This window comes from Micromonospora sp. NPDC004336 (assembly GCF_053602615.1).
The window spans coordinates 1-56,761 of record NZ_JBSGDY010000008.1; the positions used below are offsets into that span (position 1 = coordinate 1).

At 73.3% G+C, this 56,761-nt stretch carries 50 protein-coding genes, 3 tRNA genes and 1 pseudogene (1 of these 54 cut by a window edge); 26 read left to right on the top strand and 28 right to left on the bottom strand.

The window, feature by feature from the left end:
• The 5 genes and pseudogenes from ACWENR_RS03405 to ACWENR_RS03425 form a co-directional block, all read right to left on the bottom strand.
• Positions 1–459: pseudogene (locus ACWENR_RS03405) on the bottom strand (hypothetical protein); the annotation flags it as partial.
• Between the two features lie 9 nt (positions 460–468).
• Positions 469–1,446 (bottom strand): serine/threonine protein kinase, encoded by a 978-nt coding sequence (locus tag ACWENR_RS03410; protein ID WP_452275462.1) that lies wholly within the window; start codon positions 1,444–1,446, stop codon positions 469–471.
• Positions 1,443–2,195 (bottom strand): NUDIX hydrolase, encoded by a 753-nt coding sequence (locus ACWENR_RS03415; protein ID WP_452275463.1) that lies wholly within the window; start codon positions 2,193–2,195, stop codon positions 1,443–1,445. The genes ACWENR_RS03410 and ACWENR_RS03415 overlap by 4 nt, the downstream gene beginning before the upstream one ends.
• Before the next feature lie 96 nt (positions 2,196–2,291).
• Positions 2,292–3,356: a MaoC/PaaZ C-terminal domain-containing protein gene (locus ACWENR_RS03420; RefSeq protein WP_452275464.1), complete on the bottom strand. Its 1,065-nt coding sequence runs from the start codon at positions 3,354–3,356 to the stop codon at positions 2,292–2,294.
• Positions 3,356–4,711, bottom strand: a complete 1,356-nt coding sequence (locus tag ACWENR_RS03425; protein ID WP_452275465.1) for a 3-oxoacyl-ACP reductase — start codon at positions 4,709–4,711, stop codon at positions 3,356–3,358. Before ACWENR_RS03425 ends, ACWENR_RS03420 begins: the two co-directional genes overlap by 1 nt.
• Before the next feature lie 55 nt (positions 4,712–4,766).
• Here ACWENR_RS03425 and ACWENR_RS03430 point away from each other — a divergent pair, with 55 nt between their 5' ends.
• On the top strand, positions 4,767–6,059 hold the full coding sequence (locus tag ACWENR_RS03430) for an acetyl-CoA C-acetyltransferase (RefSeq protein WP_452275466.1): 1,293 nt from the start codon (positions 4,767–4,769) through the stop codon (positions 6,057–6,059).
• A gap of 136 nt (positions 6,060–6,195) precedes the next feature.
• Positions 6,196–7,947 carry a sugar ABC transporter permease gene (locus ACWENR_RS03435; RefSeq protein WP_452275467.1) on the top strand — a complete coding sequence of 584 codons (1,752 nt, stop codon included), beginning with the start codon at positions 6,196–6,198 and terminating at the stop codon, positions 7,945–7,947.
• A 100-nt stretch (positions 7,948–8,047) separates the two neighbouring features.
• Here ACWENR_RS03435 and ACWENR_RS03440 read toward each other — a convergent pair whose 3' ends face one another.
• Complete coding sequence (locus ACWENR_RS03440; RefSeq protein WP_452275468.1) at positions 8,048–8,524, bottom strand: hypothetical protein; 477 nt, start codon at positions 8,522–8,524, stop codon at positions 8,048–8,050.
• Between the two features lie 371 nt (positions 8,525–8,895).
• Between ACWENR_RS03440 and purB the strand changes: the two genes are divergently transcribed.
• Complete coding sequence (gene purB, locus ACWENR_RS03445) at positions 8,896–10,320, top strand: adenylosuccinate lyase (RefSeq protein WP_452275469.1); 1,425 nt, start codon at positions 8,896–8,898, stop codon at positions 10,318–10,320.
• 150 nt (positions 10,321–10,470) lie between these two features.
• On the opposite strand, the gene ACWENR_RS03450 is transcribed toward purB, so the two are convergent.
• Positions 10,471–11,037 (bottom strand): YbjQ family protein, encoded by a 567-nt coding sequence (locus ACWENR_RS03450; protein ID WP_452275470.1) that lies wholly within the window; start codon positions 11,035–11,037, stop codon positions 10,471–10,473.
• Between the two features lie 23 nt (positions 11,038–11,060).
• A complete protein-coding gene (locus ACWENR_RS03455; protein WP_452275471.1) occupies positions 11,061–11,744 on the bottom strand; it encodes a S1 family peptidase in 684 nt (227 codons plus the stop codon).
• 415 nt (positions 11,745–12,159) lie between these two features.
• Here ACWENR_RS03455 and purS point away from each other — a divergent pair, with 415 nt between their 5' ends.
• The 4 genes from purS to ACWENR_RS03475 all read left to right on the top strand — a co-directional run bounded on the left by purS (position 12,160) and on the right by ACWENR_RS03475 (position 16,657).
• Entirely contained in the window at positions 12,160–12,423 is a 264-nt protein-coding gene (gene purS, locus ACWENR_RS03460; protein WP_452275472.1) for a phosphoribosylformylglycinamidine synthase subunit PurS, read from the top strand.
• Positions 12,420–13,103, top strand: a complete 684-nt coding sequence (purQ, locus tag ACWENR_RS03465) for a phosphoribosylformylglycinamidine synthase subunit PurQ (RefSeq protein ID WP_452275473.1) — start codon at positions 12,420–12,422, stop codon at positions 13,101–13,103. Before purS ends, purQ begins: the two co-directional genes overlap by 4 nt.
• Positions 13,104–13,173: 70 nt before the next feature.
• Positions 13,174–15,897, top strand: a complete 2,724-nt coding sequence (gene purL, locus ACWENR_RS03470) for a phosphoribosylformylglycinamidine synthase subunit PurL (RefSeq protein WP_452275474.1) — start codon at positions 13,174–13,176, stop codon at positions 15,895–15,897.
• Between the two features lie 4 nt (positions 15,898–15,901).
• Positions 15,902–16,657 (top strand): 2-phosphosulfolactate phosphatase, encoded by a 756-nt coding sequence (locus tag ACWENR_RS03475; RefSeq protein WP_452275475.1) that lies wholly within the window; start codon positions 15,902–15,904, stop codon positions 16,655–16,657.
• A 193-nt stretch (positions 16,658–16,850) separates the two neighbouring features.
• Here ACWENR_RS03475 and ACWENR_RS03480 read toward each other — a convergent pair whose 3' ends face one another.
• Positions 16,851–18,809, bottom strand: coding sequence for a hypothetical protein (locus ACWENR_RS03480; protein ID WP_452275476.1), 1,959 nt, complete (start codon positions 18,807–18,809; stop codon positions 16,851–16,853).
• A 160-nt stretch (positions 18,810–18,969) separates the two neighbouring features.
• Between ACWENR_RS03480 and ACWENR_RS03485 the strand changes: the two genes are divergently transcribed.
• From ACWENR_RS03485 to amcA, 5 genes are all read left to right on the top strand, one after another.
• Complete coding sequence (locus ACWENR_RS03485; protein WP_452275477.1) at positions 18,970–19,323, top strand: sterol carrier family protein; 354 nt, start codon at positions 18,970–18,972, stop codon at positions 19,321–19,323.
• Between the two features lie 170 nt (positions 19,324–19,493).
• On the top strand, positions 19,494–21,032 hold the full coding sequence (purF, locus tag ACWENR_RS03490) for an amidophosphoribosyltransferase (protein ID WP_452275478.1): 1,539 nt from the start codon (positions 19,494–19,496) through the stop codon (positions 21,030–21,032).
• A gap of 59 nt (positions 21,033–21,091) precedes the next feature.
• Positions 21,092–22,246, top strand: coding sequence for a phosphoribosylformylglycinamidine cyclo-ligase (gene purM / locus ACWENR_RS03495; RefSeq protein ID WP_091099842.1), 1,155 nt, complete (start codon positions 21,092–21,094; stop codon positions 22,244–22,246).
• Between the two features lie 174 nt (positions 22,247–22,420).
• Positions 22,421–23,524 carry a cyclophane-forming radical SAM peptide maturase AmcB gene (gene amcB / locus ACWENR_RS03500; protein WP_452275520.1) on the top strand — a complete coding sequence of 368 codons (1,104 nt, stop codon included), beginning with the start codon at positions 22,421–22,423 and terminating at the stop codon, positions 23,522–23,524.
• Positions 23,493–23,729 (top strand): multiple cyclophane-containing RiPP AmcA, encoded by a 237-nt coding sequence (gene amcA, locus ACWENR_RS03505; RefSeq protein ID WP_452275479.1) that lies wholly within the window; start codon positions 23,493–23,495, stop codon positions 23,727–23,729. The genes amcB and amcA overlap by 32 nt, the downstream gene beginning before the upstream one ends.
• A gap of 146 nt (positions 23,730–23,875) precedes the next feature.
• Here the strand turns inward: amcA and ACWENR_RS03510 are convergent, their stop codons facing one another.
• Together ACWENR_RS03510 and ACWENR_RS03515 are read right to left on the bottom strand one after the other, a co-directional pair.
• Positions 23,876–24,091, bottom strand: coding sequence for a DUF3073 domain-containing protein (locus tag ACWENR_RS03510; RefSeq protein WP_091099829.1), 216 nt, complete (start codon positions 24,089–24,091; stop codon positions 23,876–23,878).
• A 289-nt stretch (positions 24,092–24,380) separates the two neighbouring features.
• Positions 24,381–25,463 (bottom strand): Glu/Leu/Phe/Val family dehydrogenase, encoded by a 1,083-nt coding sequence (locus ACWENR_RS03515; protein ID WP_452275480.1) that lies wholly within the window; start codon positions 25,461–25,463, stop codon positions 24,381–24,383.
• Positions 25,464–25,634: 171 nt separating this feature from the next.
• On the opposite strand from ACWENR_RS03515, the gene ACWENR_RS03520 reads away from it, so the two are divergent.
• The gene (locus tag ACWENR_RS03520; protein ID WP_452275481.1) at positions 25,635–26,474 is read left to right on the top strand and encodes a hypothetical protein; all 840 of its coding nucleotides are present in this window, start codon (positions 25,635–25,637) and stop codon (positions 26,472–26,474) included.
• Positions 26,475–26,725: 251 nt separating this feature from the next.
• Entirely contained in the window at positions 26,726–26,935 is a 210-nt protein-coding gene (locus tag ACWENR_RS03525) for a BldC family transcriptional regulator (protein WP_007073996.1), read from the top strand.
• A 78-nt stretch (positions 26,936–27,013) separates the two neighbouring features.
• On the opposite strand, the gene ACWENR_RS03530 is transcribed toward ACWENR_RS03525, so the two are convergent.
• Complete coding sequence (locus ACWENR_RS03530; RefSeq protein ID WP_452275482.1) at positions 27,014–27,412, bottom strand: PPOX class F420-dependent oxidoreductase; 399 nt, start codon at positions 27,410–27,412, stop codon at positions 27,014–27,016.
• Positions 27,413–27,465: 53 nt separating this feature from the next.
• On the opposite strand from ACWENR_RS03530, the gene ACWENR_RS03535 reads away from it, so the two are divergent.
• A complete protein-coding gene (locus ACWENR_RS03535) occupies positions 27,466–28,245 on the top strand; it encodes a class I SAM-dependent methyltransferase (RefSeq protein WP_452275483.1) in 780 nt (259 codons plus the stop codon).
• 52 nt (positions 28,246–28,297) lie between these two features.
• On the opposite strand, the gene ACWENR_RS03540 is transcribed toward ACWENR_RS03535, so the two are convergent.
• The gene (locus ACWENR_RS03540; protein WP_393101913.1) at positions 28,298–28,594 is read right to left on the bottom strand and encodes a hypothetical protein; all 297 of its coding nucleotides are present in this window, start codon (positions 28,592–28,594) and stop codon (positions 28,298–28,300) included.
• A gap of 162 nt (positions 28,595–28,756) precedes the next feature.
• On the opposite strand from ACWENR_RS03540, the gene ACWENR_RS03545 reads away from it, so the two are divergent.
• A complete protein-coding gene (locus ACWENR_RS03545; RefSeq protein WP_452275484.1) occupies positions 28,757–29,653 on the top strand; it encodes a 3-hydroxyacyl-CoA dehydrogenase family protein in 897 nt (298 codons plus the stop codon).
• Positions 29,650–30,393 (top strand): enoyl-CoA hydratase/isomerase family protein, encoded by a 744-nt coding sequence (locus tag ACWENR_RS03550; RefSeq protein WP_452275485.1) that lies wholly within the window; start codon positions 29,650–29,652, stop codon positions 30,391–30,393. Before ACWENR_RS03545 ends, ACWENR_RS03550 begins: the two co-directional genes overlap by 4 nt.
• Positions 30,394–30,585: 192 nt before the next feature.
• On the opposite strand, the gene ACWENR_RS03555 is transcribed toward ACWENR_RS03550, so the two are convergent.
• Positions 30,586–31,935, bottom strand: a complete 1,350-nt coding sequence (locus tag ACWENR_RS03555; RefSeq protein WP_452275486.1) for an ABC transporter substrate-binding protein — start codon at positions 31,933–31,935, stop codon at positions 30,586–30,588.
• A gap of 155 nt (positions 31,936–32,090) precedes the next feature.
• On the opposite strand from ACWENR_RS03555, the gene ACWENR_RS03560 reads away from it, so the two are divergent.
• Both ACWENR_RS03560 and ACWENR_RS03565 read left to right on the top strand, forming a co-directional pair.
• Positions 32,091–32,480 carry a hypothetical protein gene (locus tag ACWENR_RS03560; protein WP_452275487.1) on the top strand — a complete coding sequence of 130 codons (390 nt, stop codon included), beginning with the start codon at positions 32,091–32,093 and terminating at the stop codon, positions 32,478–32,480.
• A gap of 103 nt (positions 32,481–32,583) precedes the next feature.
• Positions 32,584–33,291: a DUF2786 domain-containing protein gene (locus tag ACWENR_RS03565; protein ID WP_452275488.1), complete on the top strand. Its 708-nt coding sequence runs from the start codon at positions 32,584–32,586 to the stop codon at positions 33,289–33,291.
• Between the two features lie 52 nt (positions 33,292–33,343).
• Here the strand turns inward: ACWENR_RS03565 and ACWENR_RS03570 are convergent, their stop codons facing one another.
• Positions 33,344–33,859, bottom strand: a complete 516-nt coding sequence (locus tag ACWENR_RS03570) for an SRPBCC family protein (RefSeq protein ID WP_452275489.1) — start codon at positions 33,857–33,859, stop codon at positions 33,344–33,346.
• A 204-nt stretch (positions 33,860–34,063) separates the two neighbouring features.
• On the opposite strand from ACWENR_RS03570, the gene ACWENR_RS03575 reads away from it, so the two are divergent.
• On the top strand, positions 34,064–35,176 hold the full coding sequence (locus ACWENR_RS03575) for a hypothetical protein (RefSeq protein ID WP_452275490.1): 1,113 nt from the start codon (positions 34,064–34,066) through the stop codon (positions 35,174–35,176).
• Positions 35,177–35,228: 52 nt separating this feature from the next.
• Here the strand turns inward: ACWENR_RS03575 and ACWENR_RS03580 are convergent, their stop codons facing one another.
• From ACWENR_RS03580 to ACWENR_RS03595, 4 genes are all read right to left on the bottom strand, one after another.
• The gene (locus ACWENR_RS03580; protein ID WP_452275491.1) at positions 35,229–36,386 is read right to left on the bottom strand and encodes an alpha/beta hydrolase family protein; all 1,158 of its coding nucleotides are present in this window, start codon (positions 36,384–36,386) and stop codon (positions 35,229–35,231) included.
• Positions 36,387–36,616: 230 nt separating this feature from the next.
• Entirely contained in the window at positions 36,617–36,949 is a 333-nt protein-coding gene (locus tag ACWENR_RS03585; protein WP_452275492.1) for an alpha/beta fold hydrolase, read from the bottom strand.
• Complete coding sequence (locus ACWENR_RS03590; RefSeq protein ID WP_452275493.1) at positions 36,877–37,473, bottom strand: alpha/beta fold hydrolase; 597 nt, start codon at positions 37,471–37,473, stop codon at positions 36,877–36,879. Before ACWENR_RS03590 ends, ACWENR_RS03585 begins: the two co-directional genes overlap by 73 nt.
• A gap of 292 nt (positions 37,474–37,765) precedes the next feature.
• Positions 37,766–38,977, bottom strand: coding sequence for an AIPR family protein (locus ACWENR_RS03595; RefSeq protein WP_452275521.1), 1,212 nt, complete (start codon positions 38,975–38,977; stop codon positions 37,766–37,768).
• A gap of 637 nt (positions 38,978–39,614) precedes the next feature.
• On the opposite strand from ACWENR_RS03595, the gene ACWENR_RS03600 reads away from it, so the two are divergent.
• The gene (locus tag ACWENR_RS03600; RefSeq protein ID WP_452275494.1) at positions 39,615–43,226 is read left to right on the top strand and encodes an NB-ARC domain-containing protein; all 3,612 of its coding nucleotides are present in this window, start codon (positions 39,615–39,617) and stop codon (positions 43,224–43,226) included.
• 344 nt (positions 43,227–43,570) lie between these two features.
• Here the strand turns inward: ACWENR_RS03600 and ACWENR_RS03605 are convergent.
• The 8 genes from ACWENR_RS03605 to ACWENR_RS03640 form a co-directional block, all read right to left on the bottom strand.
• Positions 43,571–43,644: transfer RNA gene (locus ACWENR_RS03605), tRNA-Phe, on the bottom strand.
• 100 nt (positions 43,645–43,744) lie between these two features.
• A tRNA-Asp gene (locus ACWENR_RS03610) sits at positions 43,745–43,818 on the bottom strand.
• 32 nt (positions 43,819–43,850) lie between these two features.
• Positions 43,851–43,923 (bottom strand) — tRNA-Glu (locus ACWENR_RS03615).
• A gap of 153 nt (positions 43,924–44,076) precedes the next feature.
• Positions 44,077–44,877 (bottom strand): polysaccharide deacetylase family protein, encoded by an 801-nt coding sequence (locus tag ACWENR_RS03620; RefSeq protein WP_452275495.1) that lies wholly within the window; start codon positions 44,875–44,877, stop codon positions 44,077–44,079.
• A 77-nt stretch (positions 44,878–44,954) separates the two neighbouring features.
• Positions 44,955–45,905 (bottom strand): MerR family transcriptional regulator, encoded by a 951-nt coding sequence (locus tag ACWENR_RS03625; RefSeq protein ID WP_452275496.1) that lies wholly within the window; start codon positions 45,903–45,905, stop codon positions 44,955–44,957.
• Positions 45,895–46,515 (bottom strand): isopentenyl-diphosphate Delta-isomerase, encoded by a 621-nt coding sequence (gene idi, locus ACWENR_RS03630; protein WP_452275497.1) that lies wholly within the window; start codon positions 46,513–46,515, stop codon positions 45,895–45,897. The genes ACWENR_RS03625 and idi overlap by 11 nt, the downstream gene beginning before the upstream one ends.
• A gap of 31 nt (positions 46,516–46,546) precedes the next feature.
• Positions 46,547–48,058, bottom strand: a complete 1,512-nt coding sequence (crtI, locus tag ACWENR_RS03635; RefSeq protein WP_452275522.1) for a phytoene desaturase family protein — start codon at positions 48,056–48,058, stop codon at positions 46,547–46,549.
• On the bottom strand, positions 48,058–49,212 hold the full coding sequence (locus ACWENR_RS03640) for a polyprenyl synthetase family protein (protein WP_452275498.1): 1,155 nt from the start codon (positions 49,210–49,212) through the stop codon (positions 48,058–48,060). Before ACWENR_RS03640 ends, crtI begins: the two co-directional genes overlap by 1 nt.
• Before the next feature lie 65 nt (positions 49,213–49,277).
• Between ACWENR_RS03640 and ACWENR_RS03645 the strand changes: the two genes are divergently transcribed.
• Positions 49,278–50,216 carry a phytoene/squalene synthase family protein gene (locus tag ACWENR_RS03645; RefSeq protein WP_452275499.1) on the top strand — a complete coding sequence of 313 codons (939 nt, stop codon included), beginning with the start codon at positions 49,278–49,280 and terminating at the stop codon, positions 50,214–50,216.
• Between the two features lie 131 nt (positions 50,217–50,347).
• Here the strand turns inward: ACWENR_RS03645 and ACWENR_RS03650 are convergent, their stop codons facing one another.
• Positions 50,348–51,412 carry a serine hydrolase domain-containing protein gene (locus tag ACWENR_RS03650; RefSeq protein WP_452275500.1) on the bottom strand — a complete coding sequence of 355 codons (1,065 nt, stop codon included), beginning with the start codon at positions 51,410–51,412 and terminating at the stop codon, positions 50,348–50,350.
• 92 nt (positions 51,413–51,504) lie between these two features.
• Here ACWENR_RS03650 and ACWENR_RS03655 point away from each other — a divergent pair, with 92 nt between their 5' ends.
• From ACWENR_RS03655 to ACWENR_RS03670, 4 genes are all read left to right on the top strand, one after another.
• A complete protein-coding gene (locus tag ACWENR_RS03655) occupies positions 51,505–52,962 on the top strand; it encodes a dihydrolipoyl dehydrogenase family protein (RefSeq protein ID WP_452275501.1) in 1,458 nt (485 codons plus the stop codon).
• Positions 52,963–53,074: 112 nt separating this feature from the next.
• The gene (locus tag ACWENR_RS03660; protein WP_421456799.1) at positions 53,075–54,076 is read left to right on the top strand and encodes a LacI family DNA-binding transcriptional regulator; all 1,002 of its coding nucleotides are present in this window, start codon (positions 53,075–53,077) and stop codon (positions 54,074–54,076) included.
• A 365-nt stretch (positions 54,077–54,441) separates the two neighbouring features.
• The gene (locus tag ACWENR_RS03665; RefSeq protein ID WP_452275502.1) at positions 54,442–55,821 is read left to right on the top strand and encodes an ABC transporter substrate-binding protein; all 1,380 of its coding nucleotides are present in this window, start codon (positions 54,442–54,444) and stop codon (positions 55,819–55,821) included.
• Positions 55,822–55,902: 81 nt separating this feature from the next.
• A protein-coding gene (locus ACWENR_RS03670; protein ID WP_452275503.1) for a carbohydrate ABC transporter permease crosses the window boundary here: on the top strand, positions 55,903–56,761 show its 5' portion. Its footprint extends 98 nt past the window's final position; 859 of the gene's 957 nt are visible here — the first part of the coding sequence; its start codon is at positions 55,903–55,905; its stop codon lies off the right edge, out of view.

Genomic DNA, 56,761 nt, shown 5'->3' on the forward strand with positions numbered 1-56,761 from the left:
GAAGTACATGGCCAGCTCGTACGACTCGGTCATCTGCCCGCCGCCGCCGCCCTCCAGCACGATGCGGCCCAGGTCGTCGTCCATCCGGTTGTCCGACTCGAACTGCCCGACCTGCAACGGCACCCGGTCGCAGGTGGCGTCGCCGATCGCGCCGAACATGATCTGCGGATCGGGGGCGTAGCCCTGCCGTTGCAGCAGCCCGAGCAGCTGCGGCAGCTTGGTCTGCAGGACGCGCGGCACGTTGCCCATCGAGCCGGTCACGTCGAACAGCACCGCGATGGGCGTCGAGCGGGGGTGCTCGTCGGAGTCGCGGCTCTCCCGCACCACGCCCCGGGGATCGAGGGCGGGGTGCACCTTGCGCGCCCCGCTGTCGCTGTACGAGAACGCGCTCTTGCCGGTGGCCCGGCGGTAGCGGTCGGCGGCGTCGTACACGTCGGTGGACCACATTCCACTGCCCATGACAGCTCCTTACGGGTTGAGGGTGAAGGGTCGGAAGGTGCGGGGGCCGTAGAGCCGGTCCAGCACCTCGTCCAGTTCGCGCAGCAGGAGCCACGCGTCGTCGGGTCGAGCGCCCAGCGCCCGCTGGCGGCAGCCCCGCGCGAAGGCGTCCAGCTCGCGCGGCGCGCGCGGCCCCATCAGCCAGCTCATGCATCCGCTGGCCATGGCGATGTCGGTGCCCGGCCCGCAGGGCCGCTTCCGGGGAACCTCGTCGGGGTACCACCGCGCGTCGTGACCGGGGACCAGGGCGGGGATCGTGCTGCCGACGGGCGCGGAGAAGCACCAGTCGACGAGCACCACGCCGTGCCGGTCGGGCTCGATGAGCACGTGCGGCGGCAGGACCGCGCCGTGCACGACGCCCGCCCGGTGGGCCAGGCCGAGCGCGACCAGCAGCCGGCGCCACATCCAGGCGACGTCGCGGGCGTCGAGCCCGTCGGGGTACGCCCGCCGCACCTCGGTCAGGTCGTGCAGGCCGGGCGCGGTGGCGAGCACGTTGATCCGCCGTTCGGCGCCGGTCGCGGCGTCGGAGTGCCGGAACGAGTCCACCAGCCGGGGCACGTACGGCAGGTAGCGCGGGTCGCCGCGTTCGGCGATGGTGTGCAGGGCGTGCGCCTCGCGGGCCATCAGGTCGTTGTCGGTGGGCCGCCGGGGCAGCTTGAGCAGCCGGTCGGCGCCGACGTCGTAGAGGTCGGCCAGGTCGCCGGTGTGCTCCGGGGCCGCGCCGAGGCGGTAGTCGCCGAGGACGGTGACCTGGCGGGCCCTCCAGCGGGTGGTGACCCGGACGAACGCGTCGGTGGCGTCGGCGCGTACCGCCGGGTCGGCGGCCACCCGGTCGGGGTGCAGGGCCGCGACCAGCTCGCGGTAGCGGCGGGCCGGCTGGTCGGTGCCGAACAGGTCGTCGTCGTCGCGGGCCGCCGCGACGAGGCGGATGGCCTCGGCGGTCCTCATCGGACCGTCTCCTCCCGGGCGGGGCGCAGCAGCGCCGGGTGCAGCAGCCGGGCGTCGCCGGCCCGGTAGAGCCTGGCGCGGGGGCCGCCGCGCGCGCCGCCGCGCTCGGTGCTGGCGCCGGTGCTCTCCACGAAGCCGGGCACGGAGAGCACCTTGCGGTGGAAGTTGCCGGCGTGCAGGGGGTGCCCCCAGACCGTCTCGTAGACGGCGCGCAGCTCGCTGACGGTGAACTCGGGGGCGAGGAAGCGGGTGGCGAGCGGGGTGTATTCGAGCTTGGCGCGGGCCCGCTCCAGCCCGTCGTCGATGATCCGGCCGTGGTCGAAGGCGAGCTGCCGGTTGGTCAGGGTGGTCACGGGCAGCCAGGCCGCCTCGTCGGCGTCGGTGCCGGGGGCCGGGTCGGGCAGGTCGGGCGCGAACGCGAGGTGGGCGACCGAGACGACGCGCATCCGCGGGTCGCGGCCGGGGTCGCCGTAGCTGGCGAGCTGCTCCAGGTGTACGCGGCGCAGCCCCTCCCCGCCGAGCCCGGTCTCCTCGGCCAGCTCGCGCCGGGCGCCGGCGGCCAGGTCCTCGTCGGGGCGGACGAAGCCGCCGGGCAGCGCCCAGTGCCCCTCGAAGGGGGGCTCGCCGCGCCGGATCAGCAGCAGGTGCAGCGCGCCGTCCCGGATGGTCAGCGCCACCACGTCGACGGTGACCGCGACCGCCGGATAGGCCCGGGGGTCGTACGCGGCCAGGAACTCCCGCTCGTCCACGTCGTCCCTCTCATCTTGAGAACATCTCGAACTGAGAAGAACCTAGCGCACGAAGTCGCCCCTGCCAAGCCCGGTGTCCGGATCGGCAGGGGCGACTCAGCGCACGAGACCCACCAGGTGCGGGCGGCCGCGCGGGTCGTGCAGGGCGAATCCGCCGTCCGGCAGCCGCGCGAAGCTCACCGTGCTCGGCAGCGGCACCGGCAGCTTGAATGCCACCTCCACGGTGTAGGCGTCGGGCAGCCGGTTCTCCAGCGCGGCCAGGCAGCGGGCCTTGCTCCACATCCCGTGTGCGATCGGCCGGGGGAAGCCGAACAGCCGGGCGCCGAGGCGGGAGGTGTGGATCGGGTTGTGGTCACCGGAGACCCGCGCGTAGTCCGTGCCGACGCGGGGCTCGACCCGCCAGCGCGCGGAGCCGGCCGGCGCGGCGGGCCGCTCGCCCCGGTCCCGCCGCTCCCCGCCCGGCGTGCGCTCCCGGCCGAGGTACGTCGAGACGCCCCGCCAGACCTCCTCCCCGCCGACCGAGCCGACGAGCACCACGTCGACCTGCCGCCCCCGGTCGTGCGGGCGCAGGTTCGCCGCGTACGCACGGAAGTCGAGGGTCTCGTCGGCGGTGACCGGGCGGTGCACGGTGATCCGGTTGCCGACGTGCACCACGCCGGTCAGCGGGATCGGGAACCCCGGCGCGGTCATCAGCCGCAGGGCCAACGGGAACCCCATGACGTGCGGAAACGTCGCGGGCAGCCGGTCGGTGAGCCGGAACCCGCAGACCCGGTCGTAGTCGGCCAGGTGTGCCCGGTCGACGGCGGTCCCGGCGACGGCCAGCTCCACCGCCGGCACGCCGCCCGCCCGCCGCCCGCCGGCGAGGCCGGGCAGCGCGCCGAGCAGCGCCCGCCGGTACAGCGCCCCGGCCGCCGGCATCCGGGGCAGCTCCACGCGCTCCCGGGCACCCGGCGCGGCGTGCCCGGCCAGGTCCCGCGTCACCTCGTCGGCCGGCCCGGAGAGGTCGTGCGTCTCCTCGATGCTCAGGTCGTGGCCGCTCGGCCCCGGCCGGCGGACCGCCGCCAGCGTCTCCTCCGGCAGCACCTCCGTGGGGCCGTCGATCAGCTCGTGCAGGGACAGGTCGTCCGCCGGGCCCTCCGCCGGCTCCCTCCGCCCGGCCATCACGCCCCCAGCAGGCTCTGGCCGCAGACCCGGACGACGTTGCCGCTGACCGCGCCGGAGGCCGGCCACGCCAGCCAGCCGATGGTCTCGGCGACGTCCACCGGCAGCCCGCCCTGCGACATGCTGTTCATCCGCCGGCCCGCCTCGCGGACCACCAGCGGGATGCGCGCGGTCAGCCGGGTCTCGATGAACCCGGGGGCGACGGCGTTCACGCTGATCCCGCGCTCGCGCAGGGCCGGGGCCAGCGAGTCGACCAGCCCGATCACGCCCGCCTTGCTGGTGGCGTAGTTGGTCTGCCCCCGGTTGCCGGCGATCCCGGCGATGGAGGAGACCGAGACGATCCGCCCGCCGGCCGGGATCAGCTCCCGTTCCAGCAGGACGTCGTTGATCCGCTCCTGGCTGGAGAGGTTGACGTCGATGACCGAGTCCCAGCGGTCGGCGTCCATCCGGCCGAGGGTCTTGTCCCGGGTGATGCCCGCGTTGTGGACGACCACGTCGACCCGCCCGTGCCGGTCGGCCAGGTGCGCGGCGAGCCGGGCCGGCGCGTCGGGGGCGGTCAGGTCGAGCTGCACGGCCGTCGCGCCGATGTCGTTGGCGACCGCCGCCAGCTCGTCGCCCGCCGCCGGGACGTCCAGCGCGACGACGCGCGCGCCGTCGCGGGCCAGCACCCGGGCCAGCGCCGCGCCGATGCCCCGGGCCGCCCCGGTGACCAGGACGACCTGCCCGTCCAGCGGGCGGTCCCAGTCGGCCGGGGCGGCGGCCGTGCCGGCGCCGACCCGCACGACCTGCCCCGAGACGTACGCGGACCGGCCGGAGAGCAGGAACCGCAGGGTGGCCTCCAGGCTGGTCCAGGTGCCGGGGTCGGCGTCCCTGGTGACGTACACGAGCTGGGCGGTGACGCCCCGGCCGAACTCCTTGCCGATGCTGCGGGTCAGCCCCTCCAGGGCGCGCTGGGCGGTGGCCTCGCGGGGCGAGCCGCCCTCGGCGGGCGGGGTGCCGAGCACGATCACCCGCCCGCTCGGCAGCACCGACCGGGCGTGCGGGTGAAAGAAGTCGTAGAGCTGGCGCAGGTCGGTGGAGTCGGTGACGCCGGTGGCGTCGTACACCAGGGCGGCGAAGCGCTCGGTGGACTCCACGGCGTCGGGGTCGCGCAGCTCGACCCCGGCGGCGGCGAGGAGCTTGCCGACCGGCTCGGCGAGCCGGCCCCCGGTCGCGGCGCCCAGCAGGACGGGACCGGGGGTGAGGGGGTCGCCGGGGGCGTGTCGGCGCAGTCGCGGCGGGTCGGGCAGCCCGAGGCGCTTGACCAGCGCGCGACCGGCCCCCGATCGGACGAAGCTCGCGTACCTGTCGGTCATAGGCGTAGCCTACTGGCGAGTAGGTTGAGGGCAAGTGTTTCGAGGAGGCGGGATCGTGCAGAGCATCCGGCGGGTCGCGGTCATCGGCGGCAACCGCATCCCCTTCGCCCGGTCCAACTCGCGGTACGCGAGCGCGTCCAACGCCGACATGCTGGGCGCGGCGCTGGACGGGCTGGTGGCCCGGTTCGGCCTGGCCGGCGAGCGGATGGGCGAGGTGGTGGCCGGCGCGGTGCTCAAGCACGCGAAGGACTTCAACCTGACCCGCGAGGTGGTGCTCGGCTCGAAGCTCGACCCGCACACCCCCGCCTACGACATCCAGCAGGCCTGCGGCACCGGGCTGGAGGCGGCCATCCTGGTCGCCAACAAGATCGCCCTCGGGCAGATCGAGGTGGGCGTCGCCGGGGGCGTGGACACCACCTCCGACGCGCCGCTGGCCGTCAACGAGGACATGCGCCGCACGCTGCTCAAGCTGAACAGCGCCCGCACGCTCGGCGAGCGGCTGAGGATCGCCGCGAAGCTGCGCCCCACCCAGCCGTTCCGGCCCGAGATCCCGCGCAACGCCGAGCCGCGTACCGGGCTGTCGATGGGGGAGCACGCCGCCCGCACCGCGCTCCGCTGGGAGATCGACCGGCAGTCCCAGGACGAGCTGGCGCTGCGCTCGCACCAGCGCCTCGCCGCCGCGTACGACCGGGGGTTCTTCGACGACCTGCTGACGCCCTACCTCGGGCTCACCCGCGACCAGAACCTGCGCCCGGACACCACCCTGGAGAAGCTCGGCTCGCTGAAGCCCGTCTTCGGCGCGAAGGGCCCGGACGCCGAGCGGGCCACCATGACCGCCGGCAACTCGTCGCCGCTGACCGACGGCGCCTCCACGGTGCTGCTGGCCAGCGAGGAGTGGGCCCGCGAGCACAACCTGCCCGTGCTGGCCTGGTTCTCCTGGTCGGAGGCCGCCGCCGTCGACTTCGTGCACGGCGACGAGGGGCTGCTGATGGCCCCCGCGTACGCGGTGCCCCGGATGCTGGCCCGGGCCGGGCTGACGCTCCAGGACTTCGACTACTACGAGATCCACGAGGCGTTCGCCTCCCAGGTGCTCGCCACCCTGGCCGCCTGGGAGTCCCCCGAGTTCTGCAAGGACCGGCTCGGCCTGGACGCCCCGCTCGGCGCGATCGACCGGGACAAGCTCAACGTCAACGGCTCCTCGCTGGCCGCCGGGCACCCGTTCGCGGCCACCGGCGGCCGGATCGTGGCGACCCTGGCGAAGCTGCTCGCGGAGTCCGGCGGCGGACGGGGGCTGATCTCGATCTGCGCCGCCGGCGGGCAGGGCGTGACCGCCATCCTGGAGCGCTGAGCGCCGCCCCTCGGGGGCGCCGTGCGGGGGCTTCACCTGGAGGCGGGTGCGCCGTACGGGCCCTCGCCCGCACGCGGTGTCGGCCCGCGGCCTAGCCTCGGGTCGCCCCTTCCACCGTCGACCGGAGGTCCGCCCGGTGTCTGCCGCCCCGACGTCCGTGCCCGATCCCCACGCCCGTCCCGCGTCGCCGGTTCCGGCCCCGCCCCGCCCGCCGTCGCCCGGGGGCGTCGGGATCGGCCGTGGCGCGCAGGTCGTCACCGGCCTGGTGCTGCTCGTGCCGGCGGTCGTCGCCCTGCTCTGGTCGTACGTGCTGCCGTCGGTCAGCACCCTGGCGGAGAGCTTCCGGCGGGGCCAGCCGTTCCGCGGTCCGACCGAGTCCGTCGGGGGCGACAACTACGCGCAGGTGATCGAGCGCGGGTTCCTCGGCGACCTGGGCTACGCGCTGCTGCTCGCGCTCGTACCGCTGCTGCTCGCGCTGCTCGTCGCCCCGCTGCTCGCGCTCGCCGCGGAGCGGGCCGGCCGGGCGCCCCGCCTGGTGACCCGGGCGCTGCTGGCCCTGCCACTGGCCGCCTACGCCCCGCTCGCCGTGGGCGTGGCGTGGACCGTGGACCGGTTCGAGGCCGACCGGGACTCCTGGACGCAGTCGCCCACGCTGACCTCCGTACGCACCGTGGCGCTGCTGACGGCCGGGCTGGTGGTCGCGGTCGGCGCCACCGCCTTCCTCGCCGCGCTGCGCCGCCGCCCCGGCGGCGGCCGCTCCGCCCCGGCTGCCCTGGCCGTCGGCGGCGTGCTCGCGCTGGCCGTCGTCGCGGTGACCGTGCAGTCCTGGTCGCTCCAGTGGCCGGTCCTGGGCGGCCGGGACGAGCAGGCCGCCCCGATGGTGCGGATCGTGCGGGAGAGCCTGACGCGGCTCGAGTTCGGCGTCGGGGCCGCGGGCAGCGTGCTGCTGCTGGCGCTCCTGGCCGTGCTCGGCGTCCTCGCCGTCGTCCTGCTCGTCACGACCCGCACGCGGATCGCGTTCACCGGCTGGCGGGAGCGCCCGGCGGCGGGCGCGGCGCCCGCCCCGCGGAGTCCGGTCGCGCTCGGCGCGCTGGCGGTGGGGCTGCTGGCGTTCCTCGGCGTGCTCGCGTACGTGCTGGCGCCGTGGCTGGGGATGCTCGTCGCCGACGCGCCGCCGCTGCCCTCCGGCGTCTCCACCGGCCGGGTCCAGGCCAACACCTGGCTTCCGCCGCTGGTCTCGGCGGTGGTCGGGGTGGGCCTCGCCGCGCTGGCCGGCTTCGCCATCGGCGGCCTGCGCCCGCTGGGCCGGGCCAGCGAGCTGCTCCTGCTGCCGTTCGCGCCCTGGCTCTTCGTGGGCGACGGCCCGCTGGCCATCGCCCACTTCCTGCGGGCGCAGGAAGCCGACCAACTGGACACCTTCGCGGCGCTGATCCCGCCGGGCTGGCTCTCCGTCCCCGCGCTCGTGGTGTTCGCCCTGTTCTTCCGGGGCCAGCGGGAACGCTGGGAGGCCGGCGGCGGGTTCGCCTCGACCATGCTGGTGCCCGCACTGCCCATGGTGGCCGGCGCCGGGCTGCTGAGCTGGCTGGTCGGCGCGCAGAGCTGGCTGTGGCCGCAACTGGTGATCCGGGACGTCGAGCACGCGCCGGCGGCGAACCTCGTCCTCCTGCGGATGGCGCAGTCGTTCGGCGCCCCGGAGGCCGTGCAGGGGTTCGTCGCCCAGGTGCTGCCGCTGCCGATGCTGCTGCTCTTCCTGGTCGCGTTCGTGGCGTTGCAGCTGTTCTACCTCGACCGGCTCGTCATCGCGACGGGCCGGCGGGCGGCGGCGCCGGCCGACGGCCGGGCACCCGACCTTCCCGCCCAGGCCGCTCCGGGCGTCGTGAAGGACTGAGCTGCGCCCGGCGGCCCAGCCGGGGCCACTGACCGCGCCCCCAGCGTCCCCGGTCGGGGCCCGCCGGCGCCGGACGGTCGCCGGCGGGCCCCGGCGTGGCTCAGCTGATCGACGGCGAGCCCGTCAGCGACCAGACCATGTCGCCCTTGCCGTCGTTGTTGATGTTGTAGATGACCTTGCCGTCGGCGGTCCAGCCGCCGGTGCCGCCGGCCGAGCTGCCCCGGCCGCAGAAGTCGTCGCCCTTGTAGGTCGAGTTGATCGCCGCCAGCATCGAGCAGGTGTCGACGGCGATGTCGGCGTCGTTGCGCTCGAGGCGGACCTCGACCACGAACTTGTCGAACTTGTTGCTGCCCGCCTCGTTCCAGGACACGTAGCCGTCGGCGAAGTGGCTGGTGCTGTTCGACCTGACGCAGAGCTTCACCGTCACGTCGGCGTTGTACCAGTCGGTCGGGAACTCCTTGGTGTTGGTCTTGCACGCCGTGGCGGCGCTCGCCGGCGCCGCGGCCAGCACCAGCGCGCCGCTGACGGTCAGCGCCGACGCCATCGCCGCCGCGCCATACCTGATCTTCCGGTTCATTCTCGGGCCTCCCTGTCGTACCGCGATCGGACGAGCGGTGAGCCTCGCCCCCGTGATCACTGTGGATGTCCTGTGTAGACAGTTCGGCTCCAAATGGCAAGACCCTCGGGCCGCCGGGCGGCGGACCACGCGATCCGCCCGCCCCGCCGCCCGCCGGTCGGTCCCGGGCGGCAGAGGTCGGGTGAGGCGGCCCGCGCCCGGTGAGGCGGCCCGCCCCCCGGGTGAGGCGGCCCGCCCGAGGTGAGGCCGTCTGCGCCCGGTGACGCGGCCCGCCACCGGTGAGGCGGCCCACCACCGGTGACGCGGCCCGCCACCGGTGGGGCGGCCCGCCCGGCGACGTTCCCGCCTGCGGATACGAGAGAATGAGCCACGTGACGACGATCCCGAACGTGCTCGCCAACCGGTACGCCTCACCCGAGCTGGTCGCCCTCTGGTCCCCGGAGGAGAAGATCCGGATGGAACGGCGGCTCTGGCTCGCCGTGCTCCGGGCGCAGCGGGACCTCGGCGTGGCGGTTCCGGACGGCGTGGTCGAGGCGTACGAGCGGGTGCTGGACCAGGTCGACGTGGCCTCGATCGCCGAGCGGGAGCGGGTCACCCGGCACGACGTGAAGGCCCGGATCGAGGAGTTCAGCGCGCTCGCCGGGCACGAGCACGTGCACAAGGGGATGACCTCCCGGGACCTCACCGAGAACGTCGAGCAGCTCCAGGTGCGGGCCTCGCTGGAGCTGATCCGCGACCGCGTGGTCGCCACCCTCGCCCGGCTGGCCCGGCTCGCCGTCGAGCACTCGGGCCTGGTCATGACCGGCCGCTCGCACAACGTCGCGGCGCAGGCCACCACGCTGGGCAAGCGCTTCGCGTCGGCCGCGGAGGAGCTGCTCATCGCGTACGAGCGGCTGGACGACCTGATCAACTGGTACCCGCTGCGCGGCGTCAAGGGCCCGGTCGGCACCGCCGCCGACCAGCTCGACCTCTTCGACGGCGACGCCGACAAGGTGGCCGAGCTGGAGCGCCGGGTGGCCGAGCACCTCGGCTTCTCCCGGGTGCTCGACAGCGTCGGCCAGGTCTACCCGCGCTCGATCGACCTGGCGGTGCTCGCCGCGCTGGCGCAGATCGCCGCCGCGCCGTCGTCGCTGGCGACCACGATCCGGCTGATGGTCGGCCAGGAGCTGGCCACCGAGGGCTTCAAGCCGGGCCAGGTCGGCTCCAGCGCGATGCCGCACAAGATGAACACCCGCTCCAGCGAGCGGGTCAACGGCTTCGCGGTGATCATCCGGGGCTACCTGTCGATGGTCGGCGAGCTGGCCGGCGACCAGTGGAACGAGGGGGACGTCTCCTGCTCGGTGGTCCGCCGGGTCGCCCTGCCGGACGCGTTCTTCGCCGCCGACGGGCTGTTCCAGACGTTCCTCACCGTGCTGGACGAGTTCGGCGCGTACCCGGCCGTGATCAACCGCGAGCTGGAGCGCTTCCTGCCGTTCCTCGCCACCACCAAGCTCCTCGTGGCGGCCATCCGGCGGGGCGTCGGCCGCGAGGTCGCCCACGAGGTGATCAAGGAGCACGCGGTCGCCGTCGCCCTCGCCATGCGGGAGAAGGGCGCCGCCGAGAACGACCTGTTCGACCGCCTCGCGACGGACGGCCGCCTGGGCCTGACCCGCGGCGAGATCGACGCCCTGGTCGCCGACCGTACGGCCTTCGTCGGCGCCGCCCCCGCCCAGGTCGAGGCCGTTGCCCGCCGCATCGCGAAGGTCGTCGACGCCCACCCCGCCGCCGCCACCTACACCCCACCCCCCATCCTCTGACCCCACCCCGGCCGCACGGCCCCCGGACCCCGCCCCGGCCGCACGGCCCCCGACCCCACGCGGTTGATCATGACGTTGTCGCCGCGACACGCCGAGGAGGTGGGCGCCAACGCCATGATCAACGCGCCGGACGGGCGGGTGGTGGGTGGGTCAGGCGTCGCGGGTGGGGGTTTCCGCGGCCGTGCGGAGGTTGGGGGCGCTGGCCGGCTCGGCGATGCCGCCCGGGGACTCGGCGAAGGCCGGGTCGTGGGCGGTCTCCGCGGCGACCAGGGGCTGGTCGGGCGGCATGACGTCGGGCATCTTGGGTGCCACGATCACGGCGGTGCCGTACGCGCAGATCTCCATCCACATCTCGCCGCAGTCGCGGCTGTCGAAGCGCATCCCCACCACGGCGTTCGCGCCGAGCCGGCGGGCCTCCTCGCCGAGCCGGGCCACCGAGTCCGTACGCCACCGGGTGAGGTTGTCCGGGGCCATCGGGTCGTACGCGCCACCGCGCAGGTTCTTGACCCCCTCGCGGTACGGGTTCCGCGTCCTGGCCATCGACGACACCACTTCGCCGAGGATCTGGCGGATCTCGTACCCGGGTAGTTGCTCCGTCGTCACGACCAGCACGTTTCCGATGGTCGCAGGGTTGCGCGCACCCGATCGTGTGCCTTGTTCACCTGATCGGATGCTGCAAAACGGCGCGGCGCGGACGGCCGGCGCGCAGCCGACCATCCGCGCCGCCGGGGCGCTAACCGTCAGACACCGGCCGTCTGGGTGATCCAGGCCCGGTTGTACGCGACGCTGCCGTAGTTCTGGATGCTCTGGCCGTCGGCGGTGGAGGCGACGCCGACCTGCCGGCCGTTGTAGAACTGCGGGCCGCCCGAGTCGCCCCGCCACGCGTTGCCGTTGATCCGCGTGCTGCGGATCGCCTGGCCGCCGTACGCGTCGGTGGCGCTGTTGCTGGTCACCTGGACCGAGGCGGTCTTGAGCTGGGTGGAGGCCGAGCAGCCGCTGTAGCAGGTCATGCCCCAGCCGTAGATCGAGTTGGTGGAGCCGATCGGCGGGTTGCTGGTGGCCAGCGAGACGTACGAGGTGTTGACACTGCTGGACAGGCGCAGCAGGGCCAGGTCGTAGCGGCTGTAGCTGGCGCTGACGGAGCTGGTGACGCCGCCGGAGGAGCGGTAGACGCTGCCGACCCGGACGGACATCGTGCCGCTGACGCAGTGCCGGGCGGTGAGCACCCACTGCGGGGCGATGATCGTGCCGGAGCAGGTGAACGATCCGTTGCTGAAGACGGCGGCGGCCCACGGGGCGGACGAGACGGTGCCGCCGCCGATGATCGGCTGCGGACCGGCCGGGGCGGCGACCGCGCCGGAGCTGGCGCCGAGCAGGCCGGCCGCTGCGGTGGCCAGCACCGCGATCATGGATCGGATGCGCATGGTGGGGCTCCTTCGGGGACGGGTCCGGGTTCACCGGTCGAGCTGTCGGCCGGCGGGCGGGGGTGGCCCGACGGCCGCGGACGTCCAATCGACGTACGACGATGTACGGTAGGGCCCCTGAGATGTCGTTCACAAGAGTGAAATAGATTTTCACCGATGCGGCGCGGTCGAGTCGGTCGATCGTGACGGGCGCGCGGCGGTCCGGCGCAGTGGGGCGAATCGGGCCGGTCGGCAACGGAAACGCATCGGGATCGCAACGAACCCGTATCGGTCTCCCGGCCCCCGCGCCGGGAATGTCGATCACTGCCTGAACTGCGTCCGGCCGGTGCGTCCAGGGCCGGATCTGCCAGGTAGGCTGGCTGCGCTCGCCCGTTGTGGGTCGGCACCCAACTGCGTACACAGTCAGGAGTGCCCAGTGCCTCGCGTCGTCGTCGACGTCATGCTCAAGCCCGAGATCCTCGATCCCCAGGGCCAGGCCGTCGCAAACGCGCTGCCCCGGCTCGGCGTCAGCGACGTCGCCTCGGTTCGGATCGGCAGGCGGATCGAGATCGAGTTCTCCGGTGAACCGGACCTGGACCGGGCCCGCGAGATCGCCGACAAGCTGCTCGCCAACCCGGTCATCGAGGACTACACCGTGCGCCTGGTCGAGGCCGACGAGACCGCGGACGCCCGCTCGTGACCGCCCGGGTCGGTGTGGTCACCTTCCCCGGCTCGCTCGACGACGGGGACGCGGCCCGGGCCGTCCGGATCGCGGGCGCCGAACCGGTCCGCCTCTGGCACGGTGACCCGCGGCTGCACGGGGTGGACGCCGTCGTCCTGCCCGGTGGCTTCTCCTACGGCGACTACCTGCGCTGCGGCGCGATCGCCCGGTTCGCGCCGGTGATGGAGACGATCGTGGACGCGGCCCGGGGCGGCCTGCCCGTGCTCGGCGTCTGCAACGGCTTCCAGATCCTCTGCGAGGCCCACCTGCTGCCCGGGGCCCTCACCCGCAACCAGCACCTGCACTTCCGCAACCGGGACCAGGTCCTGCGCATCGAGTCGGTCGACACCGCGTGGACCAACGCGCTCCAGCCCGGCCAGGAGGTGCTGATCCCGGTCAAGAACGGCGAGGGCTGCTACGTCGCCGACACCGCGACGCTGGACCAGCTCGAAGCCGAGGGCCGGGTGGTCGCCCGCTACGTCGGCGGCAACCCCAACGGGTCGCAGCGCGACATCGCCGCCGTCACCAACCCCGCCGGCAACGTGGTCGGCATCATGCCGCATCCCGAGCACGCCGTGGAGGCGCTCACCGGCCCCTCCCTGGACGGCCTCGGCTTCTTCACCTCGGTGCTCAAGCACCTGGTGGGGGCGCCGGCGTGACCGTGCGCGGCGGCATCATCGGTCTGCTCAGCCGCCCTCGGGGCGGCCTCGGGCGCAGCGAGGAGAGGTCATGACCACCCATCCGGACGAGGTTCGCGAGACCCCGGAGGCGTTCCCGGCCGCCCCGGCGCAGCCGGTGGAGCCGCGTCCGGCCGCGGTCGCGGCGCCGGCCGCCGACTGGGCCGCCGGCGTGGACACGGTGCCGCACGCCGGGGACACCCCCGGCGAGCTCCAGCCGTACGCCGAGCTCGGGCTCCGTGACGACGAGTACGACCGGATCCGGCACATCCTCGGCCGCCGGCCCACCCAGGCCGAGCTGGCCATGTACTCGATCATGTGGAGCGAGCACTGCTCCTACAAGTCCAGCAAGGTGCACCTGCGCCAGTTCGGCGAGAAGGCCCCGCCCAGCGACCGGCTGCTCGCCGGCATCGGCGAGAACGCCGGCGTGGTGCAGGTCTCCGACGAGCTGGCGGTGACCTTCAAGGTCGAGTCGCACAACCACCCGAGCTTCGTCGAGCCCTACCAGGGCGCGGCGACCGGCGTCGGCGGCATCGTCCGGGACATCCTGGCCATGGGCGCCCGCCCGGTCGCGGTGATGGACCCGCTGCGCTTCGGCGCGGCCGACCACCCCGACACCGCGCGGGTGCTGCCCGGCGTCGTCGCCGGCATCGGCGGCTACGGCAACTGCCTCGGCCTGCCGAACATCGGCGGCGAGGTCGTCTTCGACCCCTGCTACCAGGGCAACCCGCTGGTCAACGCGCTCTGCCTCGGCGTGCTGCCGGTCGACCGGCTGCAGAACAAGGCCGCCGCCGGCCCGGGCAACGTCGTGGTGCTGATGGGCGCCAAGACCGGCCGCGACGGCATCGGCGGCGTCTCCGTGCTGGCCAGCGCCACCTTCGACGAGGGCAGCGAGCAGCGCCGCCCGTCGGTGCAGGTGGGCGACCCGTTCATGGAGAAGCTGCTCATCGAGGCCTGCCTGGAGCTCTACGACGCCCAGCTCGTCGTCGGCATCCAGGACCTCGGCGGCGCCGGCCTGACCTGCGCGCTGACCGAGACCGCCGCGGCGGCCGGCACCGGCATGCGGGTCTGGCTGGAGCGGGTGCCGCTGCGCGAGCCCTCGATGGAGCCGCACGAGATCCTGGCCAGCGAGTCCCAGGAGCGGATGCTGCTGGTCGTCGAGCCGGCGAAGCTCGACGCGGTGCTCAAGACCGCCGAGAAGTGGGGCGTCTGGGCCACCGCGATCGGCGAGGTCACCCCGCCGTCGCCGGACGGCCAGCCGGGCCGCCTGCTGATCACCTGGCGGGACCAGCTCGTGGTCGACGTGCCGCCGGGCTCCCTGGTCGACGACGGTCCCGTCTACGCCCGCCCGATGCGCGAGCCGGCCGACCTGATCCTGCTCCAGGCCGACCGCGCGGAGACGCTGCCCCGCCCGGCCGACCCGGAGGCGCTGCGCGAGACCGTGCTGCGCATGATCGCCTCGCCCAACCTGGCCGACAAGACCTGGGTCACCGAGCAGTACGACCGGTACGTGCTGGGCAACACCGTGCTCGCCCAGCCGGAGGACTCCGGCGTGATCCGGATCGACGAGCGGACCGGGCTCGGCGTCGCGCTGTCGGTCGACGGCAACGGCCGTTACGCGCGCCTCGACCCCTACCACGGCACGAGGCTGGCGCTGGCCGAGGCGTACCGGAACGTCGCCGTCACCGGCGCGAAGCCGATCGCCGTGACCAACTGCCTGAACTTCGGCTCGCCGGAGGATCCGGGCGTGATGTGGCAGTTCGCCGAGGCCGTCCGCGGCCTGGCCGACGGCTGCGCCGAGCTGGGCATCCCGGTGACGGGCGGCAACGTCAGCTTCTACAACCAGACCGGCGCGGCCGCGATCCACCCGACCCCCGTGGTGGGCGTGCTCGGCGTGCTCGACGACGTGGCCAACCGGGTGCCGATGGGCTTCGTACCGCGTCCGGGCGGCGACCACGACCAGCTCTTCCTGCTCGGCGAGACGCACGTGGAGCTCTCCGGCTCGGAGTGGGCGTGGGTCACCCACGAGCACCTCGGCGGCGTACCCCCGCAGGTCGACCTGGCCCACGAGCGGCTCCTGGCCGACCTGCTCGCGGAGGCCGCCCGGGTCGGGCACCTCAGCTCGGCGCACGACCTCTCCGACGGCGGTCTCGCGCAGAGCCTGGTCGAGTCCTGCCTGCGGCGCGGCGTCGGCGCGCGGATCGCGGTGCCGGAGCGGTTCGCCGGCGGCTCGATGCCGTTCGTCTACCTGTTCAGCGAGTCCGCCGGGCGGGCCCTGGTCTCGGTGCCGCGCGGCCACGAGAAGGCGTTCACCGCCCTCTGCGCCGAGCGCGGCGTGCCGTTCGAGCTGATCGGTGTCACCGACCCGGCCGGCGGCGCGCTGGAGGTGCACGGCCAGTTCCGGATCGGCCTGGACGAGCTGCGCGCCGCGCACACCGCGACCCTGCCGCGCCTCTTCGGGGGCTCGGGGGTCGTCGAGGTGCCCGCGCCGGCCGCCGGCGTTGCCGGTGCGGTCGAGGCCGTGCCGCTGCCCGACGCCGAGCGGGCCGAGGCGGCGCCGGTGGACCCGGCGGACGTCGCGGCCGAGCCGATCGCGTCGGCGGCGCCGGTCCCGTCGACCGGCGCGGTGGCGCCGGTCGAGGCCGACGCCCCGGAGCGGCCGGCTGCCGAGGCCGCCGACGGTCCGGCCGAGGCCGCCGCTCCGACGCAGGCCGCCGGGGCGTCCGACCCCGACTCCGGTGAGACCGAGCAGCCCGCCGCGCCCGACAAGCGCTGAGGCGTTGGCCGCGGCGGTCTACGGCCAACCCGGATCCGGCGCCCGGTTCGACTGGGGGCTGACCGGGGCGGCCGAGCTCGGCCGGGTCTGCGCGGTGCTGGTGGTGGTGGACGTGCTCTCGTTCACCACCGCCGTGGAGGTCGCCGTCGGGCGGGGCATGCGGGTGCACCCGTTCCCGTGGGGCGAACAGGCCGGCGACTACGCGCGGCGGGTCGGCGCGGTCGCCGCGGTGGGCCGCCGGCAGACGACCTTGGACCACCCGTGGTCGCTCTCACCGGCGGCGCTGAGCGCCGCGCCGGTCGTCGCCGACCTCGTGCTGCCCTCGCCGAACGGCTCGGCGATCAGCGCCGCGGCCAGCGCCACCGGCATGCCGGTGGTCGCGGCCTGCCTGCGCAACGCGCCCGCCGTCGGGCGCTGGCTGCGCCACCAGGGGTACGGCTCGACGGACGCCCCGATCGGCGTGGTCGCCTCCGGCGAGCGGTGGCCGGACGGGTCGCTGCGCCCCTCCGTGGAGGACCAACTCGGCGCGGCCAGCGTGCTGGACGCCCTCTCCGGGGTGCCCGGCGGGCTCTCCGTCGAGGCGGCCATGGCGCTCGCCGCGCTCGCCAGCACCCCCGACGTTCCCGCCGCCGTGCGTGGCAGCGTCTCCGGCCGTGAGTTGATCGAGGGCGGTTTCGCCCAGGACGTGGAGGTCGCCGTCCAGGTCGGCGTGTCGGACGTGGTCCCCGTGCTGCGCCAGGGCGTCTTCTCCGCCGCCTGACGGCCGTCGGGCTGCCGTCTTCGGGGTTCCCCGCTGTCTGGGTGGCCGTCGCGCCGGCGCGGGACCGAGGGCCGTCGCGCTTCTTCCTCGCCGGCGGTCGCGGCGCGAACGGCGAGGGCCGCCCGGGAACTCCCGAGCGGCCCTCGCCGTGGTGCCGTTTCGTCGGGCGCGTGGCCCGCCGGGTCAGCCGTCGTCAGTCGTCCAGCCAGTCCAGCCGGCGACCGCCCCGGTCCTGCTGCGGCGGGCCGTCCGCCCGGCCGCGCCCGGCCTGCGGGTCGTCGTAGCCGCCCTGCTGGCCGTAGCCGCGGTCGTCGTAGCCGCCGCGCTGCTGCGGGGGCTCCTGGCCGTAGCCACCCTGCTGACCGTAGCCACCCGGGTCGTAGGAGGTGGGCTGGTCGTAGCCGCCCTGCTGGCCGTAGCCGCCGCGCGGCGCGGGCTCCTGGCCGTAGCCGCCCTGCTGACCGTAGCCGGGCTCGTCGTAGCCGCCCTGCTGACCGTAGCCGCCGCGCTGGTCGTAGCCGCCGGTCGGCTCCCCGCCCCGGCCGTACGGCGCGGGCTCGGACCGGCCGTAGCCCTGCTCCTGCTCCTGCTGGTAGAGGCCCGTCGCGTACGGGTCGGCCGGGGCCGGGTACTGGGTGGCCTCGCCGGTGTAGCGGCCGGTCGGCTCGTCGTACCGCTCGCCGTAGCCCCGGCCACCGCCGGAAGCCGACGAGTAGCCGGCCGCACCGGCAGCACCGGCCGCACCAGCCGCACCGTAGTCGCGGCTGCCGTAGCCGCCACCGGACGCGGGCGCGTTGCCGTAGCCGCTGCCGGAGGATGGGGCGTTGCCGTAGCCGCCGCCGGACGCGGGGGCGTTGCCGTAGCCGCTGCCGGACGACGGGGCGTTGCCGTAGCCGCCGTCGCCGTAGCCGCCCGCGCCGGCCGGCTCGTCGCCGTAGCCGTTTCCGGCCCAGCCCGCCCCGGCACCCGCCGCGCCGTACGGCTGCGGGGGCGCGCCGTACGGGTCCGGCGGCACGTCGTCGACCACGGGGCGGTGCATCATCGTCGGCGCGTCGCTGAGCGAGGTGCCGCCGACCATCGTCGGGTCGGGCCCGGCGCCGACCCGGTTGACCACCCGGGTCTGGTCGTCCGCACCGGCGCCACGGTAGCCCTCACGGGCCGCCGGGACCGCGCCCGCCGCAGCGCCCGCCGGGGCGTCGTCGGGCTCGTCGTCGCTGTCCTTGCGGCGCATCCAGAGCAGCACGATGGTGCCGACACCCGCGGCGACGAGCAGGCCGCCGAGCAGGATGAACAGCCAGTTCCCCATGCCGCCGGAGTCCTCGTTGCTGGCGTTGGCCGCCGCGCCCGGGGTCGCCTCGGTGCTCTCCTCGGGGGTCTCGTCGACGGCCTCCTCGGTGGGGAGGGGCTCCTCGCTGGCCGAGGGGGTCGCGCTCGGGGTGGTCTCGACCTTGATCGCCAGGGTGATGCGCTGGCCGGTGATGCTCTGACCGGCGGCCGCGTCGAAGCTCTTGGTGGCGTACACCTCGCCGACGCTGGCGCCGACGGCGAGCCGGCCCGGCGCGATCGGCTTCTCGGTGGTGCCGTTGAAGCGGAAGTTGCCGTTCTCGTCGCTGACCGTGTCCCGCTTGTTGCCGGCGCCGTCCTGGAGCATCACCACGGCGTTCGGCACGGCCTTGCCGTTGGCCTGCGCGACCACCTTGCCGGAGACCGACTTGACGGTCTGCGTCTGCGGCTGGGTCGGCTGCGCCTTGCCCTTGACGGTCAGCTGGAAGGTCGCGGTGCCCGCGCCGGACTTGTCGCCCTCGGCCGCCACCGTGACGGTGACGTTCGCGTCACCGGCGTTGTCGTTGGCCCTGATGCGCAGCAGGTGGGGCTTTGCGCGGTCGTTGTTGAACCGGAGCTCTTCGCAGCCGCCGCAGCTCACGCCGCCGGGAAGACCGGCGAGGCTGATCCGGACGGTCTCGTCGCCCTCGCGGGGAGTCACCATCAGGGTGACGGCGGCGTCGCTGCCGGCGCTGACGGTGACCGAGCCGGACGACACGTTGACGTCGGCGGCCAGGGCCGGTGTGGCGGGGACAGCGAGCACAGCGCCGACAACCAGCGCCACGACCACACCGGCCCGCTGCTTCCAGGCACGTCGGTGTGTTGACACGTCCACCGCCTTCCGGACTGACTTCCCTCGACCGGCGGGGCGCCGGGCCGGGGATCATCACGGTACGAATACGCCGTCGGCAACTATGCCTTGTCTGACCGGATCGGCGCGACCCAGGGCCGGCGTGCGGCGCGCCGGGCTCCGGTCGTATCGTCCCGTCGTGTCCTCTCCGCACATTAAGTCCGCCGCGGTCGCGGCGGCGTTGTCGGCGCTCGACGAGGGGCGTACGCCCGAACGGCCGGTCCTCCGAGATGCGGTCCGTGCCCTGTTGACCGCCCTCGCGGAGCGCGCCCCCGGCCGATCGGTGGAGGTGCGTGTCCCACCTTACGGCGCAGTTCAGTGCATTCCCGGTCCTCGACACACCCGCGGCACCCCGCCGAACGTCGTGGAGATGGACCCGGGGACCTGGCTGGCGGTGGCCACCGGGCGGCTCGAATGGGCCGAGGCGATCACCCAGGGTCGCGTACAGGTGAGTGGAATTCGGGCGGATCTCTCCGCGTACCTGCCGCTCTAGCTGCGGCGACGCGCATCGATGGGTGACGCATGGGAGCCGGATCGTGACTTTCTGTATTGACAGCGATTCGCGTACACTGTCAGGCGACGACAGTGGTCCCGGTCGAGGAGTGCGGATCCGCCCCCCGCGTGGTGCGCACGGCCGGTCCAGACCAGCATGAGGGAGCGCAGGTGCCCCGAGGCGACGGCCGGCTGAGCCACGACCTTGACCCCCAACGACCCGGCCCGCAGGACGCGTGCGGCGTCTTCGGCGTGTGGGCGCCCGGTGAGGAGGTCGCCAACCTGACCTACTTCGGGCTCTACGCCCTCCAGCACCGCGGCCAGGAGGCGGCGGGCATCGCGGTCAGCGACGGCTCGGGCGTGGTGGTCTACAAGGACCTCGGCCTGGTCGCCCAGGTCTTCGACGAGCCGACCCTGGCGAGCCTGCGCGGGCACGTGGCGATCGGCCACGCGCGCTACTCCACCACCGGCGGCTCGACCTGGGAGAACGCCCAGCCGACCATCCGGTCCACCACCTCCGGCACCACCATCGCGCTGGCGCACAACGGCAACCTGGTCAACACGGCGGAGCTCCAGCGCGAGGTCACCGAGCGGGGCCTGGTCGCCGACGGCTCGACCAACGACACCTCGCTGGTGACGATGCTGCTGGCCAGCCGCCCCGACCTGTCGGTGGAGGCGGCGGCCCTGGAGGTGCTGCCCCGGCTGCGCGGCGCGTTCAGCTTCGTGTTCATGGACGAGTCGACGCTCTACGCGGCCCGCGACCCGCACGGCGTACGCCCGCTGGTGCTGGGCCGGCTGGAGCGCGGCTGGGTGGTGGCCAGCGAGACCGCCGCGCTGGACATCGTGGGCGCGAGCGTGGTCCGCGAGGTCGAGCCGGGCGAGCTGATCGCGATCGACGAGGACGGCCTGCGGTCCAGCCGGTTCGCCGCCCCGGAGCCCAAGGGCTGCCTCTTCGAGTACGTCTACATCGCCCGCCCGGACGCCACCATCGCCGGCCGCAACGTGCACTCCGCCCGGGTGCAGATCGGCCGCCAGCTCGCCAAGGAGCACCCGGTCGAGGCGGATCTGGTCATCCCGGTGCCGGAGTCGGGCACCCCGGCGGCCATCGGCTACGCCGAGGAGTCCGGCATCACCTACGGCGCCGGCCTGATGAAGAACCCGTACGTCGGGCGCACCTTCATCCAGCCGTCGCAGACCCTGCGCCAGCTCGGCATCCGGCTCAAGCTCAACCCGCTGCGGGAGAACGTCCGGGGCAAGCGGCTGGTCGTGGTCGACGACTCGATCGTGCGCGGCAACACCCAGCGGGCGATCGTGCGGATGCTGCGCGAGGCCGGCGCGCTGGAGGTGCACGTGCGCATCTCCTCGCCGCCGGTCAACTGGCCCTGCTTCTACGGCATCGACTTCGCCACCCGCGCCGAGTTGCTGGCCAACGGGCTGGACAACGAGGGCATCCGGCGGTCGATCGGCGCGGACACGCTCGGCTACGTCTCGCTCTCCGGTCTGATCGCCGCCACCGAGCAGCCGAAGACCCGGCTGTGCCGCGCGTGCTTCGACGGGGAATACCCGATCGAGCTGCCCGCCGGCAACCTGATCGGCAAGCACGTGCTCGAGGGGGTGGGCCGGCGGGTCGCCGCGGCGCCCGACGCCCCCGAGCACACCGCCCCTCCGCTCGTCGCCACTCCGGGCGGCGTGACCACACACCGCCCGTAGCACCACCCGGCGCGGCCGGTCACCGCCGGCACGGCGCCAGAACCACAAAGGGGAGAACCGTGACGCACGTGTCCGAGCGCAGCGGCGCAGGAAGCAGCCCGACCGGCGCCGGCGGCGACCGCCAGCCCTGGACGGCCGGCGCCGGCCGCCAGGCGCGCAAACGCTCGGTCTCGTACGCGGACGCCGGGGTCTCGATCGAGGCGGGCGACCGGGCGGTCGAGCTGCTCAAGTCGAAGGTGAAGCAGACCCGGCGCCCGGAGGTGATGGGCGACCTGGGTGGCTTCGCGGGCCTGTTCCGGCTGGACACGAAGAAGTACAAGAACCCGATCCTGGCGTCGTCCACCGACGGCGTGGGCACCAAGCTGGTGATCGCGCAGCAGATGGACATCCACGACACGGTCGGCATCGACCTGGTCGCGATGGTCGTCGACGACCTGGTGGCCTGCGGCGCCGAGCCGCTCTTCCTGCTCGACTACATCGCCACCGGCGAGGTCGTGCCGGACAAGGTCGCCGAGATCGGCGCCGGCATCGCCGACGGCTGCCGCTACGCGGGCTGCGCCCTGCTGGGCGGCGAGACCGCCGAGCACCCCGGCGTGCTGCGGCCGGACGAGTACGACATCTCCGCCACCGGCGTCGGCGTGGTCGAGGAGGCCGACATCCTCAGCCCGGAGCGGGTCGAGGTGGGCGACGTGGTGATCGCCATGCGCTCGTCGGGCCTGCACTCCAACGGCTACTCCCTGGTGCGGCACGTGCTGCTGGGTGCCGGCCGGATGCGGCTCGACGTGGTCATCGACGACTTCGGCCGGCAGCGCACCCTCGGCGAGGAGCTGCTGACCCCGACCAAGATCTACGCGCAGGACTGCCTCAAGCTGATCGCCGAGGCCGAGGTGCGGGCGCTGGCCCACGTCACCGGCGGCGGCATCCCCGGCAACCTGGTGCGGGTGCTGCCCGAGCACGTCGACGCGGTGGTCAACCGGTCCACCTGGAAGCCGCAGCCGATCTTCGACCTGATCCAGTCCAAGGGGCGGATCGAGGACCCGGAGATGGAGGCGACCTTCAACATGGGCGTCGGCATGTTCGCGATCGTCTCCGCCGAGGACGCCGACCGCGCGCTGGCCACCCTGACCGGCCGGGGCGTCGACGCGTGGCAGGCCGGCGAGATCATCGAGGGCTCCGGCAACGTGCAGATGATCGGCCAGCACACCCGGGGCTGATCGACTCGCGGTGATCGTACGGGCACCTGATCAGGGCTTCACCCGAGTGGCCGTCGCCGCCTAGCCTGAAGGGCACCCTCAAAGCTGTCGGGGCGACCCCCTCACCGGAGTTCCCCGACAGCCCTTCAGGCGCTGAGGAGGGCAATGGCTGCTCGGGGACAGTCGTTCAGCGGGATGCGCGGCCTGGCCGTCGTCCCCTCGTACGTCGTGATGCAGCCGACCACCCTGTGCAACCTGGATTGCGCATACTGCTATCTGCCGTTCCGCGCCGTCGACCGGCGGATGCCGGTGTCGGTGGCCGAGGCGGTGGCCGAGTCGGTCAACCCGTGGGCGGCGGCCGGGCGCTTCTCGGTGGTGTGGCACGGCGGGGAGCCGCTCGCGGCCGGCCGCGAGCACCTGGCCGCGCTGATCGCGCCCTTCGGGCCCGAGGTCGAGCACCACGTGCAGACCAACGCCACGCTGGTCGACGACGCCTGGTGCGCGTTCTTCGCCGAGCACCGGGTGCGGGTGAGCGTGAGCGTCGACGGCCCGCGCGAGCGCAACGGCGACCGGGTCACGCGGGCGGGCGGGCCGGCGTACGACCGGATCATGCGCGGGGTGGCGGCGCTGCGCCGGCACGGGCTGCCGTTCTCCGCCCTGGCGGTGGTGGGCCGCCCCGGGCCGGGCCTCGCCACGGAGCTGTACGACTACTTCCTCGGCCTCGGCTGTGACGTGCTCGGCGTCAACATCGAGGAGACCGAGGGGGTCAACCTCCGCGACAACTCCCACGACGCCCGGGCGGTGACCGCGTTCTGGGCGGAGCTGGTGGCGGCCTGGCGCCGGGATCCGCGGATCCACCTGCGCGAGGTCGAGTGGTCGTTGCGGTACGCCGCCGCCGTGCTGGCCGGCACCGCCGACGACGTGCTGCCCCGGCGGCTGGACCCGATCCCGACCGTCGGGCACGACGGCTCGGTGACGGTGCTCTCGCCCGAGTTGGCCGGCTTCACCGACGCCCGGTACGGCGACTTCAGCAGCGGCAACGTGCTGACCGCCCCGCTGGCCGAGATCCTCGCCGGGGCGGACCGGACGCCCTGGGTCGGCGAGTTCCTCGCCGGCGTCGAGGCGTGCCGTTCGTCCTGCCCCTACTTCGGCTTCTGCGGCGGTGGCCACGCGGCCAACCGTTACTTCGAGCTGGGGCGTTTCGACGGTACGGAGACCGCGCACTGCCGCAACAGCAAGATCCACCTACTGGAGGGAGTGTTGGAGCATGCCCGAGACCACCAGTCACCGGCAGCCTGAGCCCGGGTCGGACGCCGCCGCGGATCGGGTCGCCGACCGGGTGCGGGAAGCCGCGCCGGGACTCACCGCACTGCTCCACGAGGCCGAGGCCGCGCGGCGGCTGCGGGCGGAGGTGGCCGGCGGCGACGGCGCGAGCGCCGTCTGCGCCTGGAACCACTTCGAGAACATCCCGACGTTCTACAACTGGAACAACCGACCCCGCTGAGGGCGCACCGCGACCAGGGGACCTGCCGGGTGACCGGAGTCGCCTCCGGGACGGCAGGTTCCCTGGTCGTCGGTCTTGGCGCCGCTTCGGATGGGCGCATGCGTGAGCACGCGGGGGATTACCGCGTGCTCAGCTGCGACCGGAGGTCAGCGGGTCGGACGTACCCAGGGATCCGGGTCTTCGTCCGCATGATCCTCATCATCGTCGTCGACATACTCTTTGTAGTCGTCGTCGAAGTTGTGCTCAGACTTACCAGCACCCGCCAACTCGCGCTGCAAGGCGGTGAGGTCGGTGTTCGGGGAGTGGTACTTCAACTCCCGCGCCACCTTCGTCTGCTTGGCCTTAGCACGGCCGCGCCCCATGGCTCGACCCCCTCGCACAGAATGCGGGGCAGCCCGAAGGCGGGCCCCGATGACGTCAGGCATCTCTCGTGGCTCTTACGGTACATGGGGATGCCATCGTTCGGCACCTCGGGTTACCGTCGACCGGCACCGCGCGTCGCGGTTGTCCAGCCGTCACCGATTGTACCGGGTAAGGACCGATGCCGGGAGCGCCCGTGACACCGGACAAAGCCCCACGAATTCAGCTTAACGGCGCCCGCCGCCGGGAGCGACGGGTGGGGCGGAACCGGCCGGCTCCGCCCCGTGACGCTCATCGCAGCAGGATCGTGCGCAGCCGGCCGACGTCGGCCATCCGCCGCTCCGCGAGCCGGTCCGCCGCCACCGCCGGCGGGACGCCCTCGGCGTCGGCCAGCCGTAGGATCTCGCGGGTCGTGTCGTAGATCCGGGTCGCCCGCAGCTTGGCCCGGTCGAAGTTGAAGCCCTCGATCTCGTCGGCCACCTGGATGACGCCGCCGGCGTTCACCACGTAGTCGGGGGCGTAGAGGATGCCGCGGTCGGCCAGCAGCTTCTCGATGCCGGAGTGGGCGAGCTGGTTGTTCGCCGCGCCGGCGACCACCTTGGCGCGCAGCACCGGCACCGTCTCGTCGTTGAGCGCGCCGCCCAGGGCGCACGGGGCGTACACGTCGATGTCCGCGGCCACCAGGGAGGCGACGTCGTCGACCAGCGCGACCTGCGGGTGGGTGGTGTGCGCCCACTCCAGGGCCTTCGGGTTGACGTCGGTCGCCACCACCTCGGCGCCGTCGTCGAGCAGGTGGCCCACCAGGTACTTGCCGACCTTGCCCAGGCCCGCCACGCCGACCCGGCGGCCGGCCAGCGTCGGCGCGCCCCAGACGTGCTCGGCGGCGGCCCGCATGCCCTGGAACACGCCCCACGCGGTGAGGATCGAGGAGTCGCCGGCGCCGCCGTGCTCGACGCTGCGGCCGGTGACGTACGACGTCTCGCGGGCGATCACGTCCATGTCGGCGACGTAGGTGCCGACGTCGCAGGCGGTGTAGTAGCGCCCGGCCAGGGACTCCACGAACCGGCCGTACGCGCGCAGCAGCGACTCGCTCTTGATCCGCTCGGGGTCACCCCAGATGACCGCCTTGCCGCCACCGAGGTCCAGCCCGGCCAGGGCGTTCTTGTAGGCCATGCCCCGGGACAGGTCGAGCACGTCGGCGAGGGCGGCCTCCTCGCTGTCGTACGGGTAGAACCGGGTGCCGCCGAGCGCCGGGCCGAGCGCGGTGGAGTAGATGCCGATGATCGCCTTCAGGCCGGACTGCTTGTCCTGGCAGAACACGACCTGCTCGTGGCCGGTGGATCCCGGGTCGTCGGTGGTGGCGAATACGCCCATGACTAGCTCCTGGTGTGGGGGTGCGCCCTTGTGGGACGTGGACCGTGGACGCCGGCGGGATGCTGCCGGTGCCGCTGAGCCTAGTATCGGCCGACGCCGTCCGACCGCCCACGGCGCGCGTGATCGCGGCGCCGACGACGGTCGGGTTCCGATTCGTGGGAGGATCGCGCCGTGCCGTCGCTCTTCGCTTCATACCTGCGCGTGTACGAGCCGTTGACCGCCTTCGACCGGGACCGTCAGACGTACTGGCGCCGCTACGTCGAGCAGGGGCGGGCGGTCGCCCCGGTGGAGGGGCCCGGCCGGCAGCGGACGTCGGTGATCGAGGCGCTCGGCGCGGGCTGGACCCGCCTGCCCGACCTGCCCGACGAGGCGTACGTCCTGGAGACCGACGAGGCGTTGCTGGTCTGCCCGTGGAACCTGCGCGTCCGGGTGGCCGAGGCGGCGCTGAGCGCGCGCGACGGCGTGCCCGCGGTGCTCGCCGACGCGTTCGTCCCACCGGTGCTCGCCGGGCAGGCCAAGGCCGTGGTGGAGGACTGGCGCAGCGGTGCCCGGGTGCTGGAGCACGGCGTCCCCCGGCTGCACGAGCAGATCGCCACGTGGGGCGTGCCGCTGCGCTGGTTCGTGCTCTTCGACCCGGCGGAGCGGCACCACGTCACCAGTCCCGGGCGGCGGGCGCTGCGCTACCGGACGGAGATCTCCAAGGCGCGGCGCCGGTCGTCGCGCGCCCTGTCGGTGCTGCGCAAGTCGGTCGGCGACGCGCCCATCACCGAGGCGGTCGAGGAGGCCGCCCGCTGGCTGGAGGAGTTCCACCCGCGCTCCGTGGTGGAGCTGGACTACGGCGGCCTGGTCGAGCTGCTCTCCGACGAGACGCTGGCCGCCGACGACTCGCCCGAGCTGGTGGCGAGCGGGCTCGCCGGGCTGTCCCGGGGCGAGGCCGAGGAGGCTTCCGCGGCGTACGACAAGCTGGTCGCCCGGTGGCGCGCCGTGCAGCTGTTGGAACGGTGCAACTAATCCCAAATCGCCCGGGAAGCGCCTCGAATCCGAGGTGTCTTCGTAGTCGGCGCATCACGAACCGTGATCATGAGTCCGAATAAGGTACTTTCTGCCGTGTAAAAGTCGCATAAATCGGGCATGGTTCATCCGTCCGTCTAGGGACGTTCGGCCGTTCGGCCCATGTCGGACATCGGGGACTAGCCGGACCATGGGAGACGCGTCGGCCGGCGGGACCCCGGCCGATGTCTATACATGTGGAGGAGTGACCGATGGCATCGCGAACGCACGAACCAGAGCCGCTACTCACACCGGCCGAGGTGGCGTCGATGTTCCGTGTCGACCCGAAGACGGTGACCCGGTGGGCCAAGGCTGGCAAGCTCAGCGCCATCCGCACCCTGGGGGGCCACCGCCGGTACCGCGAGTCGGAGGTCAGGGCCCTGCTGCAGGGGCAGATCCCCCAGCAGCGCCAGGGGGACTGACGGCCGGAAGTCAACAGGTTGTGCGCGAAGGGCGGTGGACCCCGGTCCGCCGCCCTTCGTCGTGTCCGGCGTCGGCGGTCAGGCGCCGCCGGACGGCCGCTCCGCGAGCGAGACCCGGATGCCGACCGTGCCGCCCTCGCCCCGGCGCAGCCGGCTGCCGAGCAGGCTCAGCCGGCCGATCAGCCGGTACTTCCGCTTGATCAGGTCGCGGACCTGCCGGGTGTCGGCCGGGTCGCAGAGCGTCGCGTGGGCGGGCACCGCCTCGCCGTGCGGCCGGCCCCGGACGTCGCACGGCGCCACCGTGACGTCCCCGCTGCGCCGGATCCGCTTCACCTTGCCGGAATCCGCCGCCGACCACACCGCCAGCGCGTCGCCGTCGCGCACCGCCCAGACCGGGGTCGGCACCGCCCGGCCGTCCTTGCGGAACGTCGTCAGCAGGACGTACTTCTCCGCCGCGAGGCGATCCAGAGTGGTCACGCCGCCAGGATACGGCCGTCGCGGCTGACTGACCGGCCGGATAGCGTGAAGCCGTGACGGTGGAGCCACGGATCGGTGACGTGTTCGGGGAGATGCTGCGCGACGCCCTCGCCGTGGCCACCGGGGTCGGCCCCCGGCCGCTGGCGGGCGGGCGGCTGCCGAGGCCCGTCATCGAGATCATCGAGCGGGACGACGGGCTGGTCAACGGCGCGCCCGCCGCGCACTACCTCGACGGTCCGGCGGACTGGCAGCCGTACGACCGCCGGGCGGTGGACCGGGTCGAGGGCGCCACCCTCGACGTCGGGGTCGGGGCGGGCCGCGTCGCGCTGCTGCTCCAGGAGCGGGGCGTGCCGGTCACCGGGCTGGACACCTCGGCCGGCGCGCTGGCCGTCTGCCGGCGACGGGGCGTCCGCGACCTCGTGCACGGCACGGTCGACGCGCACGTCGCCGACGGGCGGCGCTACGACACGTTCCTGCTGCTCGGCAACAACGTCGGGCTGCTGGAGGGGCGGGAGCGGGCCCCGGCCCTGCTGGCCGCGCTCGCCGCGCTGGCCCGCCCCGGCGCGCGGGTCATCGCGCAGGGCACCGACCCGTACGGCACCCGGGACCCGCTGCACACCGGCTACCACGAGCGCAACCGGCGCCGGGGCCGGCTCGGCGGGCAGCTCCGGCTCCGGCTGCGCTACCGGGAGCTGGGCACCGAGTGGTTCGACTACCTGGTCTGCTCGCCCGACGAGCTGGCCGAGCTGGTCCGGGGCACCGCGTGGCGACTGACCGACGTGGACGACCGGGACGCGCCCTACTACCTGGCCACGCTGCGCCTGGCCGGCTGAACGCCCGGAGCCCCGGCCGGAGACGGCGGGGCCCCGGACGCCGGCGTATGCCTCAGACCTGGACGGTCGGCGGAAGCTGCTCGGGCGGGAGGCCGCCGTCGCCGTCGACCACCTCGTCGGGGGTGCCGTCCTCGTCGAGGTCGACCATCGTGATGTCCACCTTGCCGTCGTGGTCGGTGTCGAACTGGAACAGGTCCGGCTTGCCGTCCCCGTCGGTGTCCGCCACCCAGACGTCGGTGCGCCCGTCGTTGTTGGTGTCGGCACGCAGCAGGTCCACCCGCTCGTCCCCGCGGGTCTCCACGGTCTCCGCCGCGCCCGCACTGTCCACGGTCTCCGGTGCCTGGCTCATCTCGGCCCGTCCTTCCCTGTCGTTGACGGCCGTCGTACCCGATCCGCGCCGCCCCCACGCATGCCCGGGGAGCGTCGCTGCATAGGGTCGGCCCATGAGCGAGTGGAGCGGGTGGCGGAGCGCGGGTCAACCCCCGGTCGCCGCCGGAGGCAGGGAGGCGTCATGAGCGACCGCTTTGTCGTCGTCGGGGCCGGCACGATGGGGCTCGGCATCGCGTACGTGGCGGCCGGGACCGGGCACGCCGTCGAGCTGGTCGAGGTGGACCGGGCCCGGGGCGCCGCCGCCGTGGACCGGCTCGCCGAGCTGTGGGACAGGGCGGTGGGGCGTGGGAAGCTGACCGCCGACCAGGCCGCCACGAACCGCGAGCGGGTCACGCTGCGGTCCGCGCTGGCCGAGGTCGCGCCGGAACCCGCCGTGGTGGTGGAGGCCGTGCCGGAGCGGCCAGACCTCAAGCGGGCGGTGCTGCGCGAGGCCGAGGCGCTGCGCCCGGCGCTGCTGGGCAGCAACACGTCCAGCATCCCCATCGCGGAGCTGGCCGACGGGCTGGCGCGGCCGGAGCGCTTCCTCGGGCTGCACTTCTTCAACCCGGTCTGGGCGATGGCGCTGCTGGAGGTCGTGGTCGGCCCGGCCACCGCCGACGAGACCACCGCCGCGGCCGTCGCGCTCGCCCGCCGGCTGGGCAAGGACCCCGTCGTCGTACGCGACATGCCGGGCTTCGCCACCTCCCGGCTCGGGGTCACCCTGGGCCTGGAGGCGATCCGGATGGTCGCCGACGGGGTGGCCAGCCCGGCCGACATCGACAAGGCGATGGTGCTCGGCTACCGGCACCCGGTCGGCCCGCTGGAGCTGACCGACCTGGTCGGGCTGGACGTGCGGCTGGACATCGCGCGCACCCTCCAGGCCGCGTACGGGGACCGGTTCGCGCCGCCGCCGCTGCTCGTGGAGATGGTGGCCGCCGGCAAGCTGGGCAAGAAGTCCGGCCAGGGCTTCTACCGCTGGGAAGGCGGGGTCCGTGCGTCCGCCGGCCCCGCAGACGCGAGTAGCGGAGGCGCGGCGTGAGCGGGCTGCGCGTCGAGGAGCGGCCGGACCGGCTGGTCGTCACGCTCGACCGGCCGGAGAAGCGCAACGCCATCGACGCCGACCTGATCGCCGAGCTGCACCAGGTCTGCGCGGAGCTGGAGACCCGACCCCGCCTGCTGCTGCTGACCGGCGGCGCCGAGGGCATCTTCGCCGGCGGGGCGGACATCGGCCAGTTGCGCGAGCGGGGCCGGCTGGACGCCCTGGCGGCCATCAACTCGGCCGCCTTCGCCCGGATCCGGGCGCTGCCGATGCCGACCGTGGCGGCCGTGGACGGGCCCGCGCTGGGCGGCGGCGCCGAGCTGGCGTACGCCTGCGACCTGCGGGTCTGCACGGCGCGGGCGGTGTTCGGCCAGCCGGAGGTGCGGTTGGGGATCCTGGCCGGCGCGGGCGCGACCCACCGGCTGCCGGCGCTGGTCGGCGAGGCGCGGGCCAAGGAGCTGCTCTTCACCGGCCGCCGGGTGGACGCCGAGGAGGCGCTGCGGATCGGCCTGGTGAACCGGGTGGTGGCCGAGCCCGCCGAGCTGCTGCCCACCGCCCACGACCTGCTCGACGAGATGACGAAGGGGTCCGCCCTCGCCCTGCGGCTCACCAAGCTGGCCGTCGACGCGCCGCCCGCCGCCCACCCGCACCTCGACCTGGTCAGCCAGGCGGTGCTCTTCGAGGACGAGGAGAAGCGCCGGCGGATGACCGACTTCCTGGAGCGGCGCCGGCCCCGCTGACCGCCGGCCGCCGGGCACCCGGCCGGCGTCTCGCCAGACCCGACCCGGCACCGGCCGCGCGGGACGCCCCGACCCGGCACCGGCCGCGCGGGACGCCCCGACCATGGCGTCGGTCGCGCGGGACGCAGCCGGCACGACGACGGCCGCACCGGATCACCGGTGCGGCCGTCGGTCAGCCAAGGGGTCGGTGGCTCAGTGCCGGATCTCCACGCCGGCGTCCGCGAGCGCGCGGATCACCTCCGCCGACTCCGCGAAGCCGATGATCAGCACGGCCTCCGCGCCGAAGTCCTTGATCTCCTTCGCGCCGGCGGAGAAGTCGACCGGGCTGGCCTTGGCGTCGGCCGGCGGGTCGTAGGTCAGCAGCTTCAGCCGGTCGCCGCCGACGCCGGTGCGCTCCAGCTCGGCCTTGACGGTGGCCTGGAGGCCCTCGCCGTACGAGTCCTTCCGGGCCACGATCGCGATCTTCTGCGGCCCGTCGCGGAGGATCACGTCGGCGAGCGCCCGCCCCTGGAGGCTGTCCGGCGGCGCGGTGCGGAAGTAGAGGCCCTTGTCGTCGAGCTCCGTCAGACTGGCGTCGGTGTTGGACGGAGAGAAGAGCACCTTCCCGGCCGCCACCACGTCGGGCAGCACCTCGCGGGAGATCCCGGAGCCGCCGGCGCCGATGATGACGTGCACGTTCCGCTCGACGTGCCGGGCCACGGTGGCCTTGGCCACCGCCGGGTTGGTGCCGTCGTCGCCGTCGACCCAGACCATCGGCTCGCCGAGCACGCCGCCGGCGGCGTTGATCTCCTTGACCGCCAGGCCGGCCGAGGCGGCCATCGGCGGGTACGCCAGCGAGAGGTCACCGCTCTTCGGCAGCAGGCCGCCGACCACCAGCGGGGAGCCGTCGCTGCGGTCGGTGCGGCCACCGCGCTGCTTCTTCGCCTTCGGCGGGGTCTTGGTGCTCGCCGCCGACTCGTCGCCGGCGCCGACGAACTCCGTCTTGCCGTCGTTGAGCCGCTGGCCGTCGAAGTGCAGGGTGGCGTAGCTGGCGGTTGCCGGCTCGCCGGCGTCGGTGAAGCCGGCCCGGGTCATCGAGACGCTGCGGTACTCGATGTCCTGTCCGGCGCGGGCCAGCGCCAGGCACGTCGCCGCGTCCTCGCAGCGCTGCCCGCCGTTGGTCACCCCGACGATCTGCCGGGCGATGGCGGCGGGGTCCGTGCTGCCGGCGAGCTGGGCGGCGAGCGCGCTGATAACCACCGCGTCGTACGTCTCGGCGGCGTAGATGAAGTCGTTCAGCTGCGGATCGACGGTCCGTAGCCGACTCTTGAAGCTCTCCGGCAGCGGTGTCATGGGCGTGGTGCCCTTCATGCCGTCGACGAGGCCGGCGCGGTCCTTCAGCTCGGCGGGGTACGAGTTGAGCATGTTGCCGTCGGTGCCGTAGAGGCGCACCTGGTGGGTGGTCGCCTCTTCGGGGCCTTCGGTTCCGCAGGCGCTGTTGGCGAGCAGGAACGTCACGCAGGTGGCCAGGGTGGCTGCCCGCGAGGCGCGTGACTTGAGCATGGTCGTCCTTCCTCCGGCGAAGGTCCGCTGCGCACATTAGCGTGCCGAGGCCTGTGGCGTGACCACGGAGCCGACTCAATCCGCAGGTCGCCCGCCCTGCTCACGCAGAGTGACCCCGCTCCGGCAGCTTGACCCGCTGCCCTACCGTGCGGTGGGTGACCGAATCACCACAGCAGACGCTCGACGACGCGACCGCCGTGCTCCGCTCGGCGTTGGCCGGGGACGGCGACGCGGTGGTGGGGGCGTTCGACGCGGTCGTCGACCGGTCCGGCCTGGCCGGCGCGTACGGGGTGGCCTGGTGCCTCGCCGCGACGATGGTCGGGGACCCGGTGCCGCCGGGCAACTGCGCCCTGGACTTTCCCGGCATCGACGACGCCGACTACGACACCCGCTGGGTGGCCCGCTTCGTCAGCGCGTACGCCAATGCCGACGCCGACACCGGGGAGGCCCTGTTCGGGGCGGCGGCGGCCGACGGGCTGCTGCCGGACTGCCTGCTCACCCTGGCCGGCTCGACGGTGGCCACCCTGCGTAGCCGGGCCGGCTGACGCGCGCCCGACCCGCCGGTTCCCGCGTCGTCCGCTGGGTTCCGTGCCGGTGCTCGGGCCGGGCCGGGCGGGCGTCGACCGGCCGGCGTGACACTCTGGGGGCATGTCCGAGGCCATGCTCAGCAAGGTGCGAAAGCTGCTGGCCCAGGCCGAGGACCCGGCCTGCACCCCCGCCGAGTCGGCGGCGTTCACCGCCAAGGCGACCGAGCTGATCGCCCGCTACGGGGTGGACCGGGCGCTCCTGGCCACCCGCGACCCCGCCACCGATCCGGTCGGCGACCGGGTGGTCCAGGTCGTCGCCCCGTACGCCAGGGACAAGGCCGGCCTGCTCGCGGCGGTCGCCGACCCGCTGCGCTGCCGCTGCGTGCGTCGCCGGCAGGGCGACGGCTTCGCCATGCACCTGTTCGGCTTCGCCAGCGACCTGGAACGGGTCGACCTGCTCTTCACGTCGCTGCTGGTGCAGGCCGCGCACGGGCTGGCCGCGACCGACGTGCCACCCGGCGAGCACCCCGCCGCCTTCCGGCGCTCCTGGCTGGCCGGCTTCGCCCAGGTGATCGGCGTCCGGCTCGCCGCCGCCGAGGCGGACGCGGTCGCCGAGTCGGGCGGACCGTCGGTCGCGCTCGTGCTGGCCGACCGGTCCGACCGCGTCCGGCACCGCGTCGCCGAGGTGTATCCGCGGCTGCGCACCGCCGCGCCGCGTCGACTGGCCGGCACCGGGTTCGGTTCCGGCGCCGAGGCCGGACGCCGCGCCGACCTCGGCGGCCGGGGCGTCGCCACCGCCCCCGGCACCCGTCCCGGCATCGGCCACTGACGGCACCGGGACCCGCGTCGCGGGGACGGCTCGCGGGACCCGCCCGGGCGGGTCAGCCGGCGCCGTGGGTGACCGCGGCGGCGTAGCGGGTGAGCAGTTCCTGCCAGCCGGCGGTCAGCGCCTGCCGGTAGCCCTCGGCGGCCTCGCCGTGCCGGTCGAAGTGCCGGTGCTCGACCTCCACCCGGGTCCGCTCCGGGCCGTCCGGGTGGAAGAGCACCTCCACCTCGCTGGCCCGCGCCGGGTCCGGGACCGGCGCCCGGTCCGCGCCGATCTGCCAGGTGAAGACCAGCCGCCGGGGCGGGTCCCAGGTCAGCACCCGGCCCCAGTCGCAGCGGAAGCCGTACGGGCCGATCTCGTAGAGCTTTCCGCCGGCGCGCGGCTCCATGCCCAGCTCGGCCAGGTGCTCCGGGCCGGACCACGTGTACTCGGTAACCCACCAGCTCGCCAGCGCGTCGGTGAACACCGCGAACGCCTGACCGGCGGGGGCGGGGACCAGGAGGACGCTGCGCAGCGCGAACCGTTCGGACTCCTGCCGAATGCCGGCCGGGTCAGCCATCTCCTGTCCCATAGGCCCGGACCATACCGGCTGATGCCCGGGTGTGCAGCTTCGCGCGCTGCCCGGTTCCGGACACCCCTTCCGCCTGGCGGGCGTACGGCCCGTCGGCCGGCGACGCGCCGCGCGGGGCGGGTCGGAGCGGATTGTCGGCCGGATATCGGGTAACCGCGCCGGACGGTCCCGGCCGGCCGGGCCGGAGGAGGCGGAGCGGGGAACATGAGCGAGAACGCGCAGCAGCGGGAACCGGAGCGGACCAGCCAACGGCCAGCCGGACGGGAGGCGGCCGAGCCGGACGTCCTGCTCGACGTGTCGGAGGTGTCGGTCGACTCGATCCGCCTCGCGGTGGACGGGCTGGACGCCGACCTGTCCCTGCGGGCACGGCTGGCCAACCTCCTCCAGCTCGACGCCGGTGTCCGGGTGCACCTTGAGGGCGTGGAGCTGGACATCACCGGGGTGCACGCCGAGGCGCAGCTCAAGGTGCGCCTGGAGAAGGTGGTCGACATCCTGGAACGCGCGCTGACCACCCTCGACCGCAACCCGCAGATCATCGAGGCGCTGTCGCGTACGACGGATCAGTCGATCGACGACGTCAACCGGGCGACGCAGCAGATGGCCGCCCGGAGCGGGCAGGCCGGACCCGGCGGCCGGGGCGGGCACGGGCAGGCCGGCGGCGCGCTTGAGCGGCCGCGCGGGGAGGCCGGCGAATCCGGCCGGCAGGTCGCCGGCTCGGTGGAGCGGCCCGGCGGGGCGACCGACGAACTCGGCCAGCAGGTCGGGGCGATCGGCGCGGTCGCCGACCGTTCCCTGCGCGAGCCGGGCGGAAAGCCGGGCGGCCAGGGCGGCGGGCCGGGCGAGCAGGCTGCTGGTCGCGAGCAGGGCGGTGGGGGTGGGCAGGCCCCTGGTCGGGAGCAGGGTGGCGGGCAGGGCGAGCAGGCCGCTGGTCGCGAGCAGGGCGGTGGTGGGGGGCAGGGCGGTGGTGGGGGGCAGGGCGAGCAGGGCGGCGGGCCGGATGCCGGTCAGGCGGCGCGGGGTGGCGGGCTCGCCAGCGGCTCGGGCGGGGGCGGGGAACAGGGTCAGGCCCAGCGCGCCCGGGAGCAGGCGGATCGTGAAGCCGGCCGGTCGGCCCGTGACCAGGGCGGGGCCGGGCAGGGCCGTGGGGAGCAGGGCGGGCGCGGGCCGGGCGACCGGACCGGCGAGGCCGGCGGTGACGGGCCGCCGAGCGCGGCGCAGCTCGCGGAGCAGGCGGGGGAGACGCTGCGACAGGCCGGGCGAAGCGTGTGGGAGGCGATCCAGAGCGGGATTGCCCAGCGCCGGCAGGAGGGGCGCTGACGCCGGGACGACCCGGTCCCCACCCGCGTCTGCCGGGTGGGGACCGGGTCGTTCACCCCGCCGCGACCGGTGCCGGCGGCCCGTCCTGGAAGCGCACCTCGGGATAGGCCGGGGCCGGCGCGTCGAGCAGGGGCTGCGGTCGCCCGTGCAGGTGTGCGTCGAGGAACGCCGCGACGTACTCGCGGGTGATCAGCAGTTGCCGGTCGCCCGGGATGGCGCCCGGGTCCATGCCGAGCTGGGCTCCGAGGACCGGCCGGTCGGTGAAGGAGAGGTGACCGCTGCCGGTGACGGTGAGCCAGCGCTTCCAGCCGGCCAGGCCGGGCCAGTCGCGCAGCCAGCTCGCGTCCGTCGGCCGCTCCGAGCCGACCAGCAGGAACGGCTTGGCCACCGTCCCCGCCGGGACGGGGACGAAGTGGGTGCCGTCCAGGTTGATCCCGGCGTCGACCCGCCGGTCGGTGCGAAGCGCCTGGGCCGCGCTGGCGCCGCCGATCGAGTGCCCGACCATGCCGATCCGGGTCTGGTCGACGAACCGGGCGCCGCGCCACGCCGGGCGCGGTCCGGTCAGCCGGTCCAACAGGAACGACACGTCGGCCGCCCGCCCCTCGACCACGCGCGGCAACCGGTCCGGTTCGGCATTCTCGCAGGCGAGGCAGTCGGCGACCCTGCCGTCCGGGAACTCGACGCCCCGCGCCTCGTGGGGATGGTCCACGCCGGCCACCACGTACCCCCGGCTGGCCAGCTCCTCGGCAAGCCCGGTCAGCGACTCCCGGCTGAGGCCGAAGCCGGGGGAGAGCACCACCAGCGGCCAGCCCCGGGCGGTCGGCCGGACGGGCACGTCGCGGCGGGCGTTGGTGCGTACGGTGGTCAACAGGTCGGGTGGGAGGGGCAGGCCCTCGGCGGCGATGATCCGCGCGGAGACCGCCGCCGTGGTGTAGGGCGCCGGCGTGCCCGGCGCGGCCACCGCCGGATACCAGAGCGACACCATCAGTTCCCGGCGCAGCTCGGGCCGCCACGGGTCGGGCCGCGCGTCGTCGGTCAGGTGCAGCCAGGTGGTGCCGACCGGGTGGCGGCCCGTCGGCGCAGGCAGCGCCAACGCCGGCGCCGACGCCGGCGCCGACGCCCGGGCCGCGACCGGGCCGCCGGCCAGCAGCGTGGCCAGGAGCGTCAGGAGTACGAGCAGTGCCCGGCCGCCGCTACGCAAGGCGATCACCGGTCGGTGCCGTCGAGCCGGAGCGTGCCGTCGGTGTGGTCATGCTGCCTCCCAGGGGATCCGTCGTGACGCGTCGACGGTAGGGATCCGCCCGGGGCACGCACCGCGCCCGAACGGCAGGCGGGCGTACCCACCTTCGTCAGGGTCCGGCGCGGGCGTGAGCCAGCTCTTCGGCACCCCGGGTCACGCCCAACGCCTGAATCGCCCCGTGCCGCCAATCCTTGCGAAGATCACGAACTCTCACGGGCCGTCACCGGGAAGGGCTCGGCGCGACCGGTGCTCGACGCTTCGGAGGCCGACCCGGAGCCGGGCCGGAGGCCGCCCCCGGGCTCGGACAGGAAGGCGCCGACAGCGGCGGCGAACTGCGCTGGAGCGTCGTGGTGCACCACGTGACCTGCGGGCAGCTCGACGAGCTGAGCCCGGCCGGCGCGACGGGCGATCATCTCGCGAGCGTGGTCGCCCGCCAGTTCGTCGCTGCGCGTTCCACGGATCAGCAGAGTGGGGCAGCGCACCGAGAGCCAGTCCTTCCAGTGGTCGCCGCTGAGTGCCTTCTGGGACGCCACCGTGTCGTCGATGTCGAACGAGAAGCCCCAGCCGTCCCCGGTCTGGCGGAAGGAGCACTCCAGGTAGGGTGCCGCCGCGCCCAGGGCCGAGGCCAGCGCCGCGCGCGCGACGGCGCGCGGCGGGGGAGGTTGGTCGTGAACGACCAGTCGACGTCCACGACCGCGCCGATGTCCTCGACGATCAGCGCGGTCACCCGGTCCGCGTGCCGCGCGGCGTACTGGTAGGCGTTCGCGCCGCCGAGCGAGTGGCCCAGCACCGCCGTGGGACCGACGTCCAGATGCCGGTGGAACGCGGCGACGTCGGCGACGTAGTCGTCACGCTCGTAGCTGTCGGTCCGGTCCGACGCTCCATGCCCGCGCTGATCGAGCGCGATCACCCGCCACCGCGGCGCCAACGCCTCGGCCAGTGGCGCGAATGCCGCCGCCTCGTTGTAGTGCCCGTGCAGGGCCAGGAGCGGAGCCCCGGAACCACCGAAGTCCAGGTAGGAGAGCCTGCGACTGCCGACCGTGAAGAACTTACGCATGACCCGGGATGCTAGATCCGCAGGCCGGCTTCTGCGCCGGAGTTTGTCCGCGCGACGAGATCGCCCGGGCCACCCGACGGACCCGGCCCGTGGCGGTCCAGGGGCGGCCGTCAGATGGGATCCCGGGCTCAGGGAATGGCGGTTCTCGCCTCGCCTGTGCACCCATGGGTGCACAGGCGAGGCGGGGCAGAAGGCGCTAAGCCAAGCCTGGCCCTCGGAATTCAGCTCCGGCAGCCCTGAACCGACGCCGAGCGCTCGGCCCTCGTTCGTTGGCAATCGCCAGGTGCCAGGGCTACTGCCTTGCGAGTTGTCGCCGCAGGTCGGCGAGTTCCAGCGTCTTGCTCGTGGCGCGATAGAGCATCGGGGATCGTCCAGCGTAGTGGGTATTGCCGCTGTGTTGGCGAGTGACGGTGTCGTGGACCTCCTTCATGACCTCGTCACCGTACTGGTCCCACATTGCCTTGATCTCCGTGAAGTCGTACTTCCAGGAGGCGTGGCCGTCCTTGTCCACGTTGACCATGGGGCGGAATGCGGCGAAGCAGGGGATCGCAGCCGCCTTGGTGAGGCGAGCATCTGACTGCTCCGGCTTGCCCGTCTCATCCAAGAGAAAGGGGAAGGTGAAGAGGTATCCATTCGACGGCCGATCTGCGATCTTCAGCAGCCGGAACTTGCCCTGCCACAGTCGCGCCGCCGAGAATCGGATGTACTCGTACAGCTCTAGCGCTTCCAACGCGATGGGGGCGAACTTTTCCACGCGTCCGGGGTCTTTCAGGTAGAGCTTGAAGACGGACGACACACGGGCGTAGACGTTTTCGACTCCGACTGGGTCTTCCAGCGGGTAGCGAGTGGGATCCAACGCCATGAGGAGCGCCAAGACTTCCCGTACGTCATAAATCCCGTCGTTACCCTCATGCCAGGAGATGGCTTCCATTCCCCCCGGCCGGCCCTCACATACCTTCTTGAGCCAATCGAACTGATTGCGCAAGTCGGCCAGCGATTCCTCGCGTACCTGCATGGACGTGTTCAGCCCATCCGCGAGATCCGGCACGATCTGATGAGGAACGTTTACGTGGACCTTGATCTCCACGTATTGGTCCTCCGGGATTTCCGCCTCTGCTTGGGCCGCGAGGATGAGCTGGTAGCTGTGGTTGCCGTTAGCGACACCCTGCTTGACGGCGGGATTGAACCAGAGGCGGTAGCGGTCGCCGTCGAGCCTCTCTACCTTCTCGGCCACAAGGACGATGCCACCGTGCTTCAAGTGGAAGGATCCGGTGCCGTCTGAGCCTTCACCACCGAAGAGGGAGGCCTTGACCTTCCGGTACACTTGGCGGTTGAGGTTCGCCTCGCGCGGGTTTGCGTCGTCGGGGATGCCGGCTGGAAGCTCGGTCGCCCTGACCCGGAAGATGTGAGTCTCGACCAAGGCAAGGTCGGCGGGCGAGTCGGGCGGTGCCGGGAAGCGGCGAGCCATCGGTGCGTGCAAGATCACGCTGTTCAATGAAGGCATGGCCTTCACTCCATTCTCCGGCCTCCGGCCGGGAATCAGTGTCGGTCGTCAAGTCCATGACGCCGATGGGCAGTCTAACCCGACCTAACACGACAGTCCACTGTCACCTCGCGCGGGTTTGCAGGCATGTGCGCACGCGGCGCCTAGGCCGCAGACCTGAGCAGTCTCACTTACCGCCTGATGTGCCTCGTTCGGAAGATCGCCGTCCAGCGCGCCGATGATCTTCTCCCGAGCGCGGATGATTCTCAGCAACCACCTTTGGGGCGGAATCTCCGGTCTGGGTCTGTGTGGCGGCGTCGGTTTGCCACCCTTTACTCCATCGCGATCAGGGGGATCTAGGTTCGGGCGCCGCGCCGCCCTGCGTCCTGCGCAAAATCGACCATCTCCGCGCCGCCTATCAGAGTCGGACCGACCTGGATTTTGGAGGTTGACCGACTTCATGGCAGATGGGCTGCCAGGAGCAACAGCGTGCCTGCGGCTTGCCCCGGCCGCCTGTTGTACTGGCCGCGCTCCTTCAGGCGGCCCATTGGCCAAACTGCTAGCAGTCTGCAGGGCGCCGACACGGTGACGGCGCCTGACCTCTACGGGCTGAGCGCTGGCCGCCACCACGCCGGCTGAGCAACTAACATCCACTCCCATGCGTCGATTCGCCGCGCTCGGGGCGGTACTCCTGGCCTCCGCAGGATCCTGGTGGCTGTGGAACCGGCTCGGGTGGCCGCGCGGCGACGACGCAGGCCAACAGGGTCTGCGCAACGACTCCGCGATCTTCTTCGCCACGCTGCTGAGCGCGGTGGGCCTCGCGGGTTTCGCCGGGCTGCTTGCCCGCTCGCGCCGGAGCCGCTTCAGCGCTGACGACGAGGCACCGTGGATGGTGGAGACAGCTGAGAAGCCGTTCGTGCCCCGCCCTGATCTGGTGTCGGCCGCGGTCAGAAGCCTTCCTGGAACCGTCGCGCTGGTCGGTGCGGGTGGTTTCGGTAAGACCACCCTCGCGCAGGCGATCTGCCGCCTGCCGGAAATCCGTGAGAGGTTCCGTGGCGGCGTGCTGTGGGTGACGGTTGGCGAGAAACCTTCGGCCGCAGATCTCACCGGCCACCTGGAGTTTCTGGCACAGGTGATCTCCGGTGAGCGGCAGGAGTTCAGCGACCCGGGCCGGGCTTCCTTCCGGTTGGGCCAGCTCCTCGACGCCCGACCGCCGGTACTGCTGGTGATTGACGACGTTTGGACCGCCGAGCACCTCGCCCCGTTCCTTCAGGGCGGCCGGAAGTGCTCACGGGTAGTGACCACCCGTGTGCCCCGGCTGCTGCCGACGGGAACTCCACAGATTGAGGTCGGTGAGATGTCGACGGTCCAGGCCGAGCAGTTGCTCGGGCACTGGATCGGCTCGGGCGACGCAGCAGTGGGCCCGCTGATCCAGAGTGCCGCCCGATGGCCCCTGTTGCTGTCGCTAATCGGCGCTGCGGTCGCTGACGTGGTCGGGCAGGGGACACCGGTCCGCGACGCGGTGAAGGCCCACCTCACGCTCCTGCAGGAGCTCGGACCCACCAGCTTGGACGAGATGTCGCGGGACGCGTTCCGGGGCCGGCTCGTCGCCGGAACAATCGAGGCCAGTCTGGGGCGCCTCGATCCGGAGCACCGGCAGCGGTGCCGCGAGCTGAGTATCTTCCGTGAGGACGACCGCATCCCCTCCGCCGTCATTCGTATGGTGTGGGCTGGATCGGCCGGACTGAGCGCCGCCGCGAGTCGTGCCGTTCTCAGCCGGCTTGCGGCGCTCTCGTTGGTGTCCGTGCACGAAGGAACCTATGTGCGCCTGCACGACGTCGTCCGGTCGTACCTGCGCAGGCAGCTCACGGGTGATGCCGAGCCCGCGCTGCACGCGGGCCTGTTGGAGCAGGCTCGTGCGGGCGCGAAGGCCGACGAGGGCTGGTGGCATCTTCCGGACGACTACGACTACCTGCGCCGCAATTTGACCTATCACCTCGCGGCGGCTGGCGCCGCCGACGAGCTGAGTGCGCTGGTGCAGGATTTGCGGTGGGTCCGATTTCGGGTACGCCTGGACGGGCCGGTCGCGGCGGAGAGCGACCTGCGGACCGTCCCGGCACTGGCGACCGAGTCGATCGCCCGTGCCCTCGCCGCGCGGGCGCATCTGGCCATACCGTTGCCGAACTGCGCAGACACGACCTCGCCCCTGCTGAACGTCCTAGAGCCCGGCACGGACACGGGGTCCCTAATCCGGGATCGGGAGGCCGGTTGCCTGATGCCCCTCTGGCCGTCGCCGACCGACGGATCGTCCTCGACGAGAACTCTTGTCGGTCACACCGCGATCATTTCCGCCCTCGTCATCGCCACCGACGGCAGTTGGCTCGCCTCCGCTGACCACGACGCCGTCGTCCGGGTCTGGGACACCGAGACCGGCGCGCCACGGCTGGCTCTGACCGGCGATACCCACTACCTCGAGGATGTCGCGGCATCCCCGGACGGCGACTGGATCGCGAGCGGCGGATACGACCGGAACCTACGCATCTGGGACGCGACCCTGGGCACTGTCCGGCAAGTTCTGCGCGGGCATAGGGAGACCATTGCAGCGGTTCACGCACTGTCGGATGGCCGTCTGCTCACGGGGAGCCATGATGGCACCGTACGTGTTTGGCATCCGGCGTCCGGATCGAGTGCGAGTGTCTACCGTGCGTACGGGCGGCTCGATCAGATTCGGCGGAGGCTGGCCCGAATCTGGGGGAAGAGACTCCCGTCAAGGGCCGTTAACGCGCTGGCGGTCGCGCCGGGCGGCGGCTGGATCGCTGTCGGCAGCTGGTATTCCCACATCCATCTCGTTGACCTCGGCGATCATCGGGTCCGAGGAATATTCACTGACCATTCCCGGCTCAAGCGCCGCGGACCGTGGGGAGAAAGCTGGGCGGGCCCGATCGAGGCCGTAGCAATCTCGCCGTGTGGGCGTTGGGCGGTGAGCTGCACCAGCAACGTCGGCGTCATCCTGATCTGGGACACGACGACGTTGCGGACAATGCGTCGGCTCTACCACGGAGACCAGGGGATTAACTCCGTCGCAATCTCCCCGGACGGCAGCCTGATCGTCACTGGAGGCTGGGACAAGACGGCTAAGGTCTGGGACGCGGCGACGGGTGCCCTGCGGCACACCCTTGACGGGCACACCGGCGGTGTCACCTGCGCCGCCTTCCTCCCAGACGGACGGCGTGTGGTGACCGGCAGCGCCGACCGGACGCTGCGCATCTGGGATCTGACTGCAACCGGGACCTCCCGGGACGACAGCGGCGACGGCGGGTACGCGCTCGGAGTACATCCTCGCGGCGACTGGGTGGCGGCCGGCGACATCATCCGGCTGCGCGACGTCACCACCGGTGCCATTCTGCGGCAGTTGGAGGAAGGTCACGCCAACGAGCTGAGTCCGGTCGTGGTGTGGGACCAGGGCCAGCGACTTGCTGCCGTCGACCCGCGCTATTTCGCCGACGTCTGGGACACAGGCACCGGTCGCCACCTCGGCACGCTCGGACCGGAGATCGAGTCGTTGGCCGCCACCAACCAAGTGATCATTACCGGCGGCTACGACGGCTACCTACGGCTGTGGGATTCGCAGCTGCTCACCGAAACCCACGCCTGGCAGGGGCACCAGGACCGGATCAGCTCCCTAGCCCTCGCTCCCGACGGCAGCTGGTTCGCCAGCTCCGGCCATGACGCCTCGGTCCGGGTTTGGGACACCGGCACCGCAGCCGCGCTGGCCACCTGCACCGGCCATACCGAATGGGTGAACGCGTTGATCGTCTCCCCCACCGCCCGGTGGCTCGCCAGTTCCGACGACGAAGGTGTGATCCGGCTGTGGCGTATGCCCTCGGGAGAGGCCTGGCACGTGCTACGAGGGCACACCACCATGGTTCGTACCCTCGCCATCACCCAGGACGACGCGCTCATCGTGTCGGGTAGCTGGGACCGTACCGCCCGCGTCTGGGACGTCGCGACAGGCACCACGGTGCACGTGCTCACTGGTCACACCGAACAGATCGAGGTGGTCGCGATCTCGCCAGACGGGTCCCTGGTCGCGACCGGCGGTTGGGACCACACCGTAAGAGTCTGGGATCTGCGCACTGGCCGTTGCGTAGCGGGTGTCACGGTCAACGAGAGGGTGACCGGGTGTGCCTGGGTCCCCGGGAGATCCGCGCTGGCCGCGACAACGCCCTCCGCCACCTACTTGTGGTCGTACCTGCCCCCGCTGAAGTGATCGGAAGCCGACATCTCGATAGATATCGACGGAAGTAGACGTGGAACTGGTCTCCTGGGCACGTAGAACCTCGGCCGCAGACGGATGCCACAAGGAAGGTCAGACCGCCCAGACGAGCGATGGGGCCGCAAGAGCACCGAGTGTGCAGCCAGCTCTTCTGGCGAGGCAGGAGATCAAACTACTCTCGGTCATTTCCCAGACTCTCTAAGTGGCATCATGCGCCCATGGGCGCAGCCTGGGCGCACGAGCATGGGCACCCTTATCAATGGAAACGCCTTCCAACGCAAAAGGCGGTGACCGCGTTACCGCTGGTCACCGCCCTGCTAGCCCGGCGAAAGGCTATGTGGCCAGGGGCGGGGTCGAACCGCCGACCTTCCGATTTTCAGTCGGACGCTCGTACCAACTGAGCTACCTGGCCGTGGTGCTCGGTTCATGCTACCCGCAGGGCGGGGTCGCCGCCGGGAGGGTCGCATGCTCCGATACGCAGAACGCCGCGCGAGTGCGCGGCGTAAGCGCTGCGGTCCTGACGGGACTTGAACCCGCGACCTCCGCCTTGACAGGGCGGCGAGCACTCCAACTGCTCCACAGGACCTAGCTTTGTTGCCTCCGGCCGAAGCCGGACCGTGCCCCCAACGGGATTCGAACCCGTGCTACCGCCTTGAAAGGGCGGCGTCCTGGGCCGCTAGACGATGAGGGCGGCCCCGCCATCATTGCACACTCGCAACTTCAAGCGGACTTGCTCCCATCCGGCCCCGCCGGAGGCTTGGATAGCTTACGTGATGGCCCCCCGGTCGACCAAACCGGTATGGCCCGAGCCACACCCACCCATAAAACCGCAGGTCAGATGGGTCTAGCGGAGCCGGGCGATGCCGTACCGGCGCTTCAGGTCGACGATCAGGTGCGGGCAGGCGGCCAGCGTCGCGGCCCGATCACCGCCCCCGTCGTGGAGCAGCACGACCGATCCGGGCCGGGCGGCGGCGCGTACCCGCTTGGTGATCGTCCCGGCGGTCGGCTTGCTCCAGTCCTGCGGGTCGACGTTCCAGTGCAGCGAGCGCATGCCGAGCTGCTTGGCGACGCCCACCACCTCGCGCGTCCACCGGCCGCCCGGCTGCCGGTAGAACGGCACCTTGGCGCCGGGCACCGCCGCCCGGATCGCCGCGTTGGTGCGGGCGAGGTCGCTGCGGATCTCGGCGACCGGCCGTCGGGCCAGGTCCAGGTCGTGGCGCCAGCTGTGGTTGCAGAGCTGGTGCCCCTCGCGCACGATCCGCCGGATCAGGTCGGGGTGCCGGCGGGCCTGGGTGCCGACCACGCAGAACGTGGCGGTGACCCGGGCCGCGCGGAGGCGGTCGAGGACCTTCGGCGTCCAGGCCGGGTCCGGCCCGTCGTCGAAGGTCAGCGCCACGGCCCGGACGCCCGTGGTGCGCTGCAGGCCGGCCGGCAACTTGCTCGGCAGCGGCCGGACCGGGCGCGCGGGCGGCGGCGTGGTGCGGGTCGGCCGGGGGCTGGCGCTCGGTTTCGGCTCCGGCGGCAACGGCGCCGAGGCGACTGGGCTGGGGCCGGCGACCCCGGACCCGGGCGGGGTGGTGCCGCCGCAGCCGCCGAGGAGGAGGACCAGGGCCAGGGCGGAGGCCAGTACGGCGCGTGGGCGCATCGTTCGCTCCCGAGAGGGGGTCGGGGCCAGCGGACCCCCCGACGCTAGTGGACGGCGTTTGGCCCCGGCACCCCCGGTCAGTCGGCCGTCGACTGGCCCAGCGAGTCGCGTACGGCCAGCGCGAGCGAGACCGCCTCGGTGAGGTCGACCGGCCGCACCACCCCGGCGGGCAGCGAGTCCGCCCGCCAGCCCGGCCCGGCGGCCAGCACCAGCAGTGGCCGGCGGGGCGCCGCGAGCAGGGCGGTGAGCTGGGCGGGATCGGCGGTGGCCCGGGTGTGCGACCAGATCACCACGGCGGCCGGCCCGGTCCGGTTGACCGCCTCGACCAGCGCCGCCACCGGCACCCGCGCGCCGAGCATCCGGTAGCCGACGCCGACCTCGGCGAGCGCGGCGGCGAGCGCCTCCAGCGGCAGGCTGTGCTGCTCCTCGTCGGCGCAGGAGAGCAGGATGCGCGGGGGGTCGCCGGGCGCCCAGGCCCGGGCGACCGCGGCGAACGCCTCGGACACGCAGCGCGACACGAGGTGTTCGACCTCGACCAGGCCGGCGGTGGCGGCGTGTCGTTCGCCGATGCCGACGAGCACGGGGCGCAGCAGCCCGTCCCAGGTGGCGACCACGCCGTCCGCCTCGATGGCGTGCGCGATCGCCGCGCTGATCGCCACCGGGTCCAGCCGCATGGCGGCCCGGGCCAGCCCGCGGGCGGCGGGCCCGGCCCGGCCGACCGGGATGGTCGGGCCGCCGCCGTCCCGGGCGCCGGCGGCGCGGGCGCGCGGCCGGGCGGGGGCGTCTGCCGGCGCGACGTCGGGGGCCCCGCGGGCCCACCGGGCCGCCTCGGCGGGGGTGACCCCCTGGGCGGTCAGCCGCCGCATGATCTCCAGGCGCGCGAGGTCGGCCGGTGTGTAGCGCCGGTGGTGGCCGGGGACGTGCTCGCTCGGGCCGAGCCCGTAGCGCTGGTGCCAGGTGCGCAGGGTGGTGACGGCGACCCCGAGTCGCCGGGCCACCGCCCCCGCGCTCAGCGCCTCATCGGCCACCCGACCGCTCCGACGCGTCGTCCGCCGGCAGCCCGGAGGGGGTCGTGGCCGCACCCGGCGGGCCGGCGGCCGGCCCCGGGGGTCGCCGCAGCCGGTTCACCACCCCGCCGAGCCACGGGGCGTACGCGCGGGGGTCGGCGTCGAGGTCGGCGACGAGCGCGACGGGGTCGACCCAGCGCAGCTCGGCCACCTCGTCGGGGTCGGGCCGCAGCGGGCTGCCCGGCCGGAACTCGCCCCGCAGGACGTGGTCGTACTCGAACTCGACCCGGCCGGTGGCCGGGTCCTCGGCGTAGTAGACGTACACCCCGACCTCGGTCAGCTCGACCGGGTCGGCGCCGAGCTCCTCGCGCAGCCGGCGGTTGGCGGCCTCGGTCAGCGACTCGCCGGGCGCCGGGTGGCCGCAGCAGGCGTTGGCCCAGCGCAGTGGGAAGCGGGTCTTCACGTGGGCCCGCCGTTGGAGCAGCACCCGGCCCTCGGGGTCGACGAGCAGCACCGAGAAGGCGCGGTGCAGCTGGCCCGGGGGCCGGTGTGCGGCGGCCACGGTGGTCTCGCCGTGGGCGCGCCCGGCGTCGTCGACGAGCTCGACGAGGTGCTTCTCGCGGGCGGTCACGGCACCCGCCTCGTGGACGCGCGGGAAAGGGTCATCGGGATCCCCCGGTGATGCGGCCGGCGGCGAGCTTGCCGGAGATGAGCACCATCGGCACGCCCACGCCGGGCTGGGTGCCCGAGCCGACGAAGACGACGTTCGGCAGCGTCCGGTGCAGGTTCGACGGGCGGAACGGGCCGGTCTGGAAGAGGCTGTGCGCGGCGGCGAACGGGGTGCCGGCGGCCATCCCCTGCTCGGCCCACTCGGCCGGGGTGACCGCGCGCAGCACCTCGACGCCCTCGCCGAAGCCGACGTAGCCCCGCTCCTCCAGGGTGCCGACGAGCTGGGCGGCGTAGCGGTCCGTGAGGTCGCCCCGCCAGTCGAACGGCGCCCGGTCGAGGTTGGGCACCGGGGCGAGCACGTAGTAGGTGTGCCGGCCGGCGGGCGCCACCGACGGGTCGGTGCGGCTCGGGTTGGTGACCAGCAGGGACGGGTCGCTCATCAGCTCGCCCCGCCGGATGACCTCATCGAAGGTGCCCTTCCAGGACCGTCCGAAGTGGATGTTGTGGTGGGCGATCTTCCCATACCCCTGCCGCGATCCGACGTGCAGGACCACGCAGGACGGCGAGTAGGTGAGCCGGCGCGGGCGGGTCGGCGGCAGCAGGTCGCGGTAGGCGACCGGCAGGTCGGGGTTGAGCACCACCACGTCGGCCGGGACCAGCTCGCCGTCGGCGGTCACCACGCCGGTGGCCCGCCCGTTCGCGGTCTCCACCCGGGTGACCGTGGTGTCGTAGCGGATCTGCACGCCGTGCTTCTCGGCGGCGCCGGCCATGCCCCGGGAGACCGCGTGGATGCCGCCGCGCGGGAAGTAGACCCCGGCCACCGAGTCGAGGTACGCGATCACGGCGTAGATGGCGAGCGCGTCGTGCGGGGCGAGCCCGGCGTACATCGCCTGGAAGGAGAAGATCCGCTGGGTGCGCGGGTCCCGGAAGAACTGGTTGATCTTCGTCTGGAGCCGGCGGAAGGCGCCGCCCGCCAGCAGCTTCACGAGGTTGCCGGTGAGCAGGTCGGTGGGCGCGTCCAGGTTGCGCTCGATGAAGTCGGCGCGCTCCCACTGCCAGAGCCTGCGGGCGTAGTCGACGAAGCGCAGGTAGCCGTCGGCCTCGCGGGGGCCGCAGACCCGGGCGATCTCGGCGGCCATCCGCGTGGTGTCGGTGATGACGTCGAGCGTCGACCCGTCGGGGTAGTGGGCCCGGTAGGCCGGGTCGAGCGGGGTCAGGTCGAGCCAGTCGTCGAGTTCCTCGCCGACGGCGCCGAGCGCCTCGGCGATCAGGTCCGGCATGGTGAGCACGGTGGGGCCGGTGTCGAACTCGTAGCCGTCCACGCCGAGCCGGCCGGCCCGGCCGCCCGGCACCGGTTCGCGCTCCAGCACGGTCACCTGTCGACCGCTGCCCGCCAGGTGCAGCGCGCACGCCAGCCCACCCAGGCCGGCGCCGACGACCACCACCCGGTCCGTACGCCCGTTGACGGTGCGCACGCGACCACCTCCTTGTGCGAAGTTGCCCATCATGCCCGCCGGTCGGTGGCGGCGGTGGCGAGACCGGTGAGCGCTGTGCGCGCGGTCTCGTCGATCGACGCGGTGTCGAGCGCGGCCAGCGCCTCGGTGACCCGGTCGGAGATCATGCGCTCGACCCGGTCGGCCGCCCCGGTGTCGGCGACCAGGCCGGCGAGCCGGGCGATCTCCCCGTCCCCCGCCCCGGCGCGGGACCGGTCCAGCGCCCGCCGCTGGGCCGGCGTGGCGAGCTGCCGGGCCAGCATGAGCAGCGCGGTCGGCTTGCCGGTGCGCAGGTCGTCGCCGGCCGGCTTGCCGGTGACCGACGGGTCGCCGTAGACGCCGAGCAGGTCGTCGCGGAGCTGGAACGCCTCGCCGACGGCGAGCCCGTAGCGGGTGTACGCGGCGATCAGCGGGGCGTCGGTGGCGACGCCGGCCACGCAGGCGCCGAAGAGCAGCGGGCGCTGCACCGTGTAGCTCGCGGTCTTGTAGCGGGCCACCCGCAGCGCGCGGTCGACCGACCAGTTCGCTGCGTCGCTCTCGCCGAGCACGTCGAGATACTGCCCGGCCACCGTCTCCACCCGCATCTGGTCGTAGCAGCGGCGGACGTCGAGCAGCCGGGCCGGCGGCAGCGCGGCGTGCGCGAGGAGCCGGTCGGCCCAGACCATGCAGAGGTCGCCGACCAGCACCGCGACCGCCTCGCCGAACCGGCGCGGGTCGCCCCGGTGCCCGGCGGCGACGTGCCGGGCGGCCTGCGCGGTGTGCACGGTCGGCCGGCCCCGCCGGGTGGCGGAGGCGTCCATCACGTCGTCGTGCACGAGGGCGAAGGTGTGCAGCAGCTCCAGGGCGGCGAACGCCGGCAGCACGGGCGGCAGCGGCTCGGCGCCGCCGACCACGCCGCGCCAGCCCCAGTAGGCGAACGTGGGCCGCACCCGCTTGCCGCCGGCCAGCGCGCTGTCGCGGGCCGTCGCGGCGAAACCGCCGATCGCCGCGTCGATCTCGGTGAGCGAGTCGACCTCGGCGGCGAGGAAGGCGGCGAGGGTGTCGTCCACCGCCGAGACCAGGTCCCTCGTGTACGCGGCCAGGACCGCGCCGACCGGATCTTCTCCGTCGGTGGGGCCTGCCGGGGCCACGCGGAGGGCATTACCCGCAACTGCGTCGTTGGCCATGCGGCCGAGAGTACCCTAGGGTTACGTGTTGCGTCGATTGGTGCGTCGATAATTGAGGAGGGCCGGTGGACCTCGATCTCACCGCTGCCTATGACCGTTGCCGTGAGCTGCACAGACACCACGGCCGCACCTACTATCTCGCCACCCGGTTGCTGCCCGCTTGGAAACGGCGACATGTGCACGCCCTGTACGGATTCACCCGCTACGCCGACGAGATCGTCGACCGGACCGAGGAACTGCCCCCGGCCGAGCGCGCGGCGCGACTCGACGACTGGGCCGGCCGCTTCGTCGCCGGACTGCACGGCGAGCCCGTCGACGACCCGCTGCTCCCCGCCGTGCTGCACACCATCGCCGTCTTCGATCTCGACCGCGACGACTTCGCGTCGTTTCTGAAGAGCATGGCGATGGACCTGACGGTCACGTCGTACCGCAGCTACGCGCACCTGCTCGACTACATGGAGGGCTCGGCGGCGGTCATCGGCACCATGATGCTGCCGATCCTGGGCAGCTCGGACCCCGCCGCCGCCCGGGAGCCGGCCCGCCAGCTCGGCTTCGCCTTCCAGCTCACCAACTTCATCCGGGACGTGGCCGAGGACCTCGACCGCGGGCGGACGTACCTGCCCGACGACGACCTGGCCCTGTTCGGCGTGACCCGCGAGGAGCTGGCCGAGGCCCGCGCCCGGGGTCGCGCCACCCCCCGGATCCGGGAGTTGATCGCCCACGAGGTGGGCCGCGCGCAGGCGCACTACGCCGCCGCGGCGCCCGGGATCACGCTGCTCGCGCCCGCCTCGCAGGCGTGCATGCGCACGGCGTACGCGCTCTACGGCGGCATCCTCGACGAGGTGGCCGCGCAGGACTACGACGTCTTCGCCGGCCGGGCGCTCGTGCCGCGACGCCGCCGGCTGGCGGTGGCCGCCCGCGCCCTGCTCACCCCGCCCGGCACGCCGGTGGTGATCCCCGGCCCCGCCCGGGTGCCCGGCCCGCTGGCCGTGCCGACCCCGTGACGGCCGCCCGCCGCTGACCGTCGGTCCGTCCCCCGGAGGCCGGCGGCGCCCGCCGGATCGGGCCAGGGGTGGCGGTGGCCGGAGACGGCGAGCTGGTCGAAGCGCCCGGCGGCGGGTCGCCGGCCGTGCGGTCAGAGGCAGGAGTGCAGGGCGTTCGCCAGGGCGTCGACCCGGTCGTGGTCGGCCAGGTGCGCCGTGGCGTAGGCGAAGGTGTAGCCGCGTCCGGGATCGGCCCAGGCGGAGCTGCCGCCGATCCCGCCCATGCCCCAGCTGCCGTCCTCCTCCCACTGCATGCCCAGCGTCCAGCGGGTCCGCCGGCCGAGCAGCAGGTCGTCGCCGTCGTACTGGACCCGGGTCGCCTCGGCCACCAGTTCGCGGCTGAACAGCCGTACGCCGTCGAGGACGCCGCCGGCGAGCAGTCCCGCGTAGAGGCGGGCCAGGGCGCCGGCGGTCGAGTGCAGGTTGACGGCCGGCACCTCGGCGCCGCGCCAGAGCGGACCGTTGACGATCGACAGGTCCCGCCCGCCGGGCGGGTTGTCCAGCGCCCGCGCCCAGAGCGAACCCGGCTCGCCGGCCACCCGCTCCGGCCACTCCGGATCGCCGTACCGCAGGTCGGCGCAGCGGCGCTGGTCCGCCTCGCCCAGGCCGAAGCCGAGGTCCAGCCGCCACGGACCGGCGATCTCCTCGGCCAGGAAGCGGCCCACCGACCGCCCGTCGACCCGCCGCACCAGCTCGCCCACCAGGTGCCCGTACGTCCAGGCGTGCTCGCCCGCGACGGACCCGGGCGGCCACTCCGGCTCGGCGGCGGCGAGGTCGGCGCAGAGCAGGTCCCAGTCGGCGACGGCGGCGGCCGGCCGGGGCACCGGGAAGGCCGGCAGTCCGGCGGTGTGCGCCAGCACCTGCCGCACGGTGGCCGGCGTGCGGAAGCCGGACCAGTGCTCGGCGACGGGGTCGTCCAGGTCGAGCCGGCCCCGGTCGACCAGCGCCAGCAGGCAGAGGGCGGCGACCGGCTTGGCGACGGAGTAGACGTTCACCAGCGTGTCCGGCAGCCACGGCCGCCCCGGTGACCGCTCGCCGCCGACGATGTCGACCACCGGCTCGCCGTCGTACCAGATCGCCAGGCCGGCCCCGGTCTCCCGGCCCTCGGCGAGCAGTTCGGCGAAGCAGTCGTGGACGGCGGAGAAGCGGGTGCGCATCCGGCCACGGTAGGAGGCCGGGACGCCGGCGGGCAGCGGATTTCCGGCTCGACCCGCTGGCCGGCCGCCGGGCGGTGCGCGATGCTGGCGGGATGGCGGATCCGGAACTGGTGGACGTGGTCGTGGTCGGGCTCGGGGTCGGCGGCGAGGAGGTGGCCGGGCGGCTCGCCGAGGCGGGGCTGACCGTCGTGGGCGTCGAGCGTGACCTGGTCGGTGGGGAGTGCCCGTACTGGGGGTGCGTGCCGAGCAAGATGATGATCCGGGCGGCCAACGCGATCGCCGAGGCCCGCCGGGTGGACGGGCTGGCGGGCACCGCCGAGGTCCGGCCCGACTGGGCGCCGGTGGCGAAGCGGATCCGCGAGGAGGCCACCGACACCTGGGACGACACGGTCGCGGTGCAGCGGTTCACCGGCAAGGGCGGGCGGTTCGTCCGGGGCACCGCCCGGCTCGACGGCCCCGGTCGGGTGCGCGTCGGCGAACGGGTCTTCCAGGCCCGGCACGGGATCGTGCTGGGCACCGGCACCAGGCCGTCCGTGCCGCCGGTCGACGGGCTGGCCGACACGCCGTACTGGACCAACCGGCAGGCGATCGAGGTCGAGGAGCTGCCGGAGTCGCTGCTGGTGCTGGGCGGCGGGGCGATCGGGCTGGAGCTGGCGCAGGTCTTCGCCCGGTTCGGGGTCCGGGTCACCGTGGTCGAGGCCCTGGACCGGGTGCTCGCCGTCGAGGAGCCCGAGGCGTCCGAGGTGGCCGCCGCCGCGCTGCGCGCCGACGGGGTGGAGATCCACACCGGGGTACGGGCGGAGCGGGTCGGCCACGACGGGCGCGGCTTCACCCTGCACGCGGCCGGCGGGGCGCGGTTCACCGCCGAGCGGCTGCTGGTGGTGACCGGTCGCCGGGCCCACCTGGACGAGCTGGGCCTGGACACGGTCGGGGTGGACGCCGGCCGGCGCTACCTGTCCGTGGACGACCGGCTGCACGTGACGGAGGGGATCTGGGCGGTCGGCGACGTCACCGGCGAGGGGGCGTTCACGCACGTCGCGATGTACCAGGCGGGGATCGTCGTCGCCGACGTGCTCGACCACGTCCGGCGCGCCGTCGGCGGGCCCGACCCCAGCGGCACCTCGAGCGCGACGGGTGGCGCGTCGGGCACCACCGGAGTGCGCGGCTCCGCCGGCGCGGTGCCGCGCGCCGACTACCGGGCGCTGCCCCGGGTGACCTTCACCGACCCCGAGGTCGGCGCGGTCGGTCTCACCGAGTCGCAGGCCCGCGAGCGGGGCGTCAACGTGCAGGTCGGCCTCGCCCGGCTGCCGTCGTCGGCCCGGGGCTGGATCCACAAGGCCGGCAACGAGGGGTTCGTCAAGCTGGTCGCGGACGCCGACCAGGGCGTGCTGATCGGCGCGACCTCGGTGGGGCCGGCCGGTGGCGAGGTGCTCTCCGGTCTGGCGGTGGCGGTGCACGCGGCCGTGCCGCTCGCCCGGCTCCGGCAGATGATCTACGCCTACCCGACCTTCCACCGGACGGTCGAGGACGCGCTGCGGAACATGTCCTGACGCCCGGGCCGCATGCCGGTTGCCGGATGGCGGGCAGCGCGCGGCAGCGGAAGGCAATCGGCCGGCAGACGGCTGCTCATTTCTTTCATTCCGATGACGTACGATTGCGGCCGTGACGAAGCGGTTGACCGAAGTTGCCAAGAAGGCGGGCGTCAGCGAGGCCACCGTCAGCCGGGTGCTCAACGGCCGGGACGGGGTCTCCGAGGCGACCCGGACGGCGGTGCTGACCGCGCTGGACGTGCTGGGCTACGAGCGGCCCACCAAGCTGCGCGGCGAGCGCGCCCGGCTGGTCGGGCTGGTGCTGCCCGAGTTGCAGAACCCGATCTTCCCGGCGCTCGCCGAGGTGGTCACCGGATCCCTCGCCCAGCGCGGGTTCACCCCGGCGCTCTGCGCCCGCACCATCGGTGGCGTCTCCGAGATGGACTACGTGGAGATGCTCCTCGACCACCAGGTCTCCGGGGTGATCTTCGCCGGTGGGTCGTACGCGCTCGCCGACGCCCGGCACGACCACTACCGCCGGCTGACCGACCGGGGCCTGCCGGTGGTGCTGGTCAACGCGGGGGTGGACGAGTTGGGATTCCCCCGGGTCTCCACGGACGACGCGGTGGCGGTGGAGCAGGCGTACGGGCACCTGCGCTCGCTCGGGCACGAACGGATCGGGATGGTGCTCGGCCCGGAGGGGCACGTGCCGTCCCGGCGCAAGCTGGACGCGATGGCCCAGGCGGCGGGCTGGGGTGACGACACGACGTACGTGGAGCGCTCCAGCTTCTCCATGGAGGGGGCGCGGGTCGCCGCGACCAAGCTGGTCGAGCGCGGCGTGACCGGCATCGTCTGCGCCAGCGACGTGCTGGCCCTCGGCGCCATCCGGGCCGCCCGGCGGCTGGGTCGGGTGGTGCCGACCGACGTGTCGGTGGTGGGCTTCGACGACTCCGCGTTCATGACCTGCACCGACCCGCCGTTGACCACCGTGCGGCAGCCGATCGAGACCATGGGGCAGGCCGCAGTGGACCTGCTGGTCACCCAGATCGAGGGCGCCGGGGTGCTGCACGACGAGCTGCTGTTCGAGCCCGAGCTGGTCGTCCGCGGCTCCACCGCGCCCGCCCCCGGTCGCTGACCCGGACCCGCCTCCGCCCACCTGAACGACGGAACGGCCGTCGACCGCTGCCCGCGGTCGGCGGCCGTTTCGTCATGCCTGCCCGCCGGCAGGAGCCAATCGGGGCCAAAGCCGCAACTCGACCGCCTTCCAAGATCCTGTCAAAATCTGCCGTCTCAAAGTCTCGTCTTTTCAGCGTTAGATCGATACCTTGCTGGGACAAGTTCGCTTGGTTACAGTGACCCCACTCACACCTGACCCCGGCGCAGCTAACCGGGGTTCAGGTCACTCGGCAGATGCAGATCAGTGCCGGCGCATCGGCGCGGTGACGACCACCGGGCATCAGCGCAGGTCATGGAGACACCCGTTCCCGAAGGGATGGACAGATGTCCGTACCGCAGTACCGGAAGACTGCGGCGTTGGCGCTCGTGGCCGGCCTGGGTCTCAGCCTTGCGGCCTGTTCGACGAAGAGCGACGACGCGACAGGCAGCGCAGGCGGCAAGGTCACCGTCACCGTCGACTGCCAGCCGGTCGGCTCCCAGAAAGAGCTGTTGAAGAACTGGAACGACGACGTCGCCGAATTCCAGCGGCAGAACCCCGACATCGTCATCAAGAGCGTGAGCGTCGGCGAGCAGTGCAACAACCCGCCGGACTTCACCGCCCGCCTGGCCGGCGGCACCGTGACCGACCTGTTCTACGGATACATGACCGATCTCCAGCAGGTGCTGGACTCCGGCCAGGCGATGGACATCAGCGAGTACGCCGACAAGGACACGATCCCCACCTGGGACAGCGTCGACCCGGCGCTCAAGGAGGCCTTCAGCCACGACGGGAAGCTCTACGCCGTCCCGGCGAAGAACTACTCGATGGGCCTGGTCTACAACAAGGTGCTGTTCCAGCAGGCGGGGCTCGACGTCAACAACCCGCCCAGGACGTGGCCCGAGGTCCGGGCGGCCGCCAAGAAGATCTCCGCGCTCGGCAACGGGATCGCCGGCTACTCGGAGTACAGCGCCGGCAACACCGGTGGCTGGCACTTCACCTCCCTGCTCTACTCGCAGGGCGGCCAGATGCTGACCGAGGACGGCAAGAGGGCCGACTTCAACAACGCCATGGGCAAGCAGGTCCTGCAGAACCTCAAGGACATGCGGTACGGCGACAACAGCATGGGCAGCCGCCAGCTGCTCCAGTGGGGCGACCTGTTGACCAACGCCGCCGCCGGCAAGGTGGGCATGTTCATCGGCGCGCCGGACTCCACCCAGGCGATCGTCAGCCAGTTCCAGGGCAAGTTCCAGGACTGGGCGATGGCCCCGCTGCCCGGCCAGGACGGCCCGGCGAAGGGCACGCTCGGCGGTGGCGAGGGCTACTTCTTCAAGAAGGGCCTCTCCCCGGAGCAGGTCGAGGCCGGTCTGAAGTGGATCGCCTATCAGAAGCTGACGCCGGGCAAGGGCCAGTTCGACTACGTGCGGGCCAAGCCGCAGAACTACCCGGTCGGCCTGCCCCAGCCGCTGCTCTTCACCAATGGCAGTGACGCGCAGAAGCAGGAGCTCGAACTGCGCAAGGCGAACGCGAACGTCGACACCGCCAATTTCGCGCTCTTCGAGGCCACCCCGGTGCAGATCAGGGGCGAACCGCGCAACGCGCAGGCGATCTACGCGGTGCTCGACGCGGCGATGTCCGGGGTGCTGACCAACCCGAACGCGAACATCGACGCGCTGCTCAAGACGGCCGAGGACAAGGTCAACCAGCTCCTCGCCGCCGAGAGCTGACCCGATCGGGTGGGGGGCGGCACACCGTCCCCCACCCGGTCCGCCCCGCACCATCCGGTCACCGACTCACCAGGAGTTGCCTTGGCGATCATCGCCGCCCGGGGGGCCGCCAGCGAAACGGCCCGCCCCACACCGCCGCCCCCGGCAGGGCGCCGGAGTACGAGCCTCGGCCGCGAGGTGCGGGACAACCTCACCGGCCACGCGTTCCTGATCGGTGCGGTGCTCTGCTTCGCGGTCTTCTCCTGGTACCCGATGATCCGCGGCATCGTGATGAGCTTCCAGCGCACCCGGCGCGGTGAGACCACCTGGGTGGGCTGGGACAACTACGCCCGCATCCTCGACGACCCGAGCTTCTGGACCGCCTGGCAGAACACCTTCTACTTCACCGTCCTCGCGCTCGTCCTCGGCTACGTGGTGCCGTTCTTCGTGGCGATCCTGCTCAACGAGTTCCGCCACGCCAAGGGGTACCTGCGGATCCTGGTCTACCTGCCGGTGATGCTGCCGCCGGCCTCGGCGCTCTTCCTGTTCAAGTTCTACGCGTACGACCCCAGCGACGCGGGACTCCTCAACGCGATCCTCAAGGCGCTGCACCTGCCGACGTCGCAGTGGATGCAGTCCCCCGACATGACGATGCCCGCGATGGTGCTGGCGTCGACCTGGATGAACATGGGCAGCGCGGTGCTGATCTACCTGGCGGCGTTGCAGAACATCCCCGGCGAGCTCTACGAGGCGGCCGAGCTGGACGGCGCCGGGATCTGGCAGCGGATCCTGCACGTGACCATCCCGCAGACCCGGCTGATCCTCGCGCTCCTGGCGATGCTCCAGATCGTCGCCACCATGCAGCTCTTCATCGAGCCGCTGATCCTCGCCAACGGCGCGGGCGCGGAGGACTCGGCGACCTCGGTCGCGTACCTCATCTATCAGCACGGCTTCTTCCAGA

Bases quoted from the DNA above. Each gene is read 5' to 3' on its own strand.
- ACWENR_RS03410 (WP_452275462.1), bottom strand. From the start codon at position 1,446: ATGAGGACCGCCGAGGCCATCCGCCTCGTCGCGGCGGCCCGCGACGAC.
- ACWENR_RS03420 (WP_452275464.1), bottom strand. From the start codon at position 3,356: ATGGCCGGGCGGAGGGAGCCGGCGGAGGGCCCGGCGGACGACCTGTCC.
- ACWENR_RS03425 (WP_452275465.1), bottom strand. From the start codon at position 4,711: ATGACCGACAGGTACGCGAGCTTCGTCCGATCGGGGGCCGGTCGCGCG.
- ACWENR_RS03440 (WP_452275468.1), bottom strand. From the start codon at position 8,524: ATGAACCGGAAGATCAGGTATGGCGCGGCGGCGATGGCGTCGGCGCTG.
- ACWENR_RS03450 (WP_452275470.1), bottom strand. From the start codon at position 11,037: ATGGTCGGCTGCGCGCCGGCCGTCCGCGCCGCGCCGTTTTGCAGCATC.
- ACWENR_RS03455 (WP_452275471.1), bottom strand. From the start codon at position 11,744: ATGCGCATCCGATCCATGATCGCGGTGCTGGCCACCGCAGCGGCCGGC.
- purL (WP_452275474.1), top strand. From the start codon at position 13,174: ATGACCACCCATCCGGACGAGGTTCGCGAGACCCCGGAGGCGTTCCCG.
- amcB (WP_452275520.1), top strand. From the start codon at position 22,421: ATGCGCGGCCTGGCCGTCGTCCCCTCGTACGTCGTGATGCAGCCGACC.
- amcA (WP_452275479.1), top strand. From the start codon at position 23,493: ATGCCCGAGACCACCAGTCACCGGCAGCCTGAGCCCGGGTCGGACGCC.
- ACWENR_RS03510 (WP_091099829.1), bottom strand. From the start codon at position 24,091: ATGGGGCGCGGCCGTGCTAAGGCCAAGCAGACGAAGGTGGCGCGGGAG.
- ACWENR_RS03515 (WP_452275480.1), bottom strand. From the start codon at position 25,463: ATGGGCGTATTCGCCACCACCGACGACCCGGGATCCACCGGCCACGAG.
- ACWENR_RS03525 (WP_007073996.1), top strand. From the start codon at position 26,726: ATGGCATCGCGAACGCACGAACCAGAGCCGCTACTCACACCGGCCGAG.
- ACWENR_RS03540 (WP_393101913.1), bottom strand. From the start codon at position 28,594: ATGAGCCAGGCACCGGAGACCGTGGACAGTGCGGGCGCGGCGGAGACC.
- ACWENR_RS03545 (WP_452275484.1), top strand. From the start codon at position 28,757: ATGAGCGACCGCTTTGTCGTCGTCGGGGCCGGCACGATGGGGCTCGGC.
- ACWENR_RS03555 (WP_452275486.1), bottom strand. From the start codon at position 31,935: ATGCTCAAGTCACGCGCCTCGCGGGCAGCCACCCTGGCCACCTGCGTG.
- ACWENR_RS03565 (WP_452275488.1), top strand. From the start codon at position 32,584: ATGTCCGAGGCCATGCTCAGCAAGGTGCGAAAGCTGCTGGCCCAGGCC.
- ACWENR_RS03570 (WP_452275489.1), bottom strand. From the start codon at position 33,859: ATGGGACAGGAGATGGCTGACCCGGCCGGCATTCGGCAGGAGTCCGAA.
- ACWENR_RS03575 (WP_452275490.1), top strand. From the start codon at position 34,064: ATGAGCGAGAACGCGCAGCAGCGGGAACCGGAGCGGACCAGCCAACGG.
- ACWENR_RS03590 (WP_452275493.1), bottom strand. From the start codon at position 37,473: ATGCGTAAGTTCTTCACGGTCGGCAGTCGCAGGCTCTCCTACCTGGAC.
- ACWENR_RS03595 (WP_452275521.1), bottom strand. From the start codon at position 38,977: ATGCCTTCATTGAACAGCGTGATCTTGCACGCACCGATGGCTCGCCGC.
- ACWENR_RS03600 (WP_452275494.1), top strand. From the start codon at position 39,615: ATGCGTCGATTCGCCGCGCTCGGGGCGGTACTCCTGGCCTCCGCAGGA.
- ACWENR_RS03620 (WP_452275495.1), bottom strand. From the start codon at position 44,877: ATGCGCCCACGCGCCGTACTGGCCTCCGCCCTGGCCCTGGTCCTCCTC.
- crtI (WP_452275522.1), bottom strand. From the start codon at position 48,058: ATGGGCAACTTCGCACAAGGAGGTGGTCGCGTGCGCACCGTCAACGGG.
- ACWENR_RS03640 (WP_452275498.1), bottom strand. From the start codon at position 49,212: ATGGCCAACGACGCAGTTGCGGGTAATGCCCTCCGCGTGGCCCCGGCA.
- ACWENR_RS03650 (WP_452275500.1), bottom strand. From the start codon at position 51,412: ATGCGCACCCGCTTCTCCGCCGTCCACGACTGCTTCGCCGAACTGCTC.
- ACWENR_RS03655 (WP_452275501.1), top strand. From the start codon at position 51,505: ATGGCGGATCCGGAACTGGTGGACGTGGTCGTGGTCGGGCTCGGGGTC.
- ACWENR_RS03665 (WP_452275502.1), top strand. From the start codon at position 54,442: ATGTCCGTACCGCAGTACCGGAAGACTGCGGCGTTGGCGCTCGTGGCC.